This is a genomic window from Neorhizobium descurainiae, from assembly GCF_051400715.1.
Taxonomy (GTDB): domain Bacteria; phylum Pseudomonadota; class Alphaproteobacteria; order Rhizobiales; family Rhizobiaceae; genus Neorhizobium.
The window spans coordinates 1-52,986 of the sequence record NZ_JBLFFK010000003.1 but is presented as its reverse complement, the minus strand read 5'-3'; the positions used below and the strand labels follow the sequence as shown (position 1 = coordinate 52,986).

The following is a 52,986-nucleotide window of genomic DNA, read 5'->3' as shown; positions in this document are numbered from 1 at the left end:
GCACATGCACCAGCTCTCGCTGCGCTTCCATCTGGAGCGCAAGACCGGCGGGCTGTCGCGCATCATCGAGCGCGGCACCAAGGGCATCGAGACGATCGTCCGCTTCACCATCCTCAACTCGGTGCCGACGCTGCTCGAATTCCTGCTCACCGCGATCATCTTCTGGGTGAGCTACGGCTTCTGGTACGTTCTCGTCACCGCCGTCACCGTCTGGCTCTACATCTGGTTCACGATCCGGGCGAGCGACTGGCGCATCGCCATCCGCCGCTCGATGAACGATAGCGACACGGACGCCAATACAAAGGCGATCGACTCGCTTCTGAATTTCGAGACGGTCAAGTATTTCGGCAACGAGGAGATGGAAGCGCGCCGCTTCGACTCGTCGATGGCGCGCTACGAAAAGGCCGCGACCGACGTCTGGACCTCGCTCGGCTGGCTGAACTTCGGCCAGGGCGTCATCTTCGGCATCGGCCAGACGGTGATGATGGTGATGTCGGCGCTCGCCGTGCAGCGCGGCGAGCAGACGATCGGCGATTTCGTCTTCGTCAACGCGCTGCTGATGCAGCTTGCCGTGCCGCTTAACTTCATCGGCTTCGTCTATCGCGAAATCCGCCAGGGCCTCACGGATATCGAGCAGATGTTCGATCTCCTGGAAGTGGCGCCGGAAGTCACCGACCGGCCGGGCGCGAAGGAACTCGCCATCGCAAACGGGTCGATCGCCTTCAAGGACGTGCATTTTTCCTACGACCCGGCGCGGCCGATCCTCAAGGGCATCTCCTTCGAGGTGCCGGCCGGAAAGACGGTGGCGATCGTGGGGCCGTCCGGTGCGGGCAAATCCACCATTTCCCGGCTGCTCTACCGCTTCTACGACATCCAGGGCGGCACGATCGCCATCGACGGCCAGGACGTGCGCGAGGTCACGCAAAAGTCCCTGCGCGCCGCAATCGGCATGGTGCCGCAGGATACGGTGCTGTTCAACGACACGATCGCCTACAACATCCGCTACGGCCGGCCTTCGGCCACGGAAGAGGACGTGCTCGCCGCCGCGGAGATCGCGCAGATCGGTCATTTCATCCGCGCGCTGCCGGAAGGTTTCGACACCAAGGTCGGCGAACGCGGCCTGAAGCTTTCCGGCGGCGAGAAGCAGCGCGTGGCGATCGCCCGGACCATCCTCAAGGCACCGCCGATCCTCATCCTCGACGAGGCGACCTCGGCGCTCGACACCACGACCGAGCACGAGATCCAGTCGGCGCTCGACACGGTTTCGAAAAACCGCACGACGCTGGTCATCGCCCACCGGCTCTCGACCGTCATCGGCGCCGACGAGATCATCGTGCTGCGCGACGGGCAGATCGCCGAACGGGGCACCCATGCGGCGCTGCTCGAAGCGGACGGGCTCTACGCCTCGATGTGGAACCGCCAGCGCGAGGCGGTGCAGGCGGAAGAGCAATTGAGAAAAGTGCGCGAGAGCGACGACCTCGGCGTCGTTCTGCGCGGCCAGCCGGCGGCGGAATAGCCCGGCGCGGCAAGCCCTTTTTGCGAAGAAGGCTTGCCGGCGATCGTCGTGGCGGGCTTTTCTCAGAGAACGATCTTGAGCTGCTCGCAGACCGGCAGTCGCGTCTCCGCGAATTTTTCCGCCCGGGCGCAGAGCTCGGCGATATTCTCCTCCGCCGTTTCCAGGGGCTTTCCATCCTTCAGAAGCCTCTGGCCCTGAGGCCCCAGGATACGCCAGGCGAGGCCCGCCCATTGTCCCGGCTCCCGAAGACCCTCGCCGATCGCGAGCAGGAAGAGCTGTTCGAAACGATCCAGAAGCAGTCCGCCGCCGGTGACGGGAGAGGCGAGAAACTGCAGATCCTCGCTGTCCTCGGCGCGCCTGCAGACGGCGAGATTGAAGGCGCGACAGCTTTCCACGCGCAGGTCCTCGCCCTTTTCCGGCAGGCATGGCTGCAGATGGCCGGCGCCGACCAGGACGGACAGGGCGCGGGTCACCTGCTCCCAGCTCAGGCCGAGGCCGCCGCCCCGTGTCAGCAGCTCGCGGACCGTGATCGGCCCGCCGGCGAAGGCATCCAGGATAGGGTTGTAGACGGCTTCGTGCAGCTCGATCCGGCCGCGTGCCCCCTTGATCGTCGGCGGCACCTGCGCGCGCTCCACCGAAAGGGCAAAACGCGTATCGAGCCAGACGCCGCAGGCGCTGCGGAACGTATGCGCGAGGGCCCCTTTGGCGAAGAGATCGTTGCGGAACTGCTCGTTCACCAGAAAGTCCCGCACGGTCTCGCGCCGCAGGGGATCGGTTTCCGCCTGCAGCAGCTCCCGCTGATGCTCCGTCAGGGAGATTTCGTCGATGTGATCGAGCAGGTTGACGGCGCCCACATAGGAGAGCTTGGCGGAAGAGAATTCCGCCGCCACGTCCTCGAAATAGAAGGGCGTCCAATCGCGGTTGAAATATTCATGGGCCAGATAGTTGCGCGACATGGGCATCATCGAGCCCAGGCGCGTGCCAACCGCGGAATTCTGCCGGAAATAGCCGGCTTCCGCCTTCAGCAGCGAATCGGCGAACCCCAGCGCTTCGTCGATACGGGGCCCGATCGGCCCGGCCTGCCTTGCGGCGGAATCGACCAGGATGCGCCGGAGCGGCAGGACCGCCGCCCAGCCGGGCAGCGCGTTGTAGCTGATATAGACGAGCCCGCCGGGCTTCAGCTTCCTGGCGATGAAATCGATGACATGCCGGCGGTTCTCCGCCGATATCCAGCTGTAGATGCCGTGCAGCGCGATGATGTCGAAACCATCGGCCGGCAAAGCCGGTTCGTCGGTGAAATCCGCAAAGGAATGCTCATAGAAATGCACGTTCTTCAATCCGGCCTCGTTCGCAAGGCCGCGCGCACCTGCGATATGCGCCGGATTGAAATCATTCGCATGGAATTCGATCCCGGGATTGGCTGCCGCGAGAAGATTGACCGAAAACCCCTGCCCGCAGCCGAGCTCGCAATAGTTGAGATGCGATGCCGCGAGATTGAACCGCTGCCCGCGAGAGAGGGCGGCGAGAGCCAGCAGGGCCGGCGTCAGTTCGCGGTAAAAACCATAGGTGTAATCCAGTCCCTCGACATATCCGGATGTCCAATGCTGCATAATCTACCTTTCGATTCTCATAATGTTTAATTGAAAACAATGACTTGAATGTCCGCACCAGGCGCCGCACGGAGCCGGTTCTTAACAAGGAAACCCGGCCCGCCATGCTCAACTGTTCGTTTATGGCTTCAATTGACCGTGAACCTTAAAGCAGGGGGCTGGCGCCGGACTGACGACACGGCAGGGGCGACCGGAGAATGTGCCTTTCCCGGAAATCGACCATTTGCCGCAGAACCGGTTTTTCTGTAGTTCGGCCTTCGAAGGCCGAGCCGAACGTCAACGACCGGCCGCAGAACCGCAACCCGAACCCCGGACAATCGAATGAAGAGATACCTGAACAAGCGAATGGTCGTCCTCGGCGGCGTTGCGCTTGCCTATCTGCTCGTCCTCACATTCTACGGCTCGCCGCTGCTCGCATTGACGACGTGGCTCGGGCTCGTGGAGCGGTAGAGGCCGGGCGACGGGGCTTGCGCGCCGGCGACCGAACATATGTAGTCAACGGCATCCAGCAGGTTTTGGATTCCGCCCGGTCGGAGGGGCCCGACCGGGGAAATCGACGGATGTCACGAGGGAGGAACGATCCATGTATTACGCCATACTGGCCTATCATGCAGAAGGAGTGGTCGAATCCTGGACCACGGAGGAGGATGCGGCGCTGATGGCCGAGCTGCTCCAGGTCAATGACCGTCTCGTCAAGGAGAAGCATCTGGGGCCGGCGGCGCGGCTCGGTCCCACGCAACGCGCCGTGACCCTGCGGGGAAAGGGTGAGGGCATGATCACGGACGGCCCCTTCGCCGAAACCAAGGAACAGCTGCTCGGCTTCTACGTCGTGGATTTTCCAACGCTCGATGACGCCGTCGCGGCGGCGCGCGAGCTGCGTCGCGCCAATCCGACCGCGGTCTACGAGATCCGGCCGATTTCGCTTTATCTGCCCGGCGCGCCCCTGGCATCCGGCGAAGAGGGTTAGTCCTCCGCTCTCCCGGCGGCACTGGGCCAGGGCCAACAGCCGGACGCCGCGCGAAACCCGGCGCCACTCCACGACATGCAGCAACGGAACCGCATTGCCGCCAAAACGGTTTTTCTGTAGTCAGTTCCCGCTGACCATTTGCGTTTCGCATGTCGTTGTCGCAAAACCGCTTACGCATTTTTGCGCGACATGCCTCAGGAGAACCAGGGTTGATCAATCTCTTCGACACCATCCGCAACACGCTCGTGCCGATCCATAAGGAAGGCTATGTCTTCGTCGCCGCCTTCTTCATCGCCTCGCTGATCCTCGGCTGGATTTTCGAGCCGCTGTTCTGGGTCGGGCTCGTGCTGACGCTCTGGTGCGCCTATTTCTTCCGCGATCCTGAACGCGCCGTGCCGCAGGACGACGACCTGGTGCTCAGCCCCGCCGACGGGAAGATCAGCCACGTCGCCATGGTCGTGCCGCCGGCCGAGCTCGAACTCGGCTCCGAGCCGATGCTGCGCATCTCCGTGTTCATGAACGTCTTCGACTGCCACATCAACCGCTCGCCGGTGCGCGGCCAGGTGACACGCATCGAATACCGCCCCGGCCAGTTCGTCAATGCCGAGCTCGACAAGGCCTCCGAGGACAACGAGCGCAACGGCCTCGTCATCGAAAGCCGCCACGGCAAGATCGGCGTCGTGCAGATCGCAGGCCTCGTGGCGCGGCGCATCGTCTGCTGGGTGAAGCCGACCGAACCGGTCAATGCCGGCGAGCGCTTCGGCCTCATCCGTTTCGGCTCGCGGCTTGACGTCTTCGTGCCGGCAGGCGCCCAGCCGCGCGTCACCGTCGGCCAGCTCGCCATCGGCGGCGAGACCGTGCTTGCGGAATTCGGCTCGGCCAAGGGCCCGACCATCAGCCGCCGCACGTAAGCGAAGGACGAGAGCAGCATGGAGAATTCCCCCTCGCCTTCCGAACCGCCCCGCGCGCATGACGAGGCCCGAGGACCGCGCCTGCGCGAAATCCCGATCCGGCTCATGGTGCCGAACCTCATCACCGTGCTTGCCATCTGCGCCGGGCTGACGGGCATCAGGCTCGCCTTCGAGGGCCGTTACGAGCTGGCCGTCGCCATGGTGCTGCTGGCGGCCTTCCTGGACGGCATAGACGGCCGCGTCGCGCGTCTCCTCAAGGCCACGTCGAAATTCGGCGTGCAGATGGACTCGCTCGCCGACATCATCAATTTCGGCGTGGCACCGGCGCTGGTCTCCTACGCCTTCCTGCTCGACAACGCCCGTTCGCCGGGCTGGATCGCCGCCCTCCTCTATGCCATCGCCGCCGGGCTTCGCCTTGCCCGCTTCAACGTGATGGCCGACCGCGAGGTGAAGGCCCCGTGGCAATCGGAATTCTTCGTCGGCGTGCCCGCCCCGATGGGGGCGATGCTGGTGCTGCTGCCGGTCTATCTCGGCTTCCTCGGGGTCGAGCCCACGCCCCTCTTCGTCTATGGAAGCGTCGCCTACACGGTGCTGATCGGCTATCTCCTGGTTTCCCGCCTGCCGGTCTGGTCCGGCAAATCGAGCCGCATCCGCCGCGACCTCATGCTCCCCATCCTGCTCGGCGTGGTGCTCTATGTGGCGCTCCTGATGAGCTACACCTGGCAGGTGCTGTCGATCACCGTCGTCGCCTATCTCTGCGTGCTGCCCTTCAGCGCCCGCGCCTGGCAGCGCCGCTACGGCACGATTACAATCGAGGATGACAGCGCGAGCGTATAAAGCCGTTCCGGCGGCGTGAATTGCAACTTCCGCGCAACAGTTTCCGACAAGATGACAGTTCTATGAAGGGCTGGCGACGGCGCCTTCTCATCGGCCACGATTCCGCCCGTTTTTATGGGGAGAGCCGCGATCGCAGCCAATGCTGAACAACAGATTCGCGTGTGTGAGGAGAGCCATGAGCACCGAAAAGCCAGAGACGAAGACCGAAGCCAAGCCGGAACCGACGACGCCCTACCGCCCGCTGGGCCTGAAGGCCGTGGTCGCCGCCGCGCTGATGCTGAAGCGCAAGCCGAAGCTCACCCCGACCGGCTGAGCCCGTCTCATTCGCCCCGCAGGAAGCTCAAGAAGAGTCCGAGCGCGAGCAGCCCCATCACCACGCCGATGACGACATCCAGAACCCGCCAGGCGGCGGGTCTGGCAAAGAGCGGCGCCAGGAACCGCGCTCCATAGCCCAACCCGAAGAACCAGAGGAACGAGCCGATCGCCGCGCCGGCGCCATAGGCAACGCGTTCCACTCCTTCGAAGGCCGCCGACAGGCTGCCGAGCAGCACGACCGTATCCAGATAGACATGCGGATTGAGGAAGGTGAAGGCGAGGCAGGTGAGCACCGCCGCTTTCAACCCCATCGCTTCCGGCGCGCCGGCCACCATGGCGCCGGGCTTCGCCGCCCGACGGAAGGCCATGACCGCATAGACGCCGAGGAAGACCGCACCGCCCAGCGTCACCACCGAGATCAGCACCGGCGATTGCGCGACGATCGTGCCGAGGCCGCCGACGCCGGCGGCGATCAAGAGCGCATCCGACAGCGCGCAGATCAGGCAGAGCACGAAGACATGGCTGCGGATCAGGCCCTGGCGCAGGATGAAGGCGTTCTGGGCGCCGATCGCGACGATGAGCGAGGCGCCGAGCGCGAGGCCGGAAAGGCCGGCGGAGAGCAGGTTCATTTAGGATTGTCCGTTTAAAAGAAAAGCCGAGGATCAGAAGAGCGACAACTGCGACCGGTCGGGTTTCGGCTTCTTCGGCGGCTCCTCCTCGGGAGAAGCGACCGCGACCGGTTTCTGAAGCTCCGGCCCCATGTTGGCGACCTTGTTGACCAGGTCGGAAACCGGCAGTGCCTCGAAGAAATCCTCCTGAACCGGCCGCATCAGGTCCGTCACCTCGCGCGGCTCGCGCGTCTTGCAATCCAGCCAGCGCTCGAAGTCCTCCGGCTGGATGACGACCGGCATGCGCTCGTGGATGTGGCGGATCGCGGCATTCGCTTTCGTCGTCATGATCGCGGCGGTATCGACCTCCGAGCCGTCGGCGGAAGACCAGGTCTCCATCAGCCCGGCAAAGGCGACGACGCCGCCCTTCCTCGGCCGCACCCAATAGGCCTGCGGCTTGACACCGGGCATCGCTTCGCTCGCCCCCTTCGGCGGCCGGCGCCATTCGTAGAAACCGGTTGCGGGAATGAGGATGCGGCGGTGGCGCATGGCAGCGCGGAAGGATGCCTTGCCGATCGCCGTCTCCGAGCGCGCGTTGATCAGCAGCGGAAATTCCTTCGGGTCCTTCACCCAACCGGGGATAAAGCCCCAGCGGGCGAGAAAAGCGCGGCGCTCCGGCAGGTTGCTGCCGGGCCTGGCCCTTTCCGACGCCGTGACGACAAGGATCGGCTGCGTCGGGGCGATGTTGTAGCGGGCCGGGAAATCGTCGAGATCCAGCAGGCCGAAGAATTCCGAAATATCCTTGGGAGTCGCCGTCAGGGCGTAGCGTCCGCACATGCGGACTTCATGGCACCGCCCCGGAAACGGGTCAAGCGCTTCGACGCCTATGCGCTTCTGGGCCCGAAGAGGATGATCGCCCCGCCGGCCAGGCAGACGGCGACGCCGAGAATATCCCAGCGGTCCGGCACGCGGGCCTCGACCGCCCAGAGCCAGAGAATGGAGGCGAAGATGTAGATCGCTCCATAGGCCGCATAGGCCCGCCCGGCCGCTTCGCTCGGCACCAGCGCCAGGACCCAGGCGAAGAGGGCGAGCGAGACCATGCCCGGCGCCAGCCACCAGGCGGACTTTCCGAGCCGCAGCCAGGCCCAGAAGGCGAAGCAGCCGGCGATCTCGGCAAGGGCGGCAAAGGCGTAGAGGGCGTAGGTTTTCATGGGTTGCCTATTCGAAATCTCGCGGCTTCACGTCCTGCGCCATGTGCATGACGTCGGCGAGCAGATCGGCGCCCGACGCATATTCCCTGCCCTGACCCGCCTCGATTTCCGCATCCGCCGCATGGATCGCCTGCCGCAGCGATCGCATCCGCATCTCGTAGTCTGCAAGCATGCGGATGCCGGCGCGAACGGCTTCCGTCTCCGTGCCGAAACGGCCGTTCTTGACGAGATCGGCCAGAATGCCGTCATAGGTATCGCCGAGGGAGAACGTCTTCGCACGTGCCATCGCATGCTCCTTTGCTTGCAGCATACGGTAAAATACAATACTTTTACAATATCGACTTACGCGCCATTGCTGCGCTGTCTTGTTGGGATCGATGTAAATTTCTTGCTTACATCCTTGACGATATGTAAGCTACATACTTACATATCGCATGATCAAATCATTCAAGAGCAAAGCCCTTGCCGCTTTGTTCGAGACAGGCAAGACGGGCAAAATCGACGCAAAGATGCACAAACGCATCCTCGTGCGGCTGGACCGCCTCGAAACGGCGGAACGCCCGGAGGATCTGAATCTGCCAGGTTTTGATTTTCACGCCCTGCATGGGTTCAATCCAACGCGCTATACCGTTCATGTCAACGGACCATGGTGCATCACATTCGAATTCGACGGCAAGGACGCCGTCCGCGTCGATTTCGAGCAGTATCATTAAGTCGATAGAAACCGGGGAGTGACGTCTATGGCGGAGTATGAACCGAAACGACCGATCCAGCGCTGCCCCTCCCATCCCGGCGCGCTGCTTGAGGAGATCATCCTGGCGACGGGAAAGACGAAGGTGGAGATAGCCGAGCTTTTGGGCATTTCGCGCCAGCAGCTCTATGACATCCTGCGCGAGCGCAAGCCTGTCTCGCCGAATGTCGCGGCCCGGCTCGGCAAGATGTTCGGCGATGGCGCGGCGATCTGGCTGCGGATGCAGGCCGCCTATGACGCCTGGCACGCGGAACGCGAGGTGGATGTCAGCAATATTCCGACATTGAACGCGGCGTGAGATAGCCTCGCGGCCGATGGAAGACCATAACATGCCCCTTGCCCCGCAAGCCGCCTCCTCCGCGATCCTCGAACGAGAGGGCCGGTTCCTGCTGATCCGCCGGATGAACCCGCCGTCGGCCGATCTCTATGCCTTTCCCGGCGGCCGGGCAGAGCCCGGCGAGACGCCGGCCGAGACGGCGGTGCGGGAATTCTTCGAGGAGACCGGCATCCGCGCCCGCAACCCGGTGCTCTTCGCCACCTACGACCTCAACGGCGACAAGGACGACAGCCGGCATTTCTTCCTCTCGGTCTTCCGGGTGGAGGCGGATGCGGACACCGAAGCGATCGCCGCTGACGATGCCGCCGATCCCGGCTGGTACACGGTCGAGGAGATCCGCACGCTGCCGGTGCCGCCGAGCGTGCTCGAATGCGCCGAAAGGCTGGCGGCGGAGATCGAGGCCCGGTAAGAGATGGCAGTTCAGCCGTGCCGGAACCCGTTCATGAGAATCATCGCGCTACTTCCGCTTCTCGCTCTTTTTGCCGCAACGCCGCTCGCGGCCCAGACGGCGAAGCAGCCGGCCGCGAAACAGCAGCCGGCACCGGCACCGCCCCCACCGCCGGCCGAGGAAAAGCCGGCACCCTACGACGCGCAGCTCACCCGGCTGGCGGAAGTGCTGGGCTCGATCCAGTATCTGCGGACGCTCTGCGGCGCGCCGGCTTCCGACTGGCGCCGGTCCATGCAGCAACTGCTCGATGCGGATACCGCGAACGAACCGAAACGCCGCGAAAGATTGACCGCCGCCTTCAACCGGGGCTATCGGTCGTTCGCCGCCGTCCACACGTCCTGCACGGACGCGGCGCGGACCGCCGAGCAACGATACCGTGCCGAAGGCGCAACACTTGCCACGGAAATTGCCGCGCGCTTCGGAAATTAGAGGATTATTTACCTCTTTTCGCAGGAGCCCGTGTCGTTTTGATAAAAGGCTGATAAAGTTTTTAACGGGCTAGTAACAAACGGCGCCGAGGAAAAACAGAATGCAGACAGGCCGCAACGACATCGACGACATGATCGTGCATGAGAAGATGCAGGCCGCCTTGGAATATCAGAGCGAAGCCTGGGCCGACGGCCGGGCGGACGGTATCGAACCGGAGATCATTGCCGATGCAGCCCTGGTCCTCGCCATGCGCGAAACCATCCGCATCCATGGTGAGCTCGGAGCCGAAGCCATGCTCGAATCGCTCCGCACCCGCATGCTCGCCGGCGAATTCTCCCCCGAGCGCACGATCCAATAAACAGCCGGAGTTTCCCATGCGGAACGCAGCGGAAACGACAATGCCCCAGATTCTCGCCCGCCTTTCGATGGTCGTCATGCTTTCGGCTGCCGCAAGCCTGACGGCCGGCAGCGGCGCCTTCGCCCTTTCCGAGCTGCGCCCGGGCGTAGAATCGCCGCGTCAGGCCGAACCGGAGCGCGAGGGGCAAGTCCAGGAAGCCTTCGAAGGCACGACCCTGCCCCTGCCCAGTCCCGCTATCGACCAATCCGCGCAAGCCGACGACAAGCCGGCCGGCGAAAAGCCCGCCGCCGCGCCCGAACCGGATACGGCACAGCCGCAGCCGGGCGCTTCCGACGTCTCGGCGGACATCATCACCGACATGTCGAAGCTGCCGGAGCCGGTCAGGCGCATGCGGGAACAGATCGTCGAGGCCGCCGCCTCCGGCGATATCGAACGCCTGCGTCCCCTGCTCGGTTCGGGGGCGGACCAGACGGCGGTGATGAACGGCGAAAGCGACGATCCGATCGAGACGCTGAAGAGCTTTTCCGGAGATCCGGACGGCCAGGAAATCCTGGCGATCCTGCTCGACATCCTGTCCACGGGCGCTGCGCATTTCGATGCGGGCACGCCGGACGAAGCCTATGTCTGGCCCTATTTCACCGGGAAGGCGCTCGATACGCTGACGCCGCCGGAACGGGTCGATCTCCTGCGCATCGTCACCGCCGGCGACCTCGCAGGCATGGAAGACAACGGCAACTACAATTTCTTCCGCGCCGGGATCAGTCCGGACGGCAAATGGAAGTTCTTCTCCGGCGGCGATTGAGATACCCACCTCCGCCTCGGTAGAGGCTTGCCTGTGGACGGAGAAAGCGCGGCAGACCGATCTCCCCTTGAGGGCAAGACCCAACGCGTATGTGTACACGCGGCAAACGCAGCGCTGGATTTCGGGTTAGCCCCCCTCATCCGGTCCTTCGGACCACCCTCTCCCCGCGGGGGAGAAGGGAAGCGCCCCGCCGCCTCATCATTCCACGGAAGCTTCAGCATATTTTGCTCATAGGCAATTGCCCTGCCCCAAGGGGGAGATCAGTTGGAGCCTGCCGCACCGCCTCGTCGTCTATGAACTTTGCCGGTAACCTACGAGCACGTCTTGCCGCCGCTCCGCGGAAGACTTAACTCTCAGTCTCAGAACAACCGGATTCCCGTGCCATGTCCGCCGCCCATCTTCCGACGCGCAGCCTGATCCGCCTTTCCGGCAGCCAAGCTCAGGATTTCCTGCAGAACCTGATCACCACCGACATCGATTCGCTGCCCGAAGGCGAGGCGCGTCCCGGCGCGCTCCTGACGCCGCAGGGCAAGATCCTCTTCGACTTCACGATCTGGCGGGACGGCGAAGGGTACCTGATCGAAACCGACACCTCGCAGCGCGACGCGCTCATGAGGCGGCTCGCCATGTACAAGCTGCGCGCGGCCGTCGATATCGTGCCCGGCGCGGAGGACGGCGTCACCGTCTTCTGGGGCGACGAGGCGGGCAAGGGCGCGGTGAAGGACGCGGCCTTCGCCAGGGCCGGCATCACGCTCACCCGCGCGCCCGGCAGAAAGGCCGAGGGGCCGGAAGAGGCCTATCATGCGCTGCGCGTCGAGGCCGGGCTGACGCTTTCCGGCCACGATTATGCGCTGCAGGACGCGTTTCCGCATGATGTGCTGCTCGACCGGATGGATGGCCTTTCCTTCCGCAAGGGCTGCTATGTCGGCCAGGAGGTCGTCTCCCGCATGCAGCATCGCGGCACGGCCAGGCGGCGCGTGGCCCTCGTCTCCGGGGATCAGCGCCTGCCCGCTTCCGGCACCGAGATCATCGCCGGCGGCAAGGCGGTCGGCACGCTCGGCTCGGTCGCGGGCAACAAGGGGCTCGCGATCGTCCGCATCGACCGGGTTGGCGACGCGCTGGCGCGCGGCCTGCCGCTGATTGCCGGCGATGTCGTGGTGACGCTCACGCTTCCCGAATGGACGGGGCTCGCCTTCCCTGTCGCGGCGGAAGAGGCCGAACCGTGACTGCAACCGGCACGGCCCGCGCCTGGCAACGTATGCTGTCGGGACGGCGGCTCGATCTTCTCGACCCTTCGCCGCTCGACGTCGAAATCTCCGACATCGCCCACGGGCTTGCCCGCGTCGCCCGCTGGAACGGCCAGACGCGCGGCGATCACGCCTTTTCCGTCGCCCAGCACTGCCTCGTGGTGGAGGAAATCTTTCGCCGCTGCAACGAGCCCTGCGCCCCGGAAGCGCTGCAGATGACGCTGCTGCACGACGCGCCGGAATATGTCATCGGCGACATGATCTCACCGTTCAAATCGGTGGTCGGCGGCGGCTACAAGGCGGTGGAGCAGAGGCTGGAGGCGGCGATCCACCTGCGCTTCGGCCTGCCGCCGCATCCTTCCCGCGAGCTGAAGACCCTGATCAAGAAGGCCGACACGATCGCCGCCTTCTTCGAGGCGACCGAGCTCGCCGGCTTTTCCATCACCGAGGCGCGGAAATTCTTCGGCCAGCCGCGCGGCATCACCCGCGACATGCTGCCGATCGAGCCCATGCCGGTGCTGGAAGCGCAGCGGCGTTTCCTCGACCGCTTCCAGGCGATCGAGGCCGGCCGGATTGCGGGCGAAGGGGCGGAAAACGGCGTGGGCAACGGGGCTGGGCGGGCATCATGACCGCAATCGTCGTCTGTCCGCTTGCGAGCATCGCCGAAATGGCGGTGAAGCACCGCGTCCGCGAAATGGTGAGCCTGATCGCCGAACGCCAGGATTTCCACAGACCGGGCGTGATTTTGGCGGACCGCCACCTGAAGCTCGCGATGAACGATATCGGCTTTGCCGGCACCGGCGACCTCGTGGCGCCGAGCGAGGCGCATGTGGAAAGCCTGATCGCCTTCGTGCGCGGCTGGGACCAATCCGCGCCGATCCTCGTGCATTGCTGGATGGGCGTCTCCCGCTCGCCGGCCGCGGCGGTGATCGCGGCGCTCGCGCTCCATCCCGAGGAAGACGACTTCGTGCTCGCCGCACGGCTGCGTGGCGTGGCGCCGCACGCGACCCCCAACCCACGGCTGATCGAGATCGGCGACCGGATGCTCGACCGCGGCGGCCGGCTCGTCGCCGCCATCAAGGGAATCGGCCGCGGCGCGGAAACGGACGGCAGGGCGAGCTTCATCCTGCCGCTGAAAATTCCGGATTGAACCGGAAAGTCGAATTTTCCTCGTTATTTAGGCTGAAGCCAAAAAGCCTGAAACTTTTTGCTTGACCTCTCGCTCCGCCGCGCCAATTACCGGCCACGAAAGGAGCATGTCGGCGGATGGACGAAGCATCGGATCTGGTTGTCGCCACACAATCGGCGCTCGCCCAGTTGAGCGCACTGCTGGTGCAGTACTCCTTTTCCGTGGTCGGGGCGATCCTGCTTCTCGTTCTCGGCTGGCTTGCCGCCGGCCTTTTGAGCCGCTGGGCCTTGCGCGGACTTTCACGCGTCCGCGGCTTCGACGCGACGCTCGCGCAGTTCTTCGCGAACATCATCCGCTATGTGATTCTGGTCCTTGTCGTCGTCATGGTGCTTGGCCAGTTCGGCGTGCAGACCGCCTCGGTGCTTGCGGCGCTCGGCGCGATCGGCCTTGCGGTCGGGCTCGCGCTGCAGGGCACGCTGCAGAACATCGCAGCCGGCATCATGCTGCTCGTGCTGCGCCCCTTCCGGGTCGGCGAAACGATCGAGACGGGCAGCGTCAGCGGCACGATCGTCGATGTCGGGCTGTTCGCCACGGAGCTCAGGACGCCCGACGGCGTCTACCGTCTCGCGCCCAATTCCACCCTCTGGAACGTGCCGATCACCAATTACAGCCGGCTGAAGACGCGCCGCAACGAGATTTCCGTCAGCATCGGCGCCGATGACGACGTGGGCCGCACGCAGGCGAAGCTGCTTGCGCTCGCCGCGCGCGACAAGCGCGTGCTGAAGGACCCGGCGCCGATGGCCTATATGGCCGAATTCGATCCCGGCGGCGCCAAGTTTACCCTTCGCTACTGGACGAACAGCGGCGACTGGTGGGATGCCGGCCGCGACCTTACGAAGGAAATCAAGCTGGCCTTCGACAAACGGCCCGAACGAGCGATTCCAGACCCTCAGGTAGATTCACGCGATGTTTCCGGCGAGAGCGGACCTCCGGCTCCTCACGGTGCGGACGAGCCGTCAAACGCGCGGACCTGAAGGAAAGGATGCATCGGGTCCGGCTTTACGAGGAAGCCGGACCCGATGCGCAAATGTTCAATCGGATAATGCAATAGAGTGCTTTACCCCACTCTGCCTTGCCGGGCATCTCCCCACAGGGCAGGACTAATGCGCATGGGATGTTCGGCAGTGCGTGGAGCCCCTCCCCCTTGTGGGGAGGGGTTGGGGAGGGGACTTTGCTCCGCATCGAAACCCCTCCCGCCTGCCGGCCACCCTCCCCACGAGGGGGAGGGTTAAGGATGCCGTACTGCCTAACACCCCATGTGCATTAAGCCCTGCCCTGTGGGGACATTCCAGGCCGCGGACCACGCTGTCCGTCATCAGACCGCGTTGACGCCGTAATCCTCGGACCCCGCCCACACGATCTCCCATGACGCGCCGGGGCGAACGTTGCGGATCGCCGTCGGCTCGAAGGCGACGAAGCAGCGGCCGCCTTCGTGGCGAACCGACGGATAGATCAGGCCGTCATGGCCATCCCGCCGCAGCTTCCCGGCAAGAGCCTGCCCTTCCGGATAACCGATCGCCGGATCGGGATCGAGTGCAGGGTGAGCTCTTTCATCGGTGAGGTCGGGAAACTCGCCGATGAAGTCGGCCGACAGCTCGACGTAGCGCGACGTCTCGTCGAAGAGACCTATGAACCTGAGCTCCCGCGTCTTGTGGAATGCCACCTCGGCGACCGAGGTCATCGTATCCCAGCTGCAGTACCAGGCGCCGCGGCTCTCGTCGTTGAAGCGGTTGCCGCCCTGGCGCGTATAGGTGAAGGCGGCATTGATATGGCTGTTGCCATAGACCTGCAGGTCGTGCTTGCGGCGTTTCCAGGCAAGTTCGCGGCGATCCAGGTGCAGGTTCAGCCCGCGCTCGGCGACCAGGCGGGCGCTGGTCATGCCCTCTATCTCTGCGAGGATTTCCAGTTCCTCGTCGCTTTCCACCAGCCCGCGCAGGCTGGGCGGCTTGTGATAGGTCGCCGGGATCAGCCGCACCAGTCCGCGATCGCTGAGGGCCGTGACGATCACGCGCCACCACGCAGCGCATCGAGATAATTGCGGACCCGGAGGAACTGCGGCAGCCCCTCCTCGATCAGCGTATCGACCGGCCGCGCGCCGCCGAAGAGCGGTCCGTTGTTCGGCAGCGTCATCCATCTGACGGCGATCGGATCGCTGAAATACAGTTTCAGCGCCTTGTAGATGCCGATCGCGGCGCTGAGCCGCAGCATCTGGTCCTTGGTGAGGCCGCCGGAGAACCCGGGTTTCCTTGCCCGTTTCCAAGTGCTTTCGGACATGTCCGCAAGCGCTGCCGCCTCGTTCAGCGGCACGCCCCATTCGCTCATCACATTACCGAACGCCTTCAGCGCAACGGCGGTCATCTGCTCCGCCTTCAGGTCTTTCGCTGCAGCTTCCATGGCCAGGACTTCCCTTCATTCAGAAGGAATATAGTCCATATGAACCACAAGTAAAGACCAAATGGCCTCGGCCTTTAATGCGACATCGAGGAGCGGTGCGCCCAGCCGGTCATGCGCCTTTCGATCCAGGCCATCAGCGCATACATGGCGATGCCTTCCACCGCAAGCGCCAGGAGGCCGGCGAAGACGAGCGGCACGTTGAACTGGCTCTGGGCCGAGCTCATCATGTTGCCAAGACCGTAATTTGAGGCGACGGTTTCCGAGACGACCGATCCGACGAAGGCGAGCGTGATCGCCACCTTCAGGGAGCCGAAGAAATAGGGCATGGAGCGCGGGATGCCGACCTTCAGCAAGATATCCAGCTTCTTCGCCCCGAGCGCGCGGAGCACGTCCTCCGTCTCCGGCTCGATGGTGGCGAGCCCCGTGGCGACGTTCACCACGATCGGGAAGAAGGAGATCAGGAAGGCGGTCAGCACCGCCGGGATGGTGCCGATGCCGTACCAGATGACGAGGATCGGCACGAGCGCCACCTTGGGGATGGCGTTGAAGCCGACCATCAGCGGGTAGAGCCCGGCATAGATCGCCTTCGACCAGCCGACGAGGATGCCGAGCGCCAGACCCGCCGCGACGGCGATCGCGAAACCGAGCGTCGTCGTATAGAGCGTCTGCAGCGAATTCTTCCAGATCGGCGACCAGTATTGCGCGACCGTCTGAAAGACGCGGGACGGCGCCGGCAGCACGGTCGGCGGCGTCTCGAGCACGATCACCAGCAGTTCCCAGAGGGCGAAGAGCGCGATGGTGTAAAGCCAGGGCGCCAGCTTCACCCAGTTGATGCGGGCCATCAGCGGCTTGGGCGATGCGGCTGAGACCGCAGTGTTTTCCGCGACGGTGCTCATGCGGCGACCCTCGCGCTGGCGATCTCGCCGTGCAGCTCTTGCACCATGTCGTTGAAGCCTTTTTCATACATGACGTCGAGAGCGCGCGGTCTCGCGAAGGGAACGACGTGCTCCTTTAGCACCCTGCCCGGCCGGGCGCTCATCACGAAGATGCGGTCGGCGAGGAAGGTCGCCTCGCGCAGGTCATGGGTGACGAGGATGATGGTCACCCCTTGAGCCGCGTGCAGGTCGCGGATGACGCACCAGAGCTCTTCGCGGGTGAAGGCGTCGAGCGCGCCGAAGGGTTCGTCGAGCATAAGCAGCTCCGGCTCATGGATGAGGGCGCGGCAGAGATTGGCACGCTGCTGCATGCCGCCGGAAAGCTGCCAGGGGAATTTCGAGCCGAAGCCTTTCAGCCCCACGGTCTCCAGCAGGTGCTCGGCCTTTTCGACGTACTCCTTCTTGTGGGCGCGCAGCCGGCGGCGGTGTTTTTCGACGATCTCCAGCGGCAGGAGGATGTTGTCGAGCGTCGTGCGCCAGGGCAGCATGGTCGGGTTCTGGAAGGCCATGCCGACGATCGAGACCGGCTGGGTGACCTGCTTCCCCGCGACGACCACCACGCCGCTCTGCGGAATGTGCAGGCCGGTGACGAGCTTCATCAGAGTCGACTTGCCGCAGCCGGACGGGCCGACGACGGCGGCGAACTCGCCCTTGTCGACCTTCAGGCTGAGGCCGGAGACGGCCAGCGTGCCGCCCGCGCCGCCATAGCGCATGTCGACGTCATCGATGGATACGAGGTGAGGCATTTGGGTTTCTCTGTTTGGCCAATCGCGTCTTTTAATTGCCCCTCATCCGGCTGCCGCCACCTTCTCCCCGTCATGACGGGGAGAAGGGATATGCCGCGCTGTTTTCCGCTGCAGCCAGCCTCTCGTTCGGCAGGTCCCCTCTCCCCGCGAGCGGGGAGAGGGTTAGGGTGAGGGGCAACGGCAAGAAACCATCAGCCTCTACGGCAGCATCCGCTCTTCCTTTGGCGGCAGGAAGCTGGCGTCGAAAACCTGCTCGGCCTTCACATTGCCCTTCAATCCCATCGAGACCTTGAGCGTCTCGATCGAGGCGGCGAGTCTCGCCGGATCGATGCCGCCGAAGCCGTTTTCCACGACGTAGGGCGTCTTGATGTTCATGGCATTCGCCATGGTGAGGCGCTCGATCTCGATATCCTTGTTGAGCGTCTCGTTGCGCTTCAGGACGGCGGCGGCACCTTCTTCCGGGTTGGCGACGGCATCGGCGAAGCCCTTGGCGAGCGCCTTCAGGAAACCCTTCACCGCAGCCGGGTTTTTCTCGGCGAAATCAGTGTTCACCAGCACGGTGTTGCCATAGAGATTCAAGCCGTGCTCGGCCATCAGGATGGTCGAAATGTCCTCGTCCTTGATGCCCTGGGCCTTCAAATTCAGGATCACCGAGAAGGCGAAGCCGAAGACGGCATCGACCTTGCCCTGGGCCAGCATCGGCTCGCGGACCGGGAAGCCGATCGATTCGATGGCGATCTTGCTGTCGTCGATCTTGGCGACCTGCTTGAAGGCCTTCCATTGGGCGAAGGCGCCGTCCGGCGGCGGGGCGCCGAGCTTCCTGCCTTCGAGCGACTTCGGATCGCCGGTGACGCCGAGCGACTTGCGGCCGACGACCGCAAACGTCGGGCGCTCGTAGATCATCATCGCCGCCTTGATCCTCTGCGACGGATCCTCGTCCAGGAACTTGATCAGCGAGTTGATGTCGCCGAAGCCCATCTGGTAGGCGCCGGTCGCCACACGCGGGATCGCCTCGACCGAGCCGTTGCCGGTATCGATCGTGACGTCCAGGCCCTCGGCCTTGAAATACCCCTTGTCCTCCGCGAGCAGGAAGCCGGCGGCCGGGCCTTCGAACTTCCAGTCGAGCGTGAACTTGATCGGGGTCTCGGCCCGCGCCGGAGCGGAAAAGCCCGTGGCGAGCGCCAGCGCCGCGACGGCGGAGAGTTTCGAAAGCAGTCTGCGCGAGATCATGAAAGGTCGTCCCCCTGAAGATTTTTGTTCGGATGGGTTGCATCCAAGCGCTTCTTCAGCTTCCGCGCAAGCCGAAATTGCACATAAAGTCATCATATTTTATATTTGACTTATTTATGTGCAAAAAGCTGATTTTGCGCGCAGGACTATGATGATGTTTTCAGCAGGCGCCCAACTCTTTCCTTTCTTCGCCCGGCAACTGTATAACCGCAGCAACAACCCTTGAGACCGCGAGCGTGCCGATGATCCTATTCCTGCTCCTCATCCTGGTCATCGTCATGATCGGCCTGCACAGCCGGACCGCCAACCGGGTCGGCGCGCTCGAAAGGGAGCTGGAGGCAGTCAAGGCCGATCTTGCCAAACGCCAAGCGGCCGCCCTGCCGGCGGCGATCTCGGCGGAGGCCGCGGCCGCGGCGATGAAGGACGAGCCCGTCTCTCCCGTCGAGCTTGCGGCCCGCGAAGCGGCCGAGGAGGACCCCGTACCGGAGACGCAGCCGGCGGCCGGCGCGGAGGATGTCGGCACCGGCCACGAGACCGTGATCCCCGGCCCCGCCGCTCCTGCGGCGGCGCGGGCAAAGGGCCGCGAGAACCTGGAAAGCTATCTCGGCGCCCGCTGGCCGGTCTGGGTGGGCGGCGTGGCGCTCGCCTTCGGCGGCATATTCCTGGTGCGCTATTCGATCGAGGCCGGGCTGCTCGGGCCGGGTGCGCGGCTCACCCTCGCCGCGATCTTCGGCCTGATCCTGCTGGCCGCCGGCGAGATCGTGCGCCGGCGCGCTATGCCGCAGATTTCGGAGCGCTACGGCAATGCCCTTTCCGGCGCGATGGTCCCCGGCGTGCTGACGGCCGCAGGCGCCGTGACGCTGCTCGGCGCCATCTATGCGGCCCATGCGATCTACGGATTCATCGGGCCGGCGAGCGCATTCGTCCTGCTTGCTCTCGTCTCGCTTGCGACGATCGCGCTCTCCCTGCTGCACGGGCAGGCGCTTGCCGGGCTCGGCCTGCTCGCCTCGCTGGTCACGCCGGCGCTCGTCGCGAGCGAGGAGCCGAACGCCAACGCGCTGTTCGTCTTCCTCGGCCTCACCTGGGTTGCGGTCAATGCCGCCTCCCGCTTCCGCCGATGGACCGTCGTGCCGATGCTCGCCAATATCGGCATCGGGCTCTGGGCGATCGCCTATGCGGCGGGGGCCGAGACATTCGACCCCATGCCGCCGGCGCTCGCCCTCATCGTGATGATCGCCGGCACCGGCTTCTTCTGGCCCGGCGCACGCTACGGCGCCGATCTGGCGGCCAAGCCGGGCTGGCGCGGGCTTCTGACGCGGCCGCCGCTGAAGATCACGCTGTCCGTCGCGATCATGGCCCTGTTGCCGGCGCTGGCGATGACCCTGCGGCAGACGGAGGAAGGCGGCATCGTGCTCTTCGCCGCAGCCGCAGTGGTCGCGACCGTTGCGGCACTCGGCGCCAGCCGCGCCTGGGCCGTCTGGCCGGCGCTGATTTCCGCAGCCGGCGCGGTGCTCGGCATCGCCATCACCGCACTTTCCTGGCTCGACTACTCAGCGCCGATCCCGGCCGACGGCCAGCCGGCGCCGGCACCCCTCACCTTCGGCAACGAGATCACCGTCTATCTGCTGCTCGGCGCCGTCTTCACCTTCCTGGGCTTCGTCTTCCTGCGGCGCTTCCGCAGGACCGAGCCGGAATTCTCCATCGTCTGGGCATTCCTGATGCCTGCGGTGCCGGCGACGCTCGCCTTCGTCAGCTTCCTGAATTTCGGCGATCTCGGACGCGACTGGACGCACGGGCTTTACGGGCTGGCGCTCGGCCTCGTGCTGCTCGCCGGCGCCGAATGGCTGTTCCGGCAGAGCGAGGAGACCGCGGAGGAGCGGAGCGGCCCCTTCATCGACTGGCCGGCCAACCTGCTGGTCGCAGGCTCCTTCGCCGGCTTCACGCTTTCGCTGCATGCGCTGACCAACGGCATCGTCACCACCATTCTCGTCTCGGTGCTCGGCTTCGCCTATGTGCTGGCCATGCGGGCAAAACCCTGGCCGGCGCTGCCCTGGATGATGGCGGCGGCGACGCTGATCGTCTTCGGCCGCATCGCCTGGGAGCCGACGCTGATCGGGCCGAACAGCCTCGGCACGACGCCTTTCCTCAACGCGCTGCTGCCCGGCTACGGCATTCCGACGCTGCTCGCCGTCGCCACGGCCTACATGCTCAAGGATTCGGCGGATTTCCGCGTCCGCAACGTGATGCAGGCGCTCGCCTCGCTCGCCGGCCTGATGACCATCGCCGTGCTGGTGCGGCATGCGATGAACGGCGGCGTTCTGGACAGCCGCGTCCCGACGCTCGGCGAACAGTCGATCTACACGCTGCTCGCAGTCGGCTTCTCGGGAGTCCTGCTGACGCTCGATCTGAAATCCCCGAGCCCCGTCTTCCGTTTCGGCTCGATGATCGCCGGGGTGATCGCGACCGTCAACGTGCTGTCGCTGCACGTCTTCGCGCTCAATCCCTATTTCAGCGGCGAGAGTACCGGGCCCTGGCCCTTCTTCAACCTGCTGCTCCTCGGCTACCTGCTGCCGGCGCTCGCCTATGCGCTGGTTGCCTGGTATGCGCGCGGGCGGCGCCCTCAGCCTTATGTCGCCATGCTTGCGGTTGCCGGCGCGGTGCTCGGCTTCCTCTGGGCGACGCTGTCCGTCCGCCGCTTCTGGCAGGGCGAGAACATTGCCGACTGGAAGGGTTTTCTGCAGGGCGAGACCTATACCTATTCGGTCGTCTGGCTGCTGATCGGCGTGGCGCTGCTGGCGCTCGGCTCGCGGCTCGATGCGCGCAGCTTGCGGCTCGCCTCGGCGGGCCTCGTGCTGATCGCGGTCGTCAAGGTGTTCCTCATCGACATGTCGAACCTCGAAGGAATCCTGAGGGCGCTCTCCTTCATCGGGCTCGGCGCGGTGCTGATCGGGATCGGGCTTTTCTACCAGCGCATTCTGGTGAAAAAGGATGGTGAACCCGCACCAGCCGATTCCCAGGAATCCACGACGTGACCGCATCCATCGCCGCCGCCTTCCCGCCCTTCGAGGACCTCGCACGAACGCTGATCCCCTATGCGACCGAAGGCGACGACGGATCGCACGACATCGCCCATATCCTGCGCGTCTTCAAGAACGCCATGCGCATCCGGGCCGAAGAAGGCGGCGACGGCAAGGTGCTGGCGGCGGCCGTGCTGCTGCACGATTGCGTGGCGGTGGAGAAGAACTCGCCATTCCGGGCTGAGGCCTCCCGGCTGGCAGCGGAAAAGGCGTCCGGCATCCTTGCCGGTCTCGGCTGGAGCGAGAGGGATGTTTCCGCCGTCGCCCATGCGGTCGCGGCTCACAGCTTCTCGGCGAACATTGCGCCGGAGACGCTGGAGGCAAAAATCCTGCAGGACGCCGACCGGCTGGATGCGATCGGGATGGTCGGCGCCGCGCGCTGCTTCTATATCGCGGGCCGCATGGGCTCCGGCCTTTACGATCCGGCCGATCCGCTCGCCCGGGAACGCCCGCTTGACGACAAGGCCTTCGCCATCGACCATTTCGCGGTGAAGCTGTTCAAGCTCGCGGACGGGTTCCAGACGGCGGCGGGCCGGGCGCTGGCGGCCGCGCGTCACGAACGGCTGAAGACCGTGCTCGACCTCTTCATCGACGAAATCTAGGAAAAAGCCATGCGCGTCAGCCAATTGAATGTCTATCCCCTGAAGAGCGGCCGCGGCATCGCGCTCTCCGAGGCCGAGATCGCGGCGACCGGCATTCCCGGCGACCGGCAGATGATGGTGACCGATCCTTCCGGCCATTTCATCACCCAGCGGGAACTCCAGGCCCTGGCGCAGGTGCAGGTGACGCCGGAGGCGGGCGGCTTCCGCTTGGCGATGTACGGCAAAGGCGAGACCTTCGTGGCGCAGCCGCCCGCCGACCGGCGCCTGGAGGTGGCGGTGTGGAAATCGGTCGTCGACGCCGCCCTCGCGGAGGAAACCGTGAACGATACGCTTTCCGGCTGGCTTGGGCGCGACGTGCGCCTCGTCTTCTTCGACGACCGGGCCAGGCGTACCGCCAGCGCCGAATGGGCCGGGCCGGACACGCCCGTCACCTTCGCGGACGGCTATCAGGTGCTCGTCACCACGACCGGATCGCTCAAGGCGCTCAATGCCGACATGGAAAAGCATGGCGAAGGACAGGTCGGCATGGAACGCTTCCGGCCGAACATCGTGCTCGACCATGACGAGCCATGGGCGGAAGACGAATGGGAGGGCATCGAGATCGCCGGCATCCGCTTCGATTTCGCAAAGCCCTGCGCCCGCTGCATCATGACGACCCAGGACCAGAAGACCGGCTCGCGCGAGGCGCCGAGCCCGATGGCGGCGATGGGCCGCATCCGCATGTCGGCCGACCGGCGCGTGCCCGGCCCCCTCTTCGGCTGGAACGCCGTGCCGCGCGGCACCGGACAGATCAAGGTCGGGGACGCCGTGACGGTGACTGCCGAGCGGGAGCCGTGGACGATCAAGCGGCGGGCGTGAGGCGTTCTGCCTTTCCGTCCGGCTGCTTCAGCGGACCGGACGGGCATCTCCCGCAATCGCAAGCCGCAGGCCCAGCCCGATCATGACGATACCGGCAAAGCGCTTCTGCCAGGTGACAAGTCCCGGACGGCGAGCCAGCCAGCCGCCGAACGTTCCCGCTCCCAGCGCAACGGTGGTCAGGATGACGAAATTCGTAAGCTTTGCGACAGCTCCCAGCAGCAGAAGCTGCGCGGCTACGGGCCAGCCTGCGGCGGGATCCACGAACTGCGGCAGAAACGCAAAAAGGAAAACGAGCGCCTTGGGATTGGTGAGATTGTTGATGGCCCCTTCCCGCAATGCCGCGCCGTCCGACATGGACACAAGCACAGCCGGGCCGGCCCCATTGGCGCGCTTGCCTGATTGGACGAGAAGTTTCAGGCCAAGCCAGATGAGATAGGCCGTGCCTGCCCAGCGGAGGACTTCGAACGCCAGCGGCGAAGCCGCAAGCAATGAGGCGATGCCAAGCACGAGCATCGACAATTGGACAATACCGGCCAGCAAGGTCATGCCGACGGCGCTCAGAAGCGCTATCCGCCGGCCCTGACCGATGCCGCGCCCGACTACGAGGATCATATCGGGTCCGGGCGTGAGCTGGATTGCGAGCACGGCGGCGTAGAAGGTCAGGAATGTGGCCAGATCGGGCATCGTCCCTCGGCGGCGTCGACGTTTTTGAACCACGACTTGCGCAGGGCTAGGACCGGAAATCCGATTGTGCCCGCATGGTCTGAAGATCGATCGGCATCGATATGTGCTCGTGGGCGATCATCCACCGGCCGTTCGTCTTCCGCAAGCCGGAAGTTACACGTACCCAGTAGTCGGCTTTCTCGCCATTTATCCTCTTGCTCCTGACATGGCTCAGACTGTGGCAGAAGGCGACATCATCCTTCACCGCAATGCCCAACTCACGGATCTCATAGTGGATCGGGCCTTCCACCGAGCCGAACCATGTCTCGAAGTTCTTTCGATAGGCATCCGCACCCTCGATCCGCTGCGGCGGCCTGATATCGAACACGACGGTGTCCGGAGCGTAATGCGCCATCAATGCGTCGACATCCCTGGCACGCAACGCCTGCGCCAGTTCATCCAGGCATTTGCGGATTTCCGATTCTTCTCCTGTCGCGGTCGTGGCCGGCATGACACCCTCCTTTTTGAGGAGCCGTGAGGCTTCACGGAGGCATCGCTCGCAAATCTCGCGGCTTCAGCAGAAGTCCTTCCACCACTTTACCACGGCAGGATCAGGTCCCAAAGGGTCTGATCCGGAGCCGCTCCTCAAGACAGACAAGCAAACAAAAGAAAACCCCGCCTGGCCGGCGGGGCTTGGTCGAGAATCATTCCGCCGGGTTCAGGGCAGCGGAGTCCGGGGCGGCTTGCGGCGAGGTGTTGCTCAGCCGGCCGTAGCCGATGAGCATGGTCGCGAAGGCCACGGCACCGCCGGCGACCGCCACCCAGAAGCCGTTCGAAGCGCCATAGGCATCGATCGTCCAGCCGGCGAGCGAGGAGCCGGCCGCAAAGCCGATGCCGACGCCGGTCATCGCATAGGTGATGCCTTCCGTGAGCTGCGAGGCCGGCACGATGCGCTCGATCAGGCTCATGCCGGTGATGAAGGTCGGCGAGATGGCCGCACCCGCCAGGAAGACCACCAGCGTCAGCGCCCAGAGATCGCCGACGAAGGGCATGGGGAGCGTGGTGATCGCGGCGATCAGGCTCGCGAAAACCAAACGGCGGGCGAGCGGCGTCCTGAACTTGATGGCGCCGACAACCAGGCCGACGATGAACGAACCGGCCGCATAGGCGGCGAGGACATAGCTTGCCGCACCCTTGTGTCCCTCGGCTTCGGCGAAGGCGACGACCGAGACTTCCGCGGTGCCGAAGATCGTGCCCATGCCGGCGAAAACCGTCACCAGGAACCACATCGGCAACAGCCGCATGACCGAGCCTTCGCCCCTTACCCTATGCGGATCGACCTTCGGTTCGGTGGATTTCTGGGCGACGAACAGCGTCGTGCCGACGGCGAGGAAGGCGGCCGAGGCGAGCACGCCCGCTTCCGGGAAGAGCGAGACGCTCAGGCCGATGCCGAAGATCGGCCCGCAGATATAGACGACCTCGTCGATGACCGATTCGAAGGCGAAGGCGGTGTGGAGCTCCGGCCGGTCGCGATAGATCTCCGTCCAGCGGGCGCGCACCAGCGCCATCATGCTCGGCATCATGCCGGCGATCACCGCGAAGACGAACAAGGTCCAGTTGGGCCAGCGCAACCAGGCGGCCGCGGCGAGCGCGAGAAGTGCTGCGACGGTGACGATCGTCGTCGGCACCAGCACGGCCGACTGGCCCTTCGCATCCACCCAGCGGGAGACCTGCGGCGCGATGAAGGCGTTGGCGAGCGCGAAGGTGGCGGAGACCGCGCCTGCGATCCAGTATTCGCCATGGGTCTGGGAGAGCATGGCGACAAGGCCGATCGTCGTCATCGGCAGCGGCAACCGGGCCACGAAAGCGGCCGCGGCAAAACCTTTCGTCCCCGGCCTTCGGAATATTTCGCGATAGGGATTGGGCATATCGGAATCCTTGGTTTATTTTGAATGACCACTTACATACGCCGCGTATGTGAGCTAAATAATCACATACGCTGCGTATGTCAATTCACATACGTAACGTATGCGAATAATTTTCGGAGTCCGCATGGCGCAGAAGATAGGGCACAAGCCCCGCAAGGAAATGATCGCCGAAACGAAGGCCAAGCTGATCGCCGCCGCCCGGCAGGCGTTTGCGACGCAGGGTTATGCCGAAGCCTCTATGGACGACTTCACGGCCGGGGCCGGGCTGACGCGCGGCGCGCTCTACCATCATTTCGGCGACAAGAAAGGGCTGCTGCAGGCCGTGATCGCCGAGATCGACGCGGAAATGTCCGACCGGCTCTGCGCCATTTCAGCCAAGGCGGAGAATGCCTGGCGCGGCTTCGTCGACGAAAGCGTGGCCTATATCGAAATGGCGCTGGAGCCGGAAATCCAGCGCATCATGCTGCTCGACGGGCCGGCCGTGCTCGGCGATCCGTCGCAATGGCCGAACCAGAGCGCCTGCATCCGTACCACCACCGCCAGCATACAGAAGCTGATCGACGAGGGAACCATCCGCAAGGTGGACGCGGAAGCGACCGCGCGGCTCGTCAACGGCGCGACGCTCAGCGCGGCGCTGTGGATCGCCAGCGCGGAAGATCCGCAGGCCGTGTCGAAAAAGGCGGTCGAGGCGTTCAACGCGATGATCTCGGGATTGCTGAGGGAAAAGGCGCCGGAATAAGCCTTCGGACAGGACTTCCGGCCGTCCTGCGGAACCATAGCGTCGCGCGCGTTGTTAGCTCCCCGAAGGAGCCAAACATGTTTGAAAGGCCGCTACTTCCCATACTAGGCGCGATCATCGTCGTCATCTGCGCTTTGGGCCTCGGATATTATATTTCTGGCGCGCCGAGCGCACCTTCCAATCCGGCAGACCCGCAAGGTTCGGAAACCAGCCTTCCCGCGCGCCAGTCGGACCAGAACGCCCTTCCGGGACTGCAACAGCCGAACCGCTGATGCCGGGACGGCGGGATGGTCGGTTTCATCGGGCCTCGCCGTCCGAGCGCGGCCAGCGAAACGTCGGCGCATCCCCGCGAAAACGGCGCCTACTCCCAACCCCGGCGTCTTTGCGCTATACTGATCGCGTGACGCCTGAAGGAGGTGGACGCAGTGCTGGCGATTGTTCTTGGATCGATCCTGGTCGTTATCGGACTGTTATACCTGCTCCGCGAGGCCCTTGGCCGACGCCGGCTGAGCGATCCGCACCGTCCCGATCAGGCCAGCGCAAAGCCGACCCTGGAACCCCGGCATCAAGGCGTCGGCTTCCTGGGCCTCCGCAGGAACTGGCCGGGTTTGGCAATGATGGCCGTGGGAGCCATTCTGCTGATTTCCGGAGCCTACGCCTAGCGGCACCAAAACCGCAACGCGTTTCCGCATCGAGCTGGCAATGGCCGCGATCATCCGGACGATGCCGGGGCGGTGGGGCCTTGTTCCCCCACACGGTCCTTGCGAGCCCTCAGTCCCTTGCGGCCGCTTCCAAAGCGGCGATGTCGAACTTCACCATCTTGAGCATGGCCTCGGTGACGCGCTTCGCCTTCGCACGGTCTGGATCGCCCATCAGTTCGCCCAGCCGCCCGGGGGCGATCTGCCAGGAGAGACCCCAGCGGTCCCTGAGCCAGCCGCACTGCTCCGTCGCGCCGCCTTCCTTCAACGCCTCCCAGAGGCGGTCGATCTCGCCTTGCGTGTCGCATTCGACCATGATCGAAAAGGCGTGGTTGAACGGATCGAGCGGCCCCGCCTCGATCGCCATGTAGCGCTGATCGCCGAGTGTGAAGCTCGCAAGCTTCACACTGTCCGGCGGCCCGCTCGGCGTTTCGGCTGGGATGGTCGAGAGCCACCCGACGGAAGAGCCGGGAATCAGCGACGTATAGAAGCGGATCGCGGATTCCATGTCCTTTTCGAACCAGAGATGCTGCGTAACCTTCATCGTGTCTTCCTCCTTCGACCGGCCCTGAAGGGCATACGACCCGAGGACGAAGCCGGCGGCGCAATTCCGACAGGGCAACGAAAAAAATCTTAAGGGGCGGCGGACAAGGGATGCGGGTGAACCGCACCGAGACCGGGACGGACCATCGACGCCGGCCCGGACCGTCCCGCCAAGCGCATGGCAGCTATTCGGAAAAAGCAGGTTGTCCACCCGCCTGGCGCGCGGTCAAACGGAACGGACACCCGTTTCCCGCCTATCCCTGCCTGGCCGCTGGCCTTCCGGCCGGCTGCGCCCCGAAAGAGACTGCCCCATGACACCTCGGTCCACCGGCCTTCTCTGCGCTTTGACGGCGGTGACCATCTTTTCGGTTCAGGACGGCATTTCGAAACATCTCGCCACCGCCTATCCGCCGATCTTCGTGACGATGATCCGCTACTGGGCCTTTGCGGGTTTCGCCCTCATTCTCGCAAGCCGCTCGACGGTCGGGCTGAAAGGCGCGGCCTCGGCCAACCGGCTCTGGCTGCAGATCGCCCGCGGCGTTCTCCTGGCGGTGCAGATCGTCATTTCGATCACCGCCTTTTCGCGGGTCGGGCTCGCCGCAAGCCACTCGATCTTCGCCGCCACGCCGCTCGTCGTCGCCTGTCTTTCCGTGCCGCTGCTCGGCGAAAAGGTCGGCTGGCGCCGCTGGATGGCGATCGGCGTCGGCTTCGTCGGCATTCTCCTGATCGTCAATCCGCTGCACGCCACGTTCGACTACAAGATCGTCATCCCGGTCGTCGCCACGCTGATGTTCGCGCTCTATTCGGTGATGACGAGGCTTGCGAGCCGCACCGATACGCCCGACACCGCCTTCTTCTACACCGGCGTCGCGGGCGCGGCGGCAATCACCTTCATCGGCCCGTTCTACTGGACGAATATCACCTTCAGCGACTGGTTCTGGATGCTGGTGCTCTGCATCACCGGCATGACCGGGCACTACCTGCTCATCCGCGCCTTCGGCCTGCTCGACGCCGTCGTCGTGCAGCCCATGTCCTATATCCAGACCGTGCTCGTCTGTCTGATCGGCGTCTTCGTCTTCGGCGAGATCATGACCGCCAACATGATCGCCGGCTGCGCCATCGTGATCGCCGCCGGCATCTTCACCATCTGGCGCGAGGCCCGGCTCGGTCGCACGCCTCCGCCGGCCATCGATCCGCCCGGCACGCCGTGAGAAGACCCCCCTCTGGCCTGCCGGCCATCTCCCCCACAAGGGAGGAGAAAATATGCCGCTCTGTCCTGCCCCGATCATCTCTCGAACACGAGCGTCGGGTCCGCGTGTGTTGATGGAAGCAAGGCCTTGCCACTTAGTCTCTCTCCCCTGTGGGGAGATGGCCGGCAGGCCAGAGGGGGATTTTACCACGGCGGCCTCCATATCAGGACGGCATCCGCATCAAATGCGGTGATGGATTGATTGAGCAAAAGTTGTTTTAAGAACCTCGATGCAAGCGGTATGATTTGCTCGTCGCACCGAGGAGGAATCCATGAGCCGACCCATGCCGCAATTCCGATCCGGAGCCGCCCGCGCATCCATGCCCTGGCTGATCATCCTCGCCGGCGCATCGATCGCCATGCTGACCTTCGGCCCGCGTTCGGCCATGGGCTTCTTCCAGCTTCCCATGCTCGCCGATACGGGATGGGACCGCTCCACCTTCGGTCTCGCCATGGCGATCCAGAACCTCGCCTGGGGTCTCGGCCAGCCTTTCTTCGGGGCGCTCGCCGACAAATACGGCACCGGACGGGTGCTGACGTTTTCCGGCCTGCTCTACGCGGCGGGCCTTTTCCTGATGTCGACGGCCCATTCGGTGCCCATCCTGCACCTTTCCGGCGGCGTGATGGTCGGCCTTGCGGTCGGCGCCGGCTCCTTCGGCACGATCCTTTCCGCCTTCGCCCGCAACGTGACGCCGGAACAGCGCTCGCTCGCCTTCGGCATCGGCACGGCGGCGGGTTCGGCCGGCATGTTCCTCTTCGCGCCGCTCAGCCAGGCGCTGATCAGCACCTATGGCTGGTCCGACAGCCTGGTCATCATGGGCTTCGTGATGCTCGCCATCCCCGTGCTCGCCTTGCCGCTGCGCGGCAATGCCAAGTCGGGCACGCAGTCCAGGAGCGAGATCGACCAGACCGTCGGCCAGGCGCTCAGGGAAGCGTTCGGCCATCAGAGCTATCTGCTGCTCACCTCGGGCTTCTTCGTCTGCGGCTTCCAGGTCGCCTTCATCACCGCGCATTTCCCGGCCTATCTCGGCGATATCGGCATCGACGCGCGCTATGCCGTGATCGCGATGGCGGCGATCGGCTTCTTCAACATCATCGGCTCGTTCAGCGCCGGCATCATCGGCCAGCATTATTCGAAGCCCTATTTCCTCGCCTATATCTATCTCGCCCGCTCGGTGGCGGTGACCGCCTTCCTCCTCATGCCGCAGACGCCTTTCTCGGTGATCGTCTTCGCGGTCGTCATGGGGCTTTTGTGGCTCTCCACCGTGCCGCCGACCAACGCGCTCGTCGCCATCATGTTCGGCACGCGGCATCTCGGCCTGCTCGGCGGCATCGTCTTCCTGTCGCACCAGGTGGGCTCGTTCCTCGGTGTCTGGATGGGCGGTTTCCTCTACGACCGCTTCGGCTCCTACGATCCGGTCTGGTGGCTCGGCGTGGCGCTCGGCATCTTCGCCGCGGTCGTGCACTGGCCGATCCAGGAAAGGCCGGTCGACCGGACGATGCCGGCAACCCAGCCGGCGGAGTGAGACATCAGCCGGCCTGACGCTCCGGATCGCGCGCCGACAGCGCCTTCAGCGCCGCCTGGACGAACCCGTCGCGGGCGGCGTTTTCCGTGAGCCCCCGCGGCTCGTAGACATGCCGGTGAAGGAAGAAGGCGGTCAGCCGGAAGGCGGCCGCCATGCTTTCCCGGTCGGCCGCCCCGGCAGCCCCCTCGTTCAAGAAGGCGGGAAGCGCCAGCATACGGTCGGCATAGGGCGCACCCGCCTCGCGGCTGACGGCGCGGCCGGTCTTCGGCGAGACATAGACGAGGTTTTCGCGCAGGCCGGTCGCGGCGCATTCGGAAAGGTCGAGGCCGAAGCCGAGGTCGTTCAGCACGGCGAGTTCGAAGCGCACGAAAAGCTCGCCGGCATCGGCCGGATCGTCCAGCGCATCGAGGATGATGTCGAGCGCCTCGAAGAGATGCGGATGCGGGTCGCGCTCGGGAAGCAGGCGGAGCAGCGCGCCCATGGCCTGCACGCCGTAGACGGCGGTCGCCGTCTCCATCAGTTTCGCAGCCCTCAGCCTTACCGGCTCCAGCCGGAACTCGCCGAGATGTTCGTCGAGCCGCGCCCGCCAGACCGCTTCCACCCGGTTACCCGGCTGCAGGACAGGCTGCATGGCGCGCGAGCGGCCGGAACGGACAAGGCCCAGATGCCGGCCGCGCTCACGGGTCATCAGCTCGGCGATGACGCTCGTCTCGCCGTGGCGCTTGACGCCGATGATGATCCCTTCGTCCTGCCACTGCATGCTTTGCTTCAAGCTCCTTTCAGGCCGATTCAAGTCTAGCCCATAAGCCTTTCGGACTGAATCGCTTTTTAGGTTCGCCAGATCTTCCGCCGAGATGCCGCCTGCCCGCTTGCCTGGAACAAATCGGGCTCCATTTGGATTCCTGTGCGAAAAATTCACGACGCCAAACCATAACGCCCGGGAGCCCTTATGAGACACGCCCTCCTCGCCGTCGCCCTCTTCACCGCCATGCCTGCCGCTCTCGTCACCGCCCCGCCCGCCGCCGCGCAATCGCCGCAGCTCGAACAGGCCTGCGTCACGGTCGCCAAGAATTTCCTGCTGGTGCCGAACATCAAGACCGGCATCGTGCAATCCTTCCCCGAGCTCGACCCGCCGGGAGCGCGGCTCACCTATTCCACCCGCGAGGACGCAAAGCCCACCGATTTCAACAACGAGATCGAATGCGAGTTCGACAAGGCCACCCCGCCCCTCAGCCTGCAGCGTTTCTGCATTTCCGACACCTGCTACGGCCCGAACGAGCAGGAACAGGAAAACCGCCGGCGCTACCTGGAGGTCAAGGCGCTGATGGATAGGCAGAGGAAGTAAACCGTCAGGCGTGCCGATAGCCCTCACAGCCCCTCATTGTTGTGCATGTGATCCGTTATCGATACCTCATGCCCCTCATCTGTCCTGCCGGACCTTCTCCCAGAAGGCGATAGGGCAATTACATTGGTGTCAGGCGGTGCGTGGAGCCCCTCCCCTTGTGGGGAGGGGTTGGGGAGGGGACTTCGCCCCGAGCGAAAACCCTTCCCGCCTGCCGGCCACCCTCCCCACAAGGGGGAGGGTTAAGGATGCCGCACCGCCTGACACCCCATATGCTTTAGCCCCGCCGCTCGCGGGAGAGGTTAGGGCAACAAAAGTTCAAATCACCCCTTCGGAAACTCCAGCCCCATTTCGCGGAAGCGTTCGGGGTCGTCGCCCCAGTTCTCGCGCACCTTGACGAACAGGAAAAGGTGAACGGGCTGTTCTAGGATTTCGGAGAGTTCCTTGCGCGACGCGGTGGAAATCGCCTTGATCGCCTCGCCGCCCTTGCCGAGCGCGATCTTCTTCTGGCTTTCGCGCTCCACATAGATGACCTGCTCGATCCTCACCGAGCCGTCCTTGCGCTCCTCCCATTTCTCCGTCTCGACATGCGAGGCATAGGGAAGCTCCTGGTGGAGCCTGAGGAAGAGCTTTTCGCGGGTGATCTCCGCGGCGAGCTGGCGCATGGGCAGATCGGAGATCTGGTCCTCCGGGTAATACCAGGGGCCTTCGGGAAGCGTTGCGGCAAGATAATCCATCAGGTCCTCGCAGCCCGAACCTGTCGTCGCCGAGATCATGAAGGTGCGCTCGAAGGGCGCGAATTCGTTGGCGGCGGCCGCGAGTTTCAGCAGATCCTCGCGCTTCACCTGGTCGATCTTGTTCAAAGCGAGGATCTTCGGCTGGCGGACCTCCTTCAGGCCTTCGAGGATCGCCTCCGCATCGCCGCGGATGCCGCGCTCGCTGTCGATCAGCAGCATGATGAGGTCGGCGTCCTTGGCGCCGCCCCAGGCGGTCGTCACCATGGCCCGGTCGAGCCGGCGGCGCGGCTTGAAGATGCCGGGCGTATCCATGAAGACGATCTGGGCGTTCCCGTGGATCGCGATGCCGCGCACGATGGCACGCGTCGTCTGCACCTTGTGGCTGACGATCGAGACCTTGGCGCCGACGAGCCGGTTCACCAGGGTCGACTTGCCGGCATTGGTCGGGCCGATCAGCGCCACGAAGCCGGAATGGGTCGGACCGGCTGAATTCTCGTCACCGGCGATGTTTTCGTTTTCCGTCATATCGTCCAATCAATCTTCGGCAGAACTCTTCTGCCATACGCCTTCGCGTTCGAGCATCCTGGTTGCCGCGACCTGTTCGGCCGCGCGCTTGGAGCGGTCGATGCCGGTTTCCGGCGCGACACCCGCCACCTCGACCGTCACCGTGAAGCGCGGGTCGTGATCCGGCCCGGACCGGTCGTCGACCCTGTAACAGGGCGTCAGGCCGAATTTCGCATGCGCCCATTCCTGCAGCTCGGTCTTGGCGTCGCGCCTTGCGCCGTCGGCGCGGGTGGCACGGCTTTCCCAATGCTTGAGGATGAAGGCGCGGGCGGCCTCCAGCCCCCCATCGAGATAGAGCGCGGCGATCAGGCTTTCCACCACGTCGGCGCGCACGTTCATCATGCGCTTGCCGGTCAGCTTCTTGACGTCGGCGCCGGTGCGGATGAAGCGGTGCAGTTCGAGCTCGTCCGCCACGATGGCGCAGCTTTCGGCGCTGACGAGCTGGTTCAGCCGCACGGAGAGCTCGCCTTCGGCCGCGGTGCGGAAGGTCCTGAAGAGAAGCTCGGCGACGCAGAGGCCGAGCACGCGGTCGCCCAGGAACTCCAGCCGCTCGTAATTGGCACCCTTGGCCGAGCCGGTGCTCGCATGGGTGAGCGCCCGGTCGAGCCATTGCTTGTCGGCGAATTCATAGCCAATCGTCTTTTCCAACTGGCCGCGCTCATCCGCCGAAAGCGGCTTTGCCTTCATCATTCGACGACCTTGAAAAGCCGATCCCAGCGCATGTTCGTCGGCCATTTCCACACCTCGCGGAAGGAGGTGTCGTTGCCGAGCGAGAAGAAGATGATGCTGGCGCGGCCGACGAGGTTTTCGGCGGGCACCATGCCGACGTCGAAACGGCTGTCGAGCGAGTTGTCGCGGTTGTCGCCCATGAAGAAGTAATGGCCTGCGGGGACGATGAATTCCGGCGTGTTGTCGCCGCGCGACACCTGCGAGTGATCGAGCGTGTCATAGGTGACGCCGTTGTCGAGCGTCTCGCGGAAGACCGGCACGTCGGTGCCCGGATCGAGGCTGTAATCGGAGGTGAAGGTGCCGTCCGCCTGTTTCGGCACCGGCTTTCCGTTGATGAAGAGCACGCCGTTGGTGACCTGGACGCGGTCGCCCGGCAGGCCGACCAGGCGCTTGATATAGTCGACATCCGGATGGCTCGGCAGGCGGAAGACGATGACATCGCCGCGCTCGGGCTCGCTGAACTCGAAGATGCGGCCGGAAAACAGGTTCGGCGAGAACGGCAGCGAATATTTCGAATAGCCGTAGGCGAACTTGTTGACGAAGATATAGTCGCCGACAAGCAGGGTCGGCATCATCGAGCCGGACGGAATGGTGAACGGCTGGAAGAGAACGGTGCGGATCACCATCGCCAGCAGCAATGCCTGGATGATGACCTTGATGTTTTCCCAGAGGCTGCTCTGCGACTTGGTCTCGGCTTTGTCGGACACGTTAAGGACTTTCTCTTACCAGCGAAGTGCCGCTTTCTAACCCCTTCCCGGAGCCGCGGCAATGGCCCACAGGGTCACAGACCATCATCAGGACGCGACGGAGCGCGCCTCGATGACCACGAAGGCCTGCGCATAGGGATATTCGTCGGTGATGGTGATGTGGATCAACGGCTCGTGGCCGGCCGGCATCATCTCGGCGAGACGGTCGGCCGCGCCCCCGGTCAGCACCATGGTCGGCCTGCCCCCCGGCAGGTTGACGACGCCCATGTCCCTCCAGAAGACGCCGTGGGCGATGCCGGTGCCGAGCGCCTTGGAACAGGCCTCCTTGGCGGCAAAGCGCTTGGCATAGGAGGCGGCGCGGTTCTGGCGGCGGTCGGATTTCGCCCGCTCGATATCGGTGAAACAGCGGTGCGTGAAGCGCTCGCCGAAACGTTCGATGGATTTCTCCACCCGGCGGATGTCGATCAGGTCGCTGCCCATGCCGATGATCATGCGGTTCCTTTATTGTCCTGCGGCATGCCGTCTTCCCGACTCCCGGGCGACATGCCGATGCTCGCTCAAGTCTATACTGACTTGAGCGCTCCGGCACGCGCCGTCAAGCGCTGAAGCCGCGCGTTGCGAAAGCTGCGCACGCCCCAATAGGTGACGGCATAGAAAACGAGGCCGCAGACGAGGCCGGGCGGAATGGAGCCGATCAGCATCGGTTCCAGGACCGGCCGCCAGAGCTGCGAGACATCGAGATGATGGAAGAGCGCGCCGAGATCGAGACGGTCGTGGCCGGCGGCGCTCTGGCCGAGCATGACCTCGCCGATCTTCCAGGTGAGCGGCCAGATGATCGGGCAGGTCAGCGGATTGGCGAAGGCCGTGCCGAGCGCGGCGGCGATCACGCTGCCGCCGAGGAGATAGGCGACCGGGATGGCGAGCAGGATGTGAAAGCCGAGGAAGGGCGTCCAGGCGCTGACGACACCGACCGCAAGGCCGGCCGCGACCGCATGCGGCGATCCGCCGATCCTCAGGATCTTCAGGCGATAGTAATCGAGGCTGCGGCGAAAGCCCTTGGGAGGCAGGATCGCCCGGCGCAGCCTTTCACGAAATCCAAGCGGGGTACGGCGGCGGAACGGCATTGCGGATCAGGACGGACCGGGTTCGGCAGCGTGGGACTTCCGTCCGCCGGCTGCGGGAGGCTCTGGTGGATCACCACCTAGCCCAAGCCGAAGATGATGGCGAAAATTGGCCCGCCTCTCGAGGCGGCCGCCTTTTGCGGAACCGATCCGGTCCCGGCCGCAAGATTGCAGGATCCGGAGGCATGCAAACCGCGCGGGCATCTTTTTTCCGCGCGGAACGAACGGCGGGTGTTCTCAGAAGCCCGACTTGCGGAACATGCCGCGGTCGATCTGGCGCATCCGGTATTCGAGGTCGATGCGGTCCTTGGCATCGTTCAGGTAGGCGATCTCACGGTCCTGGACGGTCGGGACGCGGAAGGCGCGGGCGAATTTGCGTACGGAGTCAAACATGACTGTCTTCTTTCTCTCTCATATTGCACTGCAGCAATATAAGATGGAGCACCGCTTTTTACCACCGCTGCAACCGCTGGTCAGCCTTGCAACAGAAGCATGGCGACTTGGCGAGGCGATGAGAAAATAAGCGGCAAGATCGGGCTCAAGCCTTCGCCATTGCGCGCCATGTCGCCGGCGGCGTGCCGAAGGCGCGCGAGAAGGCACGATTGAACGCCGCCTCCGTCGCATATCCGGCTTCATACGCAATCGCCGCGATCGCCCGGCCGGTCGTGGCCAGAGCCACGCTCGCCAGATAGAGCCGCCAGTCGCGCACATATCTGATCGGCGGGGTGCCGAGGATCGTCTGGAAACGTTCCGCCAGCACGCTGCGCGACAAGCCCGAGGCGGCCGACAAATCCTCTAAGGACCAGTCGCGCGCCGGGTCGTCGTGGATGAGGGACAGGCAGCGCGACAGCGCCGCGTCGGCAAGCGCGGCCAGCCAGCCGGCGTCGCGCGGTTCGGCCATCATGATCTGGTGGCGCAGGATTTCGATGAAGATGATTTCGGTGAGCCTCGGCAGCATGGAGACCCCGCCCGCACGCGGCCTGTCGACTTCCTCCACCATCTGCCGGATAGTGGCGCGCAGCCAGTCTGCGTCATTCGCGCTGCGCGTCCTCACATGGATCAGCTTCGGCAGCGCCCGTCTCAGCGGTGCGAAGCCCAGCGCGTCGCACTGCAGATAGCCGCAGAGCAGCCTTGCCCCTTGCGGGTCCTCGCCATACCGGAGAACGGGAATTTGCCGCCACGGCTTCGGCGGCAATTCGCCCACCGGATCGACCAGAACGCCGTCGCTTCCGGCGCCGAGCTGATGTCCGGTGCCGAAAGGGAAGACGAGCACGTCGCCCGCCTCAAGCCTTGCCTCCTCACCTTCCATCTTCAGCCAGCAATGGCCCGCGACAAGGATGTGAAACGGTATCGTGCCGCTTGCCTTTCCCGACAGATCCGCCATGGCGGGTTTGTCGTCGGTCTGCCAGTCGCCGGACGGCATGAAGCAGAATTGCAGCGATCCCGAAAGGCGGATCGTCGACAGCAGCGCCGACAGCACGTCGTCCCGCGCCACGCCGCGCGTATGACGAGGATTTTCGGACAAGGTTTCCCGCATTTCGGCCAAAGACGGGCGCCGCCCGCCTTCCTAGAGTGAATACGTTCAACTCACTTGCCGGAGAATACTATGCAAACGCCAACTGACAAACTGGTCGTGCTCGTCACCAAGGGCATCGATTCCGAACTTTCGTCCGTCGCCTTCACGATCGCCAATGGCGGCATCACCGCCGGCCTCAAGGTCTCGGTCTTCCTCACCAGCACCGCGATCGATCTGGTGCGGAAGGGCGGCCAGCGCATGACACATGTCCCCCCGCTCGATCCGCTCGCGAAATCGATCGAGGATTTCCAGAACCGCGGCGGCACGATCTGGGCCTGCCCGCCCTGCGTGAAATCACGCGGCTACGAGCAGGACGACCTCCTCGACGGCGTCGTCATCGTCGGAGCAAGCGCCATGCATGCCGAGATCAAGGAAGGGGCCGCCACCCTCTCGTTCTGACTGCGACAAGGCATGAGCCAGGCCGGGCGATGAGGAAGGAACCGGAAAGATGCCCCTGCCGGTCCGGCCCTGCCTGTGGCGCCCGAGAACGGTCATTCTCATGACGCGCTCTTTGGCCCCTTGGAGCGGGCGGGCCGAGCGGTGGTGCGCTTCGCAGTGTTCAGCGCCACGGCGGCGCGAATGAGCGCCGTCAACGCCTCTTCATCGATCCTGTCGCCCTCGTGGAAATCGATGGCGCGCCTGGTGTTGCCTTCGAGGCTGGAGTTGAAAAGGCCCGAAGGGTCGTCCAGCGAGGCGCCTCTGGCGAAGGTCAACTTCACGGCAGCCTTGTACGTCTCGCCTGTGCAGACGATCCCGGCATGCTCCCATACCGGAACCCCTCTCCACTTCCATTCCTCGACCATCTCCGGATCGGCCGCTCTGATGAGACTTCGGACCCGCGCGAGCGTTTCGCCACGCCAATCGCCGAGCTCCTTAATTCTCCCATCTATCAGCCGAGAAGGAGAGAGCTCTCCCGCTTCCTCTGTCGTCGCTTTCCTCATGGTCGGCTCTTCCCCATTCGCCATGACTCCGTTCGGGTTCGTCCCGGATATCACCGTGCTTCGATCATCTTCCATCCATTCCCCGACGGATCGCGGAAGCCGGCGTCCACGGCGCCGTAACGGTCCACGGGCTCCTGCGTGAACTCCACCCCGCGGGCGCGCATCCGCTCGTAGGCGGCGCGGCAGTCGTCGACGACAAGCACGAGCGGCGGCATGGCACCCTTCGCCACGATCTCGCGCAGGGTCTGCGCGGTCGCCGCGTCGAGCACCGGCGGCTGCGGCATGAACAGGCCGAGCTGGAAGGACGGCTGGTCCGGATGCTGCACCGTCAGCCAGCGGTAATCGCCGTTCCGCGCGTCGGTATGGACGCGGAATCCGAGCTTTTCGACATAGAACTGGAGCGCTTCCTCCTGATCGCGAACGTACAAACCGACCACTCCGACACCCTGGCTCATGGGACCTCCATTTGTTGTGACGCGCCCATACTATCGCCCGCGTCCCGCCGCCGCTTCTCCAAAACTGCGATCATGAGGCCGGGCCGATGGGCGGCGCTGAGGAAGCAGGCCGGCACCTGCTCGAGCTGGTGCGGAGCGGCTTTTTCGCGCGCACGGAGCTGACCGGGGCTCTCGCCGGTGACGTCGCGGAACGTGCGCCCGAACGTTCCCAGGCTATTCCAGCCCGTCTGGAACGCGATCTCGGTGATCGGCAGGTCCGTGTCGCGGAGCAGCGCCTTGGCCCGCTCGATACGACGCGTCAGCAGATACCGGTGCGGCGGGACGCCGAAGGCCTCCTTGAACGATCGCGCGAAATGGGCCTCGGAGACGCCGCTCACGCGCGCCAGCCGCGGGACAGGCCACTCCTCGTGCGAGGCGGCGTCCATCCGGTCTTTCGCGCGCAGCAGGCGGCGCAACAGCTCGGGCGGCTGGCTCACGCGCCCTCGTCCCCGCTCGCTCCCGGCCCCTCTCCCCGTGAGCGGCCGATCAGGCGTCTTCGTCGAGGTTCCGTATCCCATATCCGCTTCCGCCACGCATGCGCCTCGCGACCTTTCGCTCACATTCGTTCGCCCGGCAACTGGCTGGCTTGCTTCACCCAATCGACGAACTGGGCCTCATCGAACCGGTCTTCGTAGATGTCGAGATAGCGCACTTCATTGTGCTTGGACGCGCCGGGCGGGACAGGACGCAGCGACGTGCCGCGGAAGAAGGTCACCTTCACGTATTTCGTGAAGCAGTGAAAGGCGACGAACCAGACATCGTCCTGCATGCCATAGAAGGGCGTGTTCCACTTGACCGCCTTGCGCACGCCGGGGACCTCGCGCTCGATGAGCGCGTCGAGGCGGCGGCCGAGATCGCTTTTCCAGCCCGGCATGGCCGCGATATAGGCCCGCACGGGAGCATCGCCGTAGCCCTTCGCGATCTGGGGATTGCCGCCCGAGAGAAGGACCGGCTCCCCGGCCGCGGGCCTGGCGGCGGTCTTCCTTACGGCCTTCGTTGACTTGATGGGCGTTTCACCAGCCATGACGTGCACTCCTCCGATGGACGTATCGTATTTGGGTATGTCCGCTTGAGTACCCGAGATGACGGCGTCACTGCAACAGCGTCCAAGCGCTCGACCGGATCAGCCGGTGATGCGGAATCCCGCCGGCATCTCCTCGGTCACGGTCAATTCCGTCTCCACGCCGGAAACAGATGCGCCGGAAGGCCCGTGCCAGAAACGCTCGATCATGGCCAAGACCGCGGTATCGGGCCCCGCGATCAAGGCGGTGACGGACCCATCCTCCTCGTTGCGGACCCAGCCCGTCAGACCGAGCCGCGTCGCCTCGTTGCGCGTCCAGACACGGTAGCTGACGCCCTGCACCCTACCGGTTATCCGCACCAGGGCAGCCTTACGATCATCGGACATAGCCGCTTCCTACCTGCCAACGACATTTAAATTGGAATATGCAAGGCGGAAGGCAAGCCGATCCGGCGCAGCCTATGCCTAGTCATACACCCGTTTGACATTCGCCACGACGTCGAGCTCCTTCAGCTGCGACAGGAGCTGGTTCAACTGGCGCAGGTCCCAGACCTCGACTTCCATGGTGATCTCGGAAAAGTCGTCGGCGCGGTTGCTGCCCATCGTCAGCGTGCGGATGTTGATGTCGAGTCTTGCGATCGTCTGGGCGACGGTCGCGAGCGTGCCGGGCTCGTTCAGCGTGTTGACCTCGATACGGGCCAGGAAACGGGACTTGTTCGCCTCGTCGAGATCCCAGCGCACGTCGATCCAGCGCTCCGGCTGATCGTCGAAGCGCTGCAGGGCGGAGGCCTGGATCGGATAGATGGTGATGCCCTTGTTCTTCTCCATGATGCCGACGATGCGGTCGCCCGGCACTGCGCCGCTCGGCGCGAACTTGACCTGTATGGTGCCGGAAAGGCCGCGGATCGGCAGCGGGTCAGGTCCCGCCTCGATCTCTTCCGGCGCCATCCGCCGCTGATCCGGCAGTTTGAAGATCATGCCCGACGCGCTGCGCATGTTGAACCAGCCGTCATCGGCCGGCTTCACGGTGACGCGCTCGTCCTTGTAGTCCGGGAAGACGGCGCGCAGCACATCCAGCGACGAGAGCTCGCCGCGCCCCACGGCGGCGATCGCATCCTCGACATCCTTGTAGGCCAGCCGATGCAGCGCCGGCTTCAGCGCCTCGCGGGAAAAGACCTTGCCGGCGCGCTCGAAGGTGCGCTCCAGGATGCGGTGGCCGAGGCCGGCATACTGCTTGCGGATCGCCATGCGGGTGGCGCGGCGGATCGCCGAACGCGCCTTGCCGGTGACGACGATCTCCTCCCAGGCCGCCGGGGGCACCTGCACGCCGGAACGGATGATCTCCACTTCGTCGCCGTTGTTGAGGCGGGTGACGAGCGGCATGATGCGGCCGTTGATCTTGGCGCCGACCGTCGTGTCGCCGATGTTGGTATGGACCGCATAGGCGAAATCGATCGGGGTGGCGCCCCGCGGCAGCGCGATCAGCTTGCCCTTGGGCGTGAAGCAGAAGACCTGGTCCTGGAAGAGTTCGAGCTTGGTATGCTCCAGGAATTCTTCCGGGTTATCGCCTTCGGCAAGCGATTCGATCGTGTGGCGGAGCCAGGAATAGGCGTTGGATTCCCGCGGCAGCAGCTCCCCCGCCCTGCCGTCCTTATAGAGCGCATGGGCGGCGATCCCGTATTCGGCGATCTCCTGCATGAGCTGGGTGCGGATCTGCAGCTCGATGCGCTGGCGCGAAGGACCGACGATGGTCGTGTGGATCGATCGGTAGTCGTTCTGCTTCGGGTTCGAGATATAGTCCTTGAAACGGCCCGGCACGACGCGCCAGCGGGTGTGGACGATGCCGAGCGCGCGGTAGCAGGAAGGAATATCGCCGACGACAATGCGGAAGCCGTAGACGTCCGAAAGCTGCTCGAAGGAGAGCGACTTCGACTGCATCTTGCGGAACACCGAATAGGGCTTCTTCTGCCGGCCTTTGACAAAGGGATCGGTGAGACCGTTGGCGATCAGGAGCTCGCGCAGCTCGTCCTCGATCTTCTTGATGAGGCCCTGGTTGCGGGCCTCCAGATCGGCGAGCCGCTTGGTGACCGTCTCGTAGGCCTCCGGATTCATATAGCGGAAGGAGAGCTCCTCCAGCTCGTCGCGCATGTCCTGCATGCCCATGCGGCCGGCGAGCGGCGCATAGATATCCATGGTCTCTTCGGAAATGCGCGCCTTCTGCTCCGGCTTCATGTGCTCCAGCGTGCGCATGTTGTGCAGCCGGTCGGCGAGCTTGACCAGCAGCACGCGCACGTCGTCGGAAATGGCGAGCAGCAGCTTTCTCAGGTTTTCCGCCTGCTTGGCCTTCTTGGAGACGAGGTCGAGGCGCTTCAGCTTGGTCAAGCCCTCGACCAGCCGGCCGATATCCTCGCCGAAGAGCTCATCGATCTCGGCACGGGTGGCGGTCGTGTCCTCGATCGTGTCGTGCAGCAGGGCGACCGCGATCGTCGACTCGTCCAGATGCATGTCGGTCAGGATGGCGGCGACTTCGAGCGGATGGGAGATGTAAGGGTCGCCGCTGGCGCGCTTCTGCTGGCCATGCTTCTGCATGGCATAGACATAGGCTTTGTTGAGGAGAGCTTCGTTGGCGTCGGGCTTGTACTTCTGAACCCGCTCCACGAGCTCGTATTGCCGCATCATCCTGTATTCTGTCCTCGATAGGCGCCCTGAACGAAAAGAAAATGGCGCGCCAACCGTCGGATTGGCGCAGCCATCATAAGACATCCAGCCAGATTAGGGCGAGAGGATGAACGAAAACTTGCTAAGCAGCAGATTTACTTAGTAGTCGTCGCTCTTTTCCGGCGGCACGAGACCCTCGATGCCGGCGAGAAGCTCCTCTTCCGACATCTGGTCGAAAGTGACGGGTTCCGGAAGGTCCTCCTCCTCGTCGCGCTCGGAGGCGACCGAGACGCCGCCGGCGGCGATCAGCGAAGCCGGATCGGGCTCGGGCTCGTCCACTTCCACATGCTTCTGCAGCGAATGGATGAGATCTTCCTTGAGGTCATCCGGAGAAAGCGTCTCGTCGGCGATTTCGCGAAGGGCGACGACCGGGTTCTTGTCATTGTCGCGGTCGATCGTGATCGGCGCACCCTGCGAGATCTGGCGGGCGCGGTGGCTCGCAAGCAGGACGAGTTCGAAACGGTTATCGACTTTGTCAATGCAATCTTCTACTGTGACACGGGCCATTGCCTGTCCTTTGGGTCATGATTTCTGGAATTGCTACGCCCGATACAGCCATTGCGCGGCGAATTCAAGTTTTTCCTGTCAAGCGACTTTTGAACGCTCTCCGACCCGCTCCTTGGGACAGTTGCGATATTCAATCACCAGTTGCTTGGATTATCGCGAATCGTGCCATAAATGACAGATATATGAATAGTTCGTAATGTAGTGGATTACTAGGAGATTTGGTTCAACTTATATTGACCCAGGCTCCACCTGCAAAGCAGGTTCATAAGAACTAAGGGGATGGAGACCAAATGTTTGACCCAAGGGAGAAGATTGCTCTCTTCATTGACGGCGCAAACCTCTACGCTGCTTCGAAAAGTCTCGGTTTCGACATCGATTACCGGAAACTGTTGAAGGCCTTCCAGAAGCGCGGCTATCTTCTGAGGGCTTATTATTACACCGCGCTGATCGAGGATCAGGAATATTCCTCCATCCGCCCGCTGATCGACTGGCTCGACTACAACGGCTACAAGGTCGTCACCAAGCCCGCCAAGGAATTCACGGATTCCATGGGCCGCCGCAAGATCAAGGGCAATATGGACATCGAGCTCGCGATCGATGCCATGGAACAATCCGAGACCGTCGATCACCTGGTGCTCTTCTCCGGCGACGGCGATTTCACCACGCTGGTGGAAGCCCTGCAGCGCAAGGGCCGCAAGGTTTCGGTCGTCTCGACCATGCAGACCCAGCCGCCGATGATCGCCGACGACCTGCGCCGCCAGGCCGACCATTTCATCGACCTGATGACGCTGAAGCCGGAAGTCGGCCGCGACCCCTCCGAACGCCCGGTCCGCCCGACGGAGCCGACCGAGACGGCCGATCTCTGATCCACGAACAAGAATAGGCGCCCGTTTTTCGGCGGCGCCTTTCCTTGCCTTCTGCTAGAGAAGCGCCATGCTTTTCGAACGCCCTTCCGACGACATTCTCTACGACGCGCTCATCGCCCGCGACGCGGCTTACGAAGGCTTTGCCTGGGCGGCGGTGAAGACGACCGGCATCTTCTGCCGTCTCACCTGTCCCGCCCGCAAGCCGAAGCGCGAAAACACCACCTTCTTCGAGACGATCGCGCAGTGCCTGGAGGCGGGCTTCCGCCCCTGCAGCCGCTGCCGGCCGATGCTGAAATTCGGCGAGGCCGACCCCATGGTGACGCGGCTGCTCGATGCGCTCGATGCCGATCCTCACCGCCGCTGGAGCGAGGAGGACGTCATCGCGTTCGGCATCGACCCCTCCACGGCGCGGCGCGCCTTCAAGCGGCAGTTCGGCATGAGTTTCCTGGAGATCGCCAGACTGCGGCGCATGGGAAAGGCCGCCGAGACGCTGACCTCCGGCGCAAGCGTCATCGACGCGCAGCTCGACGCCGGTTTCGAATCCGGCAGCGGCTTCCGCAGTGCGGTCACCAAGCTCTTCGGCGCAGCACCCGCCAACCTGCGCGCCAGAACCCTGCTTCGGGCCGACTGGATCGAGACGCCGATCGGGCCGATGATGGCGATCGCCGACAGCCACGCCCTGCACCTTCTCGAATTCGTCGAGCGCAAGGCGCTGCCGGCCGAGATCCGCAAACTGCAGAAACTCACCGGCAGCGGCATCGTCATGGGCCGGCACGCGCCGATCGATGAGATCGAAGCGGAGCTGAAAGCCTATTTCGCAGGCGAGGATTCCGGCTTTAAGACGCGGATCGCCGGCCACGGCTCGCCGTTCCAGCGGCAGGTCTGGGATGCGCTCAGGGCTATTCCGGTCGGCGTGTCGCGCACCTACGGCGCGATCGCCGCCGAACTCGGCCTGCCCTCCTCCACCCGCGCTGTCGCCGGCGCCAACGGCGCCAACCAGATCGCCATCGTCATCCCCTGCCACCGGGTGCTCTCGGCGGACGGCAGCCTGACCGGCTACGGCGGCGGGCTGTGGCGCAAGCGCTGGCTGCTGGAGCATGAAAGGCGGATGGCCGCCCGTGGGACCGGTCATTCTGCCGCCGCAGCGGCATCCTGATTGAGCGGAGGATTGTTTCCCATGCTCTTCCTCGCACGGAAAACCGCCTCGACGATCAGCGACAGCGGCAGCCCGATGAACAAAGGGATGAAGAAATAGATCACTCGGAAGGCGACCAGCGAGCCGATCGACGCGGCATCCCCCATCACATGCCTGACCGTCGCCTCCAATACGCCGAGACCGCCCGGCGCATGGGTGATGAGGATCGCCAGATTGGCAAGCACAAAGGCGGTGGCGGCCTTCAGGTAGCTGACATCGGCGCTCGCCGCCATGACCTCGCGCAGGCAGGCGGAGACCAGCGCGAAATTCAGCGTGCCTATCACCACCTGGGCGATCGCGATCCTCAGCTCCGGCATCCGGAACGTCCAGGACCGTATTTTCAGGGGCGCACGGACGAAGGCGGCAAGCGCCAGATAGCCGGCCGTCGCGGCAAGGCAGGCGATGCCGATCGCGACGATGGCGCCCTCGCTCAAATGCAGAACCGAAGCGGCATCCCCGGGGTTCAGAACCAGGACGATGCCCGACAGCACGGCCATGCCGATGCCGACGGTGACACCGGAGAGCAGCACGATCTTGGCGACATCCTCGGTGCTCATGTTCCAATGGGCGTAATAGCGGTAGCGCAGCGCGCCGCTGCTCAAGCCCGCGAGGCCGACGCTCTGGCCGATCGACAGCGCGATGAACGAGGCGAGAGCGATCTTCGGATAGGCGAGGTCGTTCTTCACGTAACGCACGCCCGTCCAGTCGAAACCGGTGAGGCAAAGATAGGAGCCGAATGCGAAGGCGAGCGCCGCCAGCAGATTGACGGTCGGGATGGCCTCGACGGACTCGACGATTTCCGAGACCGAATGTTCGCGGAAGGTGTGATAGAGCAGGTAACCCGCCAGGCCGAAGCCGACCACCAGCATGAGACAGGTGAGGATTTTCTTTCGCGTCATCGCCCGCTCGCGTTCACAGAAGGAAACCCAACGGATTGGCCGCGGACTTTGTTCCTAATCGGGTTCAGATGCGGTCGATGATGCGGGAAAAGGCCGGATCGTTGCGGTTATAACCGCGCGCCGTGCCGTGAAAACCCTGCTCCGTCTCGGAAAGTTCGCTGATGTCGTTCACATGGAAGAGCCGCCAGCCGGCCCCGGTGCCGGAAATCTGCCAGCCGCTGAGCGCCAGTTCCCCCTCGCCCACATAACCCAGGATGTGCGGCCGCACCTTGCGCGCCACGTCCTTGTAGCGGAGTTCGAGGACCTTGCGCCGGTCGATCGCATCCATGATGATATCCGCATAGGCCATAAGCCACCTCCGTCCTCTCAACGGGTGGCGAAGGGCAAAGTTCACGACAGTTCGTCAGAGCGCCTCGAAGCCGGTAACTCGAGCGCCTTTCCACAGCACCGGCCTGCGCCGGTCAGTTCGCCTTCAGAAGCCGCGACTTCTGGCGGTTCCAGTCGCGCTCCTTCTCCGTCTCGCGCTTGTCGTGCAGCTTCTTGCCCTTCGCGAGCGCAAGCTCCAGCTTGGCGCGGCCCTTGTCGTTGAAATAGATCTTCAGCGGCACGAGCGTCATGCCTTCGCGGTTGATGGCGGCGCGCAGGCGGTTGATCTCGCGCTTCGACAGAAGAAGCTTGCGGCGGCGGCGCGGTTCGTGGTTGAAGCGGTTCGCCTGCAGATATTCCGGCAGGTGCGAATTGATCAGCCAGATCTCGTCGCCCTCGTCGGATGCGTAGGATTCGGCGATATTCGCCTTACCGTCGCGCAACGACTTGACCTCGGTCCCCGTCAGCACCAGGCCGGCCTCGTAAGTGTCGATGATTTCGTAGTTGAAGCGGGCCTTGCGGTTTTCCGCGACAATCTTGTTCACCGTGCGCTGGCTGCCTTTGGGTGCCATGACCGAATTCCGTTCCACCCTTTATCGAAAGCAAATCCCCGCCCATAATCCCGGATGATGGGGCAATGAGCGGGGTTCCGGTCCTATCTAATGCGCGAGACGGGAAATGTGAAGCTTTTGCGTCTTTGGTTTTGGCGGAATGCTCAGTTCAACAGTCCAGCGTGGCGGAGCGCCGCATCGATCGCGGCTTCCGTTGCCGGTTCCAGCGTCGAGATGAGCGGCGAGCGCACCGTGCGGTTCATGCCGCGGGTCTTGTGAAGGCCGTATTTCGCGCCGCAAAGGCCGGGTTCCATGAAGATCGCCTTGTGGAGCGGCATCAGCCGGTCCTGGTATTCCAGCGCCTTCCCGTAATCGCCGGCAAGCGTCGCCGCCTGGAATTCGGCACAGAGACGCGGCGCGACATTGGCCGTGACCGAGATGCAGCCGACGCCGCCATGCGCATTGAAGCCGAGGGCGGTCGCATCCTCACCCGAAAGCTGGATGAAATCCTTGCCGCAGGTGATGCGCTGCTCGGAGACGCGCTCCAGTTTGCCGGTCGCATCCTTGACGCCGACGATGTTCCGGTGCGCCTTCACGAGCGCGCCCATCGTTTCCGGCGACATGTCGATGACCGAGCGCGGCGGGATGTTGTAGATGATGATCGGCAGCTTCGTGGCTTCGGCGATCGCCGAAAAATGCGCGATCAGGCCCTTCTGGGTCGGCTTGTTGTAATAGGGCGTCACGACCAGGACGGCGTCGGCGCCCGCCTTTTCCGCATGCACGGCCAGCTCGACCGCTTCCCTCGTGTTGTTGGAGCCGGCGCCGGCAATGACGGGAACCCGCTTTTTCACCACCTCGATGCAGAGTTCCACGACGCGCTTGTGCTCGTCATGGGAGAGCGTCGGCGATTCACCGGTGGTGCCGACCGGCACCAGGCCGCTGCTGCCTTCGCCGATCTGCCACTCCACATGGGCGGCGAAGGCCGCTTCATCGACCGCGCCTTCGGCGGTGAAGGGGGTGACGAGCGCGGGCATTGATCCCTTGAACATGCAAAACTCCCAATCGGCCGCAGTCCATGCTTCGGCCGCAATCCGTGACTAATCGAGGCTGCCGGGCCCTTCGGACGGACCGGACCGCAACGCGGCGGAGCATCTTTCCGACGGCCTCGCAGGTCGCGCACCATAAAGCGGAGGGAAAGCGGCGACAAGCGCGACGACAGCGGATTTCATGCGGAATCCCATGTAAGAAATCGCGCATTTTCATAAGTATGGTAAGATTTCATTAATCCAGCGGACGGCTAATAGGGGTTCAATAATCTTTATCGCGAGTTACCGGATGAACAGGCCCGTTCTGATCGTTGCTACCCTGGGTGCCGCCCTGGGGCTTGGCGAGGCGAGCGTGCGCAGCTTTGCCGCTTCGCTTCCCGACAGCGTAGCGCCGCTGCCGTTCGTCAGACCCGAGAGGCCGGCGACCGTCCCGATGCCCGCGGCCATGCCGGTGCCGGACATCACGGGAGCGATACCGCGGACCGGGCGGCTGCAGCCCGCGGTCGTACTCAAGGAAGGGCTCGACGCCCTTTCCGACAACGATGTCGCGCAGGCGCTCGCCATCCGCAACGGCCTGGCCGAAGGCTCGCTCGACCGGCATATCCTCACCTGGGCGATCGCCACGTCGGGCGCGCCCGGCGTTCCCTCCGGCGAGATCGCCGCCGCCCAACGCGAGCTTCAGGGCTGGCCGGGGCTCAAAGGCCTGCGCGCCAATTCCGAACGCGCCCTTTACAGAGAAAATCCGCCAGCCTCCACCATACTCGCCGCCTTCGGCTCCACCCGGCCCGAAACGACGGAGGGCGCAATCATCCTCGCCCGCGCGCTCGTGGCCTCCGGCAGAAGTGCCGACGCAGCCCGCCCGCTTCGCCAGATCTGGATTTCCCAGCCTCTCGACAAGCCGACGGAAGACAAGATCCTCGCCGAGTTCCCGGCGCTCTTCTCCGCTGCCGATCACAAGGCGCGCATGGACTACCTGATGTACAGGGGCCGCGCGAACCAGGCGAAGCGCTTCGCCGACCTCGGCAAGGCGCAATCGCTCTACAAGGCCTGGGCCGCGGTGATCGGCAATGCCAAGAACGCCGGCGCCCTGCTCGATGCCGTCGACGGTTCCTGGAAGGGCGATCCGGGCTATCTCTTCGCTCGCATCGAATATCTCCGCCGGCAGGACAAATATCGCGACGCCGCGGCACTTCTGGACAAGGCACCGCGCGAGGCAGCCAGGCTGGTCAACACGGCCGAGTGGTGGAACGAGCGGCGCATCGTGGCGCGCGGGCTCGCCGACCAGGGCGATTTCAAGCTCGCCTACAGGGTTGCGGCCAATTACACCGCGACCTCCTCCACCGACATCGTCGACGCGGAATTCCATGCGGGCTGGTATGCGCTGCGGGCGCTGCGCGATCCCGCAACCGCCGAGAAGCACTTCCGCAAGCTCCTCGATACATCGAACAGGCCGCTTTCCGCCTCCCGCGCCTGGTACTGGCTCGGGCGCGCGGCCGAAGACGGCGGACCGGGCAAGGCGCGCGAATTCTTCACCAAGGCGGCGCATTATTCCGGCACGTTCTACGGCCAGCTCGCGGCCGCCCGCCTCGGCATCAAGGCGCTCGACGTCACCTATCCGAGGCCGACAGCCGCCGACCACCAGAATTTCGAGAACCGCGAAGCCGTCCGGGCGATCGCCCGGCTGGAAGCGGCGGATCACAGTAAGCGCGCCGGCGTGCTCTACCGGGCGCTCGCGGAGGAGTTGACCAGCCCGGGCGAGATCGCCATCCTGGCCGCCCGCGCGGAAGCGGAGGACGACCACGCCCTTTCGCTGCAGATCGGCAAGACCGCCTTCGGCCGCGGCATCGAAGTGGCGGCGCTCGCCTATCCAATCGGCGTCATCCCGGCCGGTGCCAACATCGCCGGTTCCGGCAAGGCGCTCGCCTATGCCATCGCCCGCCAGGAGAGCGCCTTCAACCCGGCCGCCGTGTCGCCGGCCAATGCGCGCGGCCTGCTGCAGCTCCTGCCCGGCACCGCCCAGGGCGTCGCCAAGCGCCACGGCCTCACTTACGCCGCGGCGCGGCTGACGACGGATGCAGGCTACAACGCCACGCTCGGGGCGCATTACCTCGGCGAGCAGATCGACAGGTTCGGCGGCTCCTATATCCTCACCTTCATCGCCTATAATGCCGGGCCGCGCCGCGTGCCCGACTGGATCGCCCGCTATGGCGATCCGCGCGGCAAATCTCTCGACGAGGTGGTGGACTGGATCGAGCGCATCCCCTTCCCCGAAACCCGCAATTACGTGCAGCGGGTGATGGAGAACTATCAGGTCTACAAGGTCCGCCTCGGCCAGAAGGCCGACATCGAAACGGACCTGCGGTACGGGCGTCAGTAGATTTTATTCTCTGCGGGCTCGGCAGCTATCCGCTGCAACTCCCACCGCCATCCTCAATAACAAGAAGCCCGGCGCAAAGGCCGGGCTTCCGAACTTGATCCGATGAGATCGGATTAGAAGTCGCGCTGCAGGCGGACGATGCCCTGTACGGTACCGTCTTCGTCGCCAACTTCCTGATAGTTGACAGCAACCTTGGCTGCGAAGTTTTCGACGATCTCGTAGTTGACGGTCACGCCGGCACCCCAGGCGTCTTCGCCGCCGAAGTCACCGTCGGCATCAACTTCGGTGTTCCAGATGTACTGGGCTTCCGGGATGATCTCGAGCTTGTCGGTGGCCTTCCAGGCATAGGCGACAGCAACGGTTGCTTCGCCGGCACCCTGCGTGTCTACGCCGTAATAAGCGTTCTCGCCGGTGGCGTATACGCCTGCCAGGTAGAACGTGCCCGGGCCGACAGCGACACTGCCGATACCGCGGATCGCGCCTTCCTCAGTTTCGAAGTCGTAGGAGCCGAGGATCTGGATGGTCGCCGGGCCGAGAGAGGCCTGTACGATCGCTTCGACACCGACACCATTGCCGCCTGTATACGACAGCTCGTCCGCCTGGATACCGGCGAAGAACGCATCGCTGGTGTACATGTACTGGATCGAGTTCAGGCGCAGAGAACCCAGGTTGTCGAGTTCGCCGGGGAGATCGTACTCATCCCACCAGTTCAGCCAACGACCGACCTTGAAGCCGCCGAGCTGGATGGAGGCTTCGTTGATGTAGACGTCGTTTGCGTTCGAGGTAAACAGGGTGTCGTCACCATACTCGAAACGCACCGAAGCGACCGAAGTCAGCGTACCAAGTTCGGTGTCGCTCTTTGCCGTGAAGTCGAGCTGGGCGCGGGTATAGGTATCCCAGTCGCTGTTACCGGTAACATCACCAGCAGCGTTGGTCGCGGTATATTCGCCACGGCCGAAACCAAGCTCAAAGCGGACATAACCACCTACCTTGAGGCAGGTTTCCGTACCGGGGATGTAGAAGTAACCCGTGCCGAAAGCATCGCAGACGCGCACGTATTCCAAGGGTTCCGGCTCGGCAGCGACAATCGCGTCGGCAGCCTGGGCGCCGGATACTGCCGCGAGGGCCGCTGCAGAACCGAGAAGAAGGCTCTTAATGTTCATCTTTTTGACCTCCAGTCAAATTACCATGAATGCTAGTCTCGTCCGATCCAAAGGATCAAACACATGCAGGCCGCGGATGCAGCCAATTCCCCCGGTCTCAGCTCCCCATATGGAGGCCACTTGGGCCCGCCATTTATCAAGAGGCTCCCCCGAAGAACCGGGGGAGCCTCAAGTTCATTAGAACGTACGGTCGAGACGTACGAAGCCGTCCCAGAACTCGTCGCCCGGAACTTCGTTGTAGTTCGCGGTAACCTTGGCAGCAAAGCCCGGAACGATCGCGTAATCGATCGTTACGCCAGCGCGCCAAGCGTCGTCGCCACCCCAATCGCCATCGGCATCAGCCTCAGCGCTCCAGACATAGGTACCGCCGGGGGTGATGGTCAGCTTGTCCGTAGCCTTGAAAGCGTAGGAAGCTGCGAGAGCCCATTCACCGCGGTTATAATAGGCATTGGAATAGGTATCGCCGAGACCGGTGGAATATACGGCAAGAGCTTGGAAGGTACCAGGACCGACCGGAGCAGAGAGAAGGGCACGAACCGCACCTTCTTCAGCCCCAAAGTCGTAAGCACCCAGAAGGTCGACAGCAACGGCACCGAACTTCGCAGTGACGATACCTTCGAGACCAAGCTCCTGGCCACCCGACCGAGAAAGCTCATCGAGCTGCACGCCAGCCGAGAAAGCATCACCGGTGTAGAAGTAGCCGACAGAGCTCATGCGGGTCGTCGTCGAAGCGGAATTCCAATCCGACTCACCGTTGATGCCCTTATCCCAAGGGTTGTAGTAACGACCAACCTTGAAACCACCGAGCTGGATGTAGGCTTCGTTGATGTAAACGGTGTTGGAGTTGGACGTGAAAACGGTGTCTGCACCATATTCCCAGCGCAGCGATGCAACCGAGGTCAGGGTGCCGAGTTCCGTATCGCTCTTTGCGGTTACGTCGAGCTGAGCACGGACGAAGGTATCCCAGTCGCTACGACCACGTTCACTGGCACCATCAATAATACCATTGCCATTGGAATCGGTATCGACCGCATAGGCATCCGGACCAACGTCAGCCTGGAAACGGACATAACCGCCGATCTTGAGGCAGGTTTCGGTGCCCGGGATGTAGAAGTAGCCGGTGCCGAATGCGTCGCAAACGCGAACGTATTCAAGCGGCTCCGGCTCGGCGGCAACGATGGCGTCAGCAGCCTGAGCGCCAGAGACTGCTGCGAGGGCAGCAGCGGAGCCGAGAAGAAGGCTCTTGATGTTCATTATTTGACCTCCAGTCAAAATCGGTGCTCTGGAGGCTGGTAAATGCCCTTGTGGGAAAGGTCAGACTTCGCGATCGGATGGCTTTCGA

At 64.1% G+C, this 52,986-nt stretch carries 65 protein-coding genes (1 of these 65 only partly in view); 30 read left to right on the top strand and 35 right to left on the bottom strand.

Annotation, left to right across the window (positions count from 1 at the left end; genetic code table 11):
* Positions 1-1,516: the 3' portion of an ABCB family ABC transporter ATP-binding protein/permease gene (locus ACMGE0_RS06920; protein WP_436815140.1), read on the top strand. 374 nt of this gene lie to the left of the window's left edge; 1,516 of the gene's 1,890 nt are visible here — the last part of the coding sequence; the start codon falls outside the window, past its left edge; the stop codon is at positions 1,514-1,516.
* 62 nt (positions 1,517-1,578) lie between these two features.
* Here the strand turns inward: ACMGE0_RS06920 and ACMGE0_RS06915 are convergent, their stop codons facing one another.
* Positions 1,579-3,126, bottom strand: coding sequence for a class I SAM-dependent methyltransferase (locus ACMGE0_RS06915; RefSeq protein WP_436815139.1), 1,548 nt, complete (start codon positions 3,124-3,126; stop codon positions 1,579-1,581).
* A 321-nt stretch (positions 3,127-3,447) separates the two neighbouring features.
* Here ACMGE0_RS06915 and ACMGE0_RS06910 point away from each other — a divergent pair, with 321 nt between their 5' ends.
* From ACMGE0_RS06910 to ACMGE0_RS06890, 5 genes are all read left to right on the top strand, one after another.
* Positions 3,448-3,576, top strand: coding sequence for a hypothetical protein (locus ACMGE0_RS06910; RefSeq protein ID WP_436815138.1), 129 nt, complete (start codon positions 3,448-3,450; stop codon positions 3,574-3,576).
* Positions 3,577-3,709: 133 nt separating this feature from the next.
* On the top strand, positions 3,710-4,093 hold the full coding sequence (locus ACMGE0_RS06905) for a YciI family protein (protein WP_436815137.1): 384 nt from the start codon (positions 3,710-3,712) through the stop codon (positions 4,091-4,093).
* Between the two features lie 212 nt (positions 4,094-4,305).
* Complete coding sequence (locus ACMGE0_RS06900; protein WP_436815503.1) at positions 4,306-5,004, top strand: phosphatidylserine decarboxylase; 699 nt, start codon at positions 4,306-4,308, stop codon at positions 5,002-5,004.
* Between the two features lie 18 nt (positions 5,005-5,022).
* The gene (gene pssA / locus ACMGE0_RS06895) at positions 5,023-5,841 is read left to right on the top strand and encodes a CDP-diacylglycerol--serine O-phosphatidyltransferase (protein ID WP_436815136.1); all 819 of its coding nucleotides are present in this window, start codon (positions 5,023-5,025) and stop codon (positions 5,839-5,841) included.
* 175 nt (positions 5,842-6,016) lie between these two features.
* The gene (locus tag ACMGE0_RS06890) at positions 6,017-6,154 is read left to right on the top strand and encodes a hypothetical protein (protein ID WP_436815135.1); all 138 of its coding nucleotides are present in this window, start codon (positions 6,017-6,019) and stop codon (positions 6,152-6,154) included.
* Between the two features lie 7 nt (positions 6,155-6,161).
* Here the strand turns inward: ACMGE0_RS06890 and ACMGE0_RS06885 are convergent, their stop codons facing one another.
* The 4 genes from ACMGE0_RS06885 to ACMGE0_RS06870 are packed head-to-tail and all read right to left on the bottom strand — an operon-like array spanning position 6,162 to position 8,261.
* Positions 6,162-6,779 carry a LysE/ArgO family amino acid transporter gene (locus ACMGE0_RS06885; protein WP_436815502.1) on the bottom strand — a complete coding sequence of 206 codons (618 nt, stop codon included), beginning with the start codon at positions 6,777-6,779 and terminating at the stop codon, positions 6,162-6,164.
* 39 nt (positions 6,780-6,818) lie between these two features.
* Positions 6,819-7,601 carry an SOS response-associated peptidase gene (locus ACMGE0_RS06880; protein ID WP_436815134.1) on the bottom strand — a complete coding sequence of 261 codons (783 nt, stop codon included), beginning with the start codon at positions 7,599-7,601 and terminating at the stop codon, positions 6,819-6,821.
* A gap of 47 nt (positions 7,602-7,648) precedes the next feature.
* Positions 7,649-7,975, bottom strand: a complete 327-nt coding sequence (locus tag ACMGE0_RS06875) for a YnfA family protein (protein ID WP_436815133.1) — start codon at positions 7,973-7,975, stop codon at positions 7,649-7,651.
* A 7-nt stretch (positions 7,976-7,982) separates the two neighbouring features.
* Complete coding sequence (locus ACMGE0_RS06870; protein ID WP_436815132.1) at positions 7,983-8,261, bottom strand: type II toxin-antitoxin system ParD family antitoxin; 279 nt, start codon at positions 8,259-8,261, stop codon at positions 7,983-7,985.
* Positions 8,262-8,409: 148 nt separating this feature from the next.
* Between ACMGE0_RS06870 and ACMGE0_RS06865 the strand changes: the two genes are divergently transcribed.
* From ACMGE0_RS06865 to ACMGE0_RS06820, 10 genes are all read left to right on the top strand, one after another.
* Positions 8,410-8,688, top strand: a complete 279-nt coding sequence (locus tag ACMGE0_RS06865; RefSeq protein ID WP_436815131.1) for a type II toxin-antitoxin system RelE/ParE family toxin — start codon at positions 8,410-8,412, stop codon at positions 8,686-8,688.
* A 27-nt stretch (positions 8,689-8,715) separates the two neighbouring features.
* Entirely contained in the window at positions 8,716-9,024 is a 309-nt protein-coding gene (locus ACMGE0_RS06860; protein ID WP_436815130.1) for a HigA family addiction module antitoxin, read from the top strand.
* 31 nt (positions 9,025-9,055) lie between these two features.
* Positions 9,056-9,472: an NUDIX hydrolase gene (locus ACMGE0_RS06855; RefSeq protein ID WP_436815129.1), complete on the top strand. Its 417-nt coding sequence runs from the start codon at positions 9,056-9,058 to the stop codon at positions 9,470-9,472.
* A gap of 33 nt (positions 9,473-9,505) precedes the next feature.
* A complete protein-coding gene (locus tag ACMGE0_RS06850) occupies positions 9,506-9,940 on the top strand; it encodes a TIGR02301 family protein (protein WP_436815128.1) in 435 nt (144 codons plus the stop codon).
* A gap of 100 nt (positions 9,941-10,040) precedes the next feature.
* Positions 10,041-10,298, top strand: a complete 258-nt coding sequence (locus tag ACMGE0_RS06845) for a hypothetical protein (protein WP_085422867.1) — start codon at positions 10,041-10,043, stop codon at positions 10,296-10,298.
* Positions 10,299-10,338: 40 nt separating this feature from the next.
* Positions 10,339-11,100 (top strand): hypothetical protein, encoded by a 762-nt coding sequence (locus ACMGE0_RS06840; protein ID WP_436815127.1) that lies wholly within the window; start codon positions 10,339-10,341, stop codon positions 11,098-11,100.
* A 383-nt stretch (positions 11,101-11,483) separates the two neighbouring features.
* Positions 11,484-12,326 (top strand): CAF17-like 4Fe-4S cluster assembly/insertion protein YgfZ, encoded by an 843-nt coding sequence (gene ygfZ, locus ACMGE0_RS06835; RefSeq protein WP_436815126.1) that lies wholly within the window; start codon positions 11,484-11,486, stop codon positions 12,324-12,326.
* 32 nt (positions 12,327-12,358) lie between these two features.
* Positions 12,359-12,976: a YfbR-like 5'-deoxynucleotidase gene (locus tag ACMGE0_RS06830; RefSeq protein ID WP_436815501.1), complete on the top strand. Its 618-nt coding sequence runs from the start codon at positions 12,359-12,361 to the stop codon at positions 12,974-12,976.
* Entirely contained in the window at positions 12,973-13,497 is a 525-nt protein-coding gene (locus ACMGE0_RS06825; protein WP_436815125.1) for a tyrosine phosphatase family protein, read from the top strand. Before ACMGE0_RS06830 ends, ACMGE0_RS06825 begins: the two co-directional genes overlap by 4 nt.
* A gap of 116 nt (positions 13,498-13,613) precedes the next feature.
* The gene (locus ACMGE0_RS06820; protein ID WP_436815124.1) at positions 13,614-14,510 is read left to right on the top strand and encodes a mechanosensitive ion channel family protein; all 897 of its coding nucleotides are present in this window, start codon (positions 13,614-13,616) and stop codon (positions 14,508-14,510) included.
* A gap of 341 nt (positions 14,511-14,851) precedes the next feature.
* Here ACMGE0_RS06820 and ACMGE0_RS06815 read toward each other — a convergent pair whose 3' ends face one another.
* The 5 genes from ACMGE0_RS06815 to ACMGE0_RS06795 all read right to left on the bottom strand — a co-directional run bounded on the left by ACMGE0_RS06815 (position 14,852) and on the right by ACMGE0_RS06795 (position 18,841).
* Positions 14,852-15,544, bottom strand: coding sequence for an RES family NAD+ phosphorylase (locus ACMGE0_RS06815; RefSeq protein ID WP_436815123.1), 693 nt, complete (start codon positions 15,542-15,544; stop codon positions 14,852-14,854).
* Positions 15,541-15,930: an MbcA/ParS/Xre antitoxin family protein gene (locus ACMGE0_RS06810; RefSeq protein WP_436815122.1), complete on the bottom strand. Its 390-nt coding sequence runs from the start codon at positions 15,928-15,930 to the stop codon at positions 15,541-15,543. Before ACMGE0_RS06810 ends, ACMGE0_RS06815 begins: the two co-directional genes overlap by 4 nt.
* Before the next feature lie 74 nt (positions 15,931-16,004).
* On the bottom strand, positions 16,005-16,826 hold the full coding sequence (locus tag ACMGE0_RS06805) for an ABC transporter permease (RefSeq protein WP_436815121.1): 822 nt from the start codon (positions 16,824-16,826) through the stop codon (positions 16,005-16,007).
* Positions 16,823-17,611 (bottom strand): ABC transporter ATP-binding protein, encoded by a 789-nt coding sequence (locus ACMGE0_RS06800; protein ID WP_436815120.1) that lies wholly within the window; start codon positions 17,609-17,611, stop codon positions 16,823-16,825. Before ACMGE0_RS06800 ends, ACMGE0_RS06805 begins: the two co-directional genes overlap by 4 nt.
* A 198-nt stretch (positions 17,612-17,809) precedes the next feature.
* Positions 17,810-18,841: an ABC transporter substrate-binding protein gene (locus tag ACMGE0_RS06795; RefSeq protein WP_436815119.1), complete on the bottom strand. Its 1,032-nt coding sequence runs from the start codon at positions 18,839-18,841 to the stop codon at positions 17,810-17,812.
* Positions 18,842-19,083: 242 nt separating this feature from the next.
* Between ACMGE0_RS06795 and ACMGE0_RS06790 the strand changes: the two genes are divergently transcribed.
* The 3 genes from ACMGE0_RS06790 to ACMGE0_RS06780 are packed head-to-tail and all read left to right on the top strand — an operon-like array spanning position 19,084 to position 23,378.
* Positions 19,084-21,873 (top strand): DUF2339 domain-containing protein, encoded by a 2,790-nt coding sequence (locus tag ACMGE0_RS06790; protein ID WP_436815118.1) that lies wholly within the window; start codon positions 19,084-19,086, stop codon positions 21,871-21,873.
* Positions 21,870-22,520 carry an HD domain-containing protein gene (locus ACMGE0_RS06785; protein ID WP_436815117.1) on the top strand — a complete coding sequence of 217 codons (651 nt, stop codon included), beginning with the start codon at positions 21,870-21,872 and terminating at the stop codon, positions 22,518-22,520. Before ACMGE0_RS06790 ends, ACMGE0_RS06785 begins: the two co-directional genes overlap by 4 nt.
* A gap of 9 nt (positions 22,521-22,529) precedes the next feature.
* Complete coding sequence (locus tag ACMGE0_RS06780) at positions 22,530-23,378, top strand: MOSC domain-containing protein (protein WP_436815116.1); 849 nt, start codon at positions 22,530-22,532, stop codon at positions 23,376-23,378.
* Between the two features lie 27 nt (positions 23,379-23,405).
* Here the strand turns inward: ACMGE0_RS06780 and ACMGE0_RS06775 are convergent, their stop codons facing one another.
* From ACMGE0_RS06775 to ACMGE0_RS06765, 3 genes are all read right to left on the bottom strand, one after another.
* On the bottom strand, positions 23,406-24,062 hold the full coding sequence (locus ACMGE0_RS06775) for a LysE family translocator (RefSeq protein WP_436815115.1): 657 nt from the start codon (positions 24,060-24,062) through the stop codon (positions 23,406-23,408).
* A gap of 46 nt (positions 24,063-24,108) precedes the next feature.
* Positions 24,109-24,552, bottom strand: coding sequence for a YybH family protein (locus ACMGE0_RS06770; protein ID WP_436815114.1), 444 nt, complete (start codon positions 24,550-24,552; stop codon positions 24,109-24,111).
* 193 nt (positions 24,553-24,745) lie between these two features.
* Complete coding sequence (locus ACMGE0_RS06765) at positions 24,746-25,969, bottom strand: MFS transporter (RefSeq protein ID WP_436815113.1); 1,224 nt, start codon at positions 25,967-25,969, stop codon at positions 24,746-24,748.
* Between the two features lie 124 nt (positions 25,970-26,093).
* On the opposite strand from ACMGE0_RS06765, the gene ACMGE0_RS06760 reads away from it, so the two are divergent.
* The 3 genes from ACMGE0_RS06760 (at position 26,094) to ACMGE0_RS06750 (ending at position 27,370) form a co-directional block, all read left to right on the top strand.
* Positions 26,094-26,708: a TetR/AcrR family transcriptional regulator gene (locus tag ACMGE0_RS06760; protein WP_436815112.1), complete on the top strand. Its 615-nt coding sequence runs from the start codon at positions 26,094-26,096 to the stop codon at positions 26,706-26,708.
* A gap of 77 nt (positions 26,709-26,785) precedes the next feature.
* Entirely contained in the window at positions 26,786-26,980 is a 195-nt protein-coding gene (locus ACMGE0_RS06755; RefSeq protein WP_436815111.1) for a hypothetical protein, read from the top strand.
* 153 nt (positions 26,981-27,133) lie between these two features.
* Complete coding sequence (locus ACMGE0_RS06750; protein WP_436815110.1) at positions 27,134-27,370, top strand: hypothetical protein; 237 nt, start codon at positions 27,134-27,136, stop codon at positions 27,368-27,370.
* A 109-nt stretch (positions 27,371-27,479) separates the two neighbouring features.
* Here the strand turns inward: ACMGE0_RS06750 and ACMGE0_RS06745 are convergent, their stop codons facing one another.
* Entirely contained in the window at positions 27,480-27,950 is a 471-nt protein-coding gene (locus ACMGE0_RS06745; RefSeq protein ID WP_436815109.1) for a VOC family protein, read from the bottom strand.
* 310 nt (positions 27,951-28,260) lie between these two features.
* On the opposite strand from ACMGE0_RS06745, the gene ACMGE0_RS06740 reads away from it, so the two are divergent.
* Positions 28,261-29,160 (top strand): DMT family transporter, encoded by a 900-nt coding sequence (locus ACMGE0_RS06740; RefSeq protein WP_436815108.1) that lies wholly within the window; start codon positions 28,261-28,263, stop codon positions 29,158-29,160.
* Between the two features lie 310 nt (positions 29,161-29,470).
* Complete coding sequence (locus tag ACMGE0_RS06735) at positions 29,471-30,724, top strand: MFS transporter (protein WP_436815107.1); 1,254 nt, start codon at positions 29,471-29,473, stop codon at positions 30,722-30,724.
* A 4-nt stretch (positions 30,725-30,728) separates the two neighbouring features.
* On the opposite strand, the gene recO is transcribed toward ACMGE0_RS06735, so the two are convergent.
* Entirely contained in the window at positions 30,729-31,484 is a 756-nt protein-coding gene (gene recO / locus ACMGE0_RS06730) for a DNA repair protein RecO (protein ID WP_436815106.1), read from the bottom strand.
* Between the two features lie 189 nt (positions 31,485-31,673).
* Here recO and ACMGE0_RS06725 point away from each other — a divergent pair, with 189 nt between their 5' ends.
* A complete protein-coding gene (locus ACMGE0_RS06725) occupies positions 31,674-32,069 on the top strand; it encodes a hypothetical protein (protein ID WP_436815105.1) in 396 nt (131 codons plus the stop codon).
* Between the two features lie 320 nt (positions 32,070-32,389).
* Here the strand turns inward: ACMGE0_RS06725 and era are convergent, their stop codons facing one another.
* From era to ACMGE0_RS06695, 6 genes are all read right to left on the bottom strand, one after another.
* The gene (gene era, locus ACMGE0_RS06720) at positions 32,390-33,328 is read right to left on the bottom strand and encodes a GTPase Era (RefSeq protein ID WP_436815500.1); all 939 of its coding nucleotides are present in this window, start codon (positions 33,326-33,328) and stop codon (positions 32,390-32,392) included.
* 9 nt (positions 33,329-33,337) lie between these two features.
* Positions 33,338-34,057 (bottom strand): ribonuclease III, encoded by a 720-nt coding sequence (gene rnc / locus ACMGE0_RS06715; protein WP_436815104.1) that lies wholly within the window; start codon positions 34,055-34,057, stop codon positions 33,338-33,340.
* Entirely contained in the window at positions 34,054-34,803 is a 750-nt protein-coding gene (gene lepB, locus ACMGE0_RS06710) for a signal peptidase I (RefSeq protein ID WP_436815103.1), read from the bottom strand. The genes rnc and lepB overlap by 4 nt, the downstream gene beginning before the upstream one ends.
* Before the next feature lie 87 nt (positions 34,804-34,890).
* On the bottom strand, positions 34,891-35,295 hold the full coding sequence (acpS, locus tag ACMGE0_RS06705; RefSeq protein WP_436815102.1) for a holo-ACP synthase: 405 nt from the start codon (positions 35,293-35,295) through the stop codon (positions 34,891-34,893).
* Positions 35,296-35,366: 71 nt separating this feature from the next.
* Positions 35,367-35,927: a DUF2062 domain-containing protein gene (locus tag ACMGE0_RS06700; protein ID WP_436815101.1), complete on the bottom strand. Its 561-nt coding sequence runs from the start codon at positions 35,925-35,927 to the stop codon at positions 35,367-35,369.
* A 234-nt stretch (positions 35,928-36,161) separates the two neighbouring features.
* Positions 36,162-36,317, bottom strand: a complete 156-nt coding sequence (locus ACMGE0_RS06695) for a DUF3563 family protein (protein ID WP_436815100.1) — start codon at positions 36,315-36,317, stop codon at positions 36,162-36,164.
* On the opposite strand from ACMGE0_RS06695, the gene ACMGE0_RS06690 reads away from it, so the two are divergent.
* Complete coding sequence (locus ACMGE0_RS06690; protein WP_436815099.1) at positions 36,316-36,447, top strand: hypothetical protein; 132 nt, start codon at positions 36,316-36,318, stop codon at positions 36,445-36,447. The two genes, ACMGE0_RS06695 and ACMGE0_RS06690, sit on opposite strands and share 2 nt — an antisense overlap.
* Before the next feature lie 15 nt (positions 36,448-36,462).
* Here ACMGE0_RS06690 and ACMGE0_RS06685 read toward each other — a convergent pair whose 3' ends face one another.
* Positions 36,463-37,461, bottom strand: a complete 999-nt coding sequence (locus tag ACMGE0_RS06685) for an AraC family transcriptional regulator (RefSeq protein ID WP_436815098.1) — start codon at positions 37,459-37,461, stop codon at positions 36,463-36,465.
* 69 nt (positions 37,462-37,530) lie between these two features.
* Between ACMGE0_RS06685 and ACMGE0_RS06680 the strand changes: the two genes are divergently transcribed.
* Positions 37,531-37,899, top strand: a complete 369-nt coding sequence (locus ACMGE0_RS06680; RefSeq protein ID WP_436815097.1) for a DsrE family protein — start codon at positions 37,531-37,533, stop codon at positions 37,897-37,899.
* A gap of 98 nt (positions 37,900-37,997) precedes the next feature.
* Here ACMGE0_RS06680 and ACMGE0_RS06675 read toward each other — a convergent pair whose 3' ends face one another.
* The 7 genes from ACMGE0_RS06675 to rpoZ form a co-directional block, all read right to left on the bottom strand.
* The gene (locus ACMGE0_RS06675) at positions 37,998-38,441 is read right to left on the bottom strand and encodes a DUF1801 domain-containing protein (RefSeq protein ID WP_436815096.1); all 444 of its coding nucleotides are present in this window, start codon (positions 38,439-38,441) and stop codon (positions 37,998-38,000) included.
* Between the two features lie 50 nt (positions 38,442-38,491).
* Complete coding sequence (locus ACMGE0_RS06670; protein ID WP_436815095.1) at positions 38,492-38,896, bottom strand: VOC family protein; 405 nt, start codon at positions 38,894-38,896, stop codon at positions 38,492-38,494.
* Positions 38,893-39,321, bottom strand: coding sequence for a helix-turn-helix transcriptional regulator (locus tag ACMGE0_RS06665; protein ID WP_436815499.1), 429 nt, complete (start codon positions 39,319-39,321; stop codon positions 38,893-38,895). The genes ACMGE0_RS06670 and ACMGE0_RS06665 overlap by 4 nt, the downstream gene beginning before the upstream one ends.
* Positions 39,322-39,491: 170 nt before the next feature.
* Positions 39,492-39,959: a DUF1801 domain-containing protein gene (locus tag ACMGE0_RS06660; RefSeq protein WP_436815094.1), complete on the bottom strand. Its 468-nt coding sequence runs from the start codon at positions 39,957-39,959 to the stop codon at positions 39,492-39,494.
* Positions 39,960-40,058: 99 nt separating this feature from the next.
* Positions 40,059-40,343: an acylphosphatase gene (locus ACMGE0_RS06655; RefSeq protein ID WP_436815093.1), complete on the bottom strand. Its 285-nt coding sequence runs from the start codon at positions 40,341-40,343 to the stop codon at positions 40,059-40,061.
* A gap of 78 nt (positions 40,344-40,421) precedes the next feature.
* Positions 40,422-42,635 carry a RelA/SpoT family protein gene (locus ACMGE0_RS06650; protein WP_436815092.1) on the bottom strand — a complete coding sequence of 738 codons (2,214 nt, stop codon included), beginning with the start codon at positions 42,633-42,635 and terminating at the stop codon, positions 40,422-40,424.
* Between the two features lie 138 nt (positions 42,636-42,773).
* Positions 42,774-43,181: a DNA-directed RNA polymerase subunit omega gene (gene rpoZ, locus ACMGE0_RS06645; RefSeq protein ID WP_436815091.1), complete on the bottom strand. Its 408-nt coding sequence runs from the start codon at positions 43,179-43,181 to the stop codon at positions 42,774-42,776.
* Between the two features lie 290 nt (positions 43,182-43,471).
* On the opposite strand from rpoZ, the gene ACMGE0_RS06640 reads away from it, so the two are divergent.
* Both ACMGE0_RS06640 and ACMGE0_RS06635 read left to right on the top strand, forming a co-directional pair.
* The gene (locus ACMGE0_RS06640; protein WP_436815090.1) at positions 43,472-44,047 is read left to right on the top strand and encodes a LabA-like NYN domain-containing protein; all 576 of its coding nucleotides are present in this window, start codon (positions 43,472-43,474) and stop codon (positions 44,045-44,047) included.
* A gap of 67 nt (positions 44,048-44,114) precedes the next feature.
* Positions 44,115-45,203: a bifunctional transcriptional activator/DNA repair enzyme AdaA gene (locus ACMGE0_RS06635; protein WP_436815089.1), complete on the top strand. Its 1,089-nt coding sequence runs from the start codon at positions 44,115-44,117 to the stop codon at positions 45,201-45,203.
* On the opposite strand, the gene ACMGE0_RS06630 is transcribed toward ACMGE0_RS06635, so the two are convergent.
* From ACMGE0_RS06630 to dapA, 4 genes are all read right to left on the bottom strand, one after another.
* A complete protein-coding gene (locus ACMGE0_RS06630; RefSeq protein ID WP_436815088.1) occupies positions 45,176-46,141 on the bottom strand; it encodes a lysylphosphatidylglycerol synthase transmembrane domain-containing protein in 966 nt (321 codons plus the stop codon). The two genes, ACMGE0_RS06635 and ACMGE0_RS06630, sit on opposite strands and share 28 nt — an antisense overlap.
* Positions 46,142-46,205: 64 nt before the next feature.
* A complete protein-coding gene (locus ACMGE0_RS06625) occupies positions 46,206-46,490 on the bottom strand; it encodes a hypothetical protein (RefSeq protein ID WP_436815087.1) in 285 nt (94 codons plus the stop codon).
* A 112-nt stretch (positions 46,491-46,602) separates the two neighbouring features.
* On the bottom strand, positions 46,603-47,079 hold the full coding sequence (smpB, locus tag ACMGE0_RS06620; RefSeq protein WP_436815086.1) for an SsrA-binding protein SmpB: 477 nt from the start codon (positions 47,077-47,079) through the stop codon (positions 46,603-46,605).
* Positions 47,080-47,222: 143 nt separating this feature from the next.
* A complete protein-coding gene (gene dapA, locus ACMGE0_RS06615; RefSeq protein WP_436815085.1) occupies positions 47,223-48,107 on the bottom strand; it encodes a 4-hydroxy-tetrahydrodipicolinate synthase in 885 nt (294 codons plus the stop codon).
* 286 nt (positions 48,108-48,393) lie between these two features.
* On the opposite strand from dapA, the gene ACMGE0_RS06610 reads away from it, so the two are divergent.
* A complete protein-coding gene (locus ACMGE0_RS06610) occupies positions 48,394-50,481 on the top strand; it encodes a lytic transglycosylase domain-containing protein (protein ID WP_436815084.1) in 2,088 nt (695 codons plus the stop codon).
* A gap of 113 nt (positions 50,482-50,594) precedes the next feature.
* Here the strand turns inward: ACMGE0_RS06610 and ACMGE0_RS06605 are convergent, their stop codons facing one another.
* Positions 50,595-51,644, bottom strand: a complete 1,050-nt coding sequence (locus tag ACMGE0_RS06605) for a porin (protein WP_436815083.1) — start codon at positions 51,642-51,644, stop codon at positions 50,595-50,597.
* 177 nt (positions 51,645-51,821) lie between these two features.
* A complete protein-coding gene (locus tag ACMGE0_RS06600) occupies positions 51,822-52,898 on the bottom strand; it encodes a porin (RefSeq protein WP_436815082.1) in 1,077 nt (358 codons plus the stop codon).
* Positions 52,899-52,986: the final 88 nt, after the last annotated feature.

Coding starts and splice junctions, on each gene's coding strand:
- ACMGE0_RS06915 (WP_436815139.1), bottom strand. CDS start 3,126: ATGCAGCATTGGACATCCGGATATGTCGAGGGACTGGATTACACCTAT.
- ACMGE0_RS06910 (WP_436815138.1), top strand. CDS start 3,448: ATGAAGAGATACCTGAACAAGCGAATGGTCGTCCTCGGCGGCGTTGCG.
- ACMGE0_RS06905 (WP_436815137.1), top strand. CDS start 3,710: ATGTATTACGCCATACTGGCCTATCATGCAGAAGGAGTGGTCGAATCC.
- pssA (WP_436815136.1), top strand. CDS start 5,023: ATGGAGAATTCCCCCTCGCCTTCCGAACCGCCCCGCGCGCATGACGAG.
- ACMGE0_RS06890 (WP_436815135.1), top strand. CDS start 6,017: ATGAGCACCGAAAAGCCAGAGACGAAGACCGAAGCCAAGCCGGAACCG.
- ACMGE0_RS06880 (WP_436815134.1), bottom strand. CDS start 7,601: ATGTGCGGACGCTACGCCCTGACGGCGACTCCCAAGGATATTTCGGAA.
- ACMGE0_RS06875 (WP_436815133.1), bottom strand. CDS start 7,975: ATGAAAACCTACGCCCTCTACGCCTTTGCCGCCCTTGCCGAGATCGCC.
- ACMGE0_RS06870 (WP_436815132.1), bottom strand. CDS start 8,261: ATGGCACGTGCGAAGACGTTCTCCCTCGGCGATACCTATGACGGCATT.
- ACMGE0_RS06865 (WP_436815131.1), top strand. CDS start 8,410: ATGATCAAATCATTCAAGAGCAAAGCCCTTGCCGCTTTGTTCGAGACA.
- ACMGE0_RS06860 (WP_436815130.1), top strand. CDS start 8,716: ATGGCGGAGTATGAACCGAAACGACCGATCCAGCGCTGCCCCTCCCAT.
- ACMGE0_RS06855 (WP_436815129.1), top strand. CDS start 9,056: ATGCCCCTTGCCCCGCAAGCCGCCTCCTCCGCGATCCTCGAACGAGAG.
- ACMGE0_RS06850 (WP_436815128.1), top strand. CDS start 9,506: ATGAGAATCATCGCGCTACTTCCGCTTCTCGCTCTTTTTGCCGCAACG.
- ACMGE0_RS06845 (WP_085422867.1), top strand. CDS start 10,041: ATGCAGACAGGCCGCAACGACATCGACGACATGATCGTGCATGAGAAG.
- ACMGE0_RS06840 (WP_436815127.1), top strand. CDS start 10,339: ATGCCCCAGATTCTCGCCCGCCTTTCGATGGTCGTCATGCTTTCGGCT.
- ygfZ (WP_436815126.1), top strand. CDS start 11,484: ATGTCCGCCGCCCATCTTCCGACGCGCAGCCTGATCCGCCTTTCCGGC.
- ACMGE0_RS06830 (WP_436815501.1), top strand. CDS start 12,359: ATGCTGTCGGGACGGCGGCTCGATCTTCTCGACCCTTCGCCGCTCGAC.
- ACMGE0_RS06825 (WP_436815125.1), top strand. CDS start 12,973: ATGACCGCAATCGTCGTCTGTCCGCTTGCGAGCATCGCCGAAATGGCG.
- ACMGE0_RS06820 (WP_436815124.1), top strand. CDS start 13,614: ATGGACGAAGCATCGGATCTGGTTGTCGCCACACAATCGGCGCTCGCC.
- ACMGE0_RS06810 (WP_436815122.1), bottom strand. CDS start 15,930: ATGGAAGCTGCAGCGAAAGACCTGAAGGCGGAGCAGATGACCGCCGTT.
- ACMGE0_RS06805 (WP_436815121.1), bottom strand. CDS start 16,826: ATGAGCACCGTCGCGGAAAACACTGCGGTCTCAGCCGCATCGCCCAAG.
- ACMGE0_RS06800 (WP_436815120.1), bottom strand. CDS start 17,611: ATGCCTCACCTCGTATCCATCGATGACGTCGACATGCGCTATGGCGGC.
- ACMGE0_RS06795 (WP_436815119.1), bottom strand. CDS start 18,841: ATGATCTCGCGCAGACTGCTTTCGAAACTCTCCGCCGTCGCGGCGCTG.
- ACMGE0_RS06790 (WP_436815118.1), top strand. CDS start 19,084: ATGATCCTATTCCTGCTCCTCATCCTGGTCATCGTCATGATCGGCCTG.
- ACMGE0_RS06780 (WP_436815116.1), top strand. CDS start 22,530: ATGCGCGTCAGCCAATTGAATGTCTATCCCCTGAAGAGCGGCCGCGGC.
- ACMGE0_RS06775 (WP_436815115.1), bottom strand. CDS start 24,062: ATGCCCGATCTGGCCACATTCCTGACCTTCTACGCCGCCGTGCTCGCA.
- ACMGE0_RS06770 (WP_436815114.1), bottom strand. CDS start 24,552: ATGCCGGCCACGACCGCGACAGGAGAAGAATCGGAAATCCGCAAATGC.
- ACMGE0_RS06765 (WP_436815113.1), bottom strand. CDS start 25,969: ATGCCCAATCCCTATCGCGAAATATTCCGAAGGCCGGGGACGAAAGGT.
- ACMGE0_RS06760 (WP_436815112.1), top strand. CDS start 26,094: ATGGCGCAGAAGATAGGGCACAAGCCCCGCAAGGAAATGATCGCCGAA.
- ACMGE0_RS06755 (WP_436815111.1), top strand. CDS start 26,786: ATGTTTGAAAGGCCGCTACTTCCCATACTAGGCGCGATCATCGTCGTC.
- ACMGE0_RS06745 (WP_436815109.1), bottom strand. CDS start 27,950: ATGAAGGTTACGCAGCATCTCTGGTTCGAAAAGGACATGGAATCCGCG.
- ACMGE0_RS06740 (WP_436815108.1), top strand. CDS start 28,261: ATGACACCTCGGTCCACCGGCCTTCTCTGCGCTTTGACGGCGGTGACC.
- ACMGE0_RS06735 (WP_436815107.1), top strand. CDS start 29,471: ATGAGCCGACCCATGCCGCAATTCCGATCCGGAGCCGCCCGCGCATCC.
- recO (WP_436815106.1), bottom strand. CDS start 31,484: ATGCAGTGGCAGGACGAAGGGATCATCATCGGCGTCAAGCGCCACGGC.
- ACMGE0_RS06725 (WP_436815105.1), top strand. CDS start 31,674: ATGAGACACGCCCTCCTCGCCGTCGCCCTCTTCACCGCCATGCCTGCC.
- era (WP_436815500.1), bottom strand. CDS start 33,328: ATGACGGAAAACGAAAACATCGCCGGTGACGAGAATTCAGCCGGTCCG.
- rnc (WP_436815104.1), bottom strand. CDS start 34,057: ATGATGAAGGCAAAGCCGCTTTCGGCGGATGAGCGCGGCCAGTTGGAA.
- acpS (WP_436815102.1), bottom strand. CDS start 35,295: ATGATCATCGGCATGGGCAGCGACCTGATCGACATCCGCCGGGTGGAG.
- ACMGE0_RS06700 (WP_436815101.1), bottom strand. CDS start 35,927: ATGCCGTTCCGCCGCCGTACCCCGCTTGGATTTCGTGAAAGGCTGCGC.
- ACMGE0_RS06690 (WP_436815099.1), top strand. CDS start 36,316: ATGACTGTCTTCTTTCTCTCTCATATTGCACTGCAGCAATATAAGATG.
- ACMGE0_RS06695 (WP_436815100.1), bottom strand. CDS start 36,317: ATGTTTGACTCCGTACGCAAATTCGCCCGCGCCTTCCGCGTCCCGACC.
- ACMGE0_RS06685 (WP_436815098.1), bottom strand. CDS start 37,461: ATGCGGGAAACCTTGTCCGAAAATCCTCGTCATACGCGCGGCGTGGCG.
- ACMGE0_RS06680 (WP_436815097.1), top strand. CDS start 37,531: ATGCAAACGCCAACTGACAAACTGGTCGTGCTCGTCACCAAGGGCATC.
- ACMGE0_RS06675 (WP_436815096.1), bottom strand. CDS start 38,441: ATGAGGAAAGCGACGACAGAGGAAGCGGGAGAGCTCTCTCCTTCTCGG.
- ACMGE0_RS06670 (WP_436815095.1), bottom strand. CDS start 38,896: ATGAGCCAGGGTGTCGGAGTGGTCGGTTTGTACGTTCGCGATCAGGAG.
- ACMGE0_RS06665 (WP_436815499.1), bottom strand. CDS start 39,321: ATGGACGCCGCCTCGCACGAGGAGTGGCCTGTCCCGCGGCTGGCGCGC.
- ACMGE0_RS06660 (WP_436815094.1), bottom strand. CDS start 39,959: ATGGCTGGTGAAACGCCCATCAAGTCAACGAAGGCCGTAAGGAAGACC.
- ACMGE0_RS06655 (WP_436815093.1), bottom strand. CDS start 40,343: ATGTCCGATGATCGTAAGGCTGCCCTGGTGCGGATAACCGGTAGGGTG.
- ACMGE0_RS06650 (WP_436815092.1), bottom strand. CDS start 42,635: ATGATGCGGCAATACGAGCTCGTGGAGCGGGTTCAGAAGTACAAGCCC.
- rpoZ (WP_436815091.1), bottom strand. CDS start 43,181: ATGGCCCGTGTCACAGTAGAAGATTGCATTGACAAAGTCGATAACCGT.
- ACMGE0_RS06640 (WP_436815090.1), top strand. CDS start 43,472: ATGTTTGACCCAAGGGAGAAGATTGCTCTCTTCATTGACGGCGCAAAC.
- ACMGE0_RS06635 (WP_436815089.1), top strand. CDS start 44,115: ATGCTTTTCGAACGCCCTTCCGACGACATTCTCTACGACGCGCTCATC.
- ACMGE0_RS06630 (WP_436815088.1), bottom strand. CDS start 46,141: ATGACGCGAAAGAAAATCCTCACCTGTCTCATGCTGGTGGTCGGCTTC.
- ACMGE0_RS06625 (WP_436815087.1), bottom strand. CDS start 46,490: ATGGCCTATGCGGATATCATCATGGATGCGATCGACCGGCGCAAGGTC.
- smpB (WP_436815086.1), bottom strand. CDS start 47,079: ATGGCACCCAAAGGCAGCCAGCGCACGGTGAACAAGATTGTCGCGGAA.
- dapA (WP_436815085.1), bottom strand. CDS start 48,107: ATGTTCAAGGGATCAATGCCCGCGCTCGTCACCCCCTTCACCGCCGAA.
- ACMGE0_RS06610 (WP_436815084.1), top strand. CDS start 48,394: ATGAACAGGCCCGTTCTGATCGTTGCTACCCTGGGTGCCGCCCTGGGG.
- ACMGE0_RS06605 (WP_436815083.1), bottom strand. CDS start 51,644: ATGAACATTAAGAGCCTTCTTCTCGGTTCTGCAGCGGCCCTCGCGGCA.
- ACMGE0_RS06600 (WP_436815082.1), bottom strand. CDS start 52,898: ATGAACATCAAGAGCCTTCTTCTCGGCTCCGCTGCTGCCCTCGCAGCA.